Below are 55,779 nucleotides of genomic sequence, written 5' to 3' on the forward strand. Positions count from 1 at the left end.
ATGCTGGCCCTGTGACAAAGCAGCAGTTCTCCTCGGTGTGGACCCGTGAGCCGCGCCAGCCGAAGGCGGCCGGACTGCGCCGCGACCAGATCGTCGCCGCGGCGATCGAGGTATTGGACGCGGACGGACTGGGCGCGCTGAGCATGCGAAAGCTCGGCGCGAAGCTCGATGCGGGCGCGACCAGCCTCTACTGGCATGTCGCGAACAAGGATGAACTGCTCGAACTCGTGCTCGACGAGATCTGGGGTCTGATCCGAATTCCGGATCCGGACCAGGCCTCATGGCGTGAGGTCGTCACGACCTACGCCTACAACTTCCGGCTCACCATGCTCGACCACACCTGGGTGACCCCCTTGATCGGCTCCCTGCCGAGCGTCGGCCCGAAGGCCTTCGAGCTCAGTGATCGACTGCGCCGCACCTTCATCGACGCCGGATTCACCGGCGTCGATATCTACCTCGCGAGTGGCACTGTGACGAGTTATGTACTCGGACAGGTCATCCCGGAGATCACCGCGGCGAAGGCATTCGGCGACAAGGGGTTCGACAAGGAGATGGTGCTCGACGTCATGGATGAGCTCGCCTCCGACTATCCGGAGATGCTCGACGACTACCGCAAGATGCAACCCGCCGACTATCAGACCGCCCGTGCGATGGCCTTCGATTTCGGTCTGCTCTGCGTCATGGACGGTCTGGAATCACGGCTGCGCAAGTGACCCCTCGGGAATAGATGGCGATACCGCCCTGTTGGTTGCCATATCCACCAAATAGGTGTCAGACTTTCCGAGAGGAGGCGTGGTGCAGTTCGGAATCTTCACGGTGGGCGATGTGACGGTCGACCCGACGACCGGTCGGGCCCCGACCGAGCACGAGCGCATCAAGGCGATGGTCGCGATCGCGCACAAGGCCGAAGAGGTCGGCCTGGACGTATTCGCCACCGGCGAGCATCACAACCCGCCGTTCGTGCCGTCGTCGCCGACCACGATGCTCGGCTATATCGCGGCGCAGACCGAGCGGTTGCAGCTGTCGACGGCGACGACGCTCATCACCACCAATGATCCGGTGAAGATCGCCGAGGACTTCGCCATGCTGCAGCATCTGGCCGACGGTCGCGTCGATCTCATGCTCGGCCGCGGCAATACCGGTCCGGTCTACCCGTGGTTCGGCAAGGACATTCGCGAAGGCATCCCGCTGGCGATCGAGAACTACCATCTGCTGCACCGGCTTTGGCACGAGGATGTGGTCGACTGGGAGGGCCGATTCCGTACTCCGTTGCAGGCGTTCACCGCAACGCCGCGACCGCTGGACGGCGTACCGCCGTTCGTGTGGCACGGGTCGATCCGCAGTCCCGAAATCGCCGAGCAGGCCGCCTATTACGGCGACGGCTTCTTCGCGAACAATATCTTCTGGCCCAAGGAGCACTTCCAGCGCCTGATCGAGCTGTATCGGCGCCGCTTCGAGCATTACGGTCACGGCTCCGCCGACCAGGCCATTGTCGGCCTCGGCGGACAAGTGTTCATGCGCAGGAACTCTCAGGACGCGGTGCGTGAATTCCGGCCCTACTTCGACAACGCGCCGGTCTACGGCCACGGCCCGTCGCTCGAGGAATTCACCGAGCAGACGCCGCTGACCGTCGGCAGTCCACAGCAGGTGATCGAAAAGACCATGACGTTCCGGGAAAGCTTCGGCGACTATCAGCGACAGCTGTTCCTGATGGACCACGCGGGTCTACCGTTGAAAACCGTACTGGAGCAACTCGATCTGCTCGGCGCGGAGGTAGTTCCGGTGCTGCGCAAGGAGTTCGACGCACTGCGTCCGGCCCATGTCCCGGATGCGCCGACTCATACGTCATTGGTCGCTGCTCATGCCCAGGGCAGCACTGTGGTCGCGCGGTGACGGTGATCTCGGGATTCGCCGACCCGACCTGATCCCTCTCGGTGCAACGGCGCACCGGTCCTGAAATGCCGGAACTGAATACTCGTTCGATGTACAAGTAATTGAAATATCAACCATATGAGGAGACCGACAATGTCGACCAGCACCGCCAAGGATCTGACCGCGGGCACCTGGGTCATCGACCCCGCCCACTCCACCCTCGGCTTCACCGTGCGTCACCTGATGGTCAGCAAGGTCCGCGGTCGCTTCGCCGACTTCTCCGGCAAGCTGGTCATCAATGCGGACGGCACCGCCTCGGCCGAGGCCGAGATCCTGGTCGAGTCGGTGACCACCGACAACGAGCAGCGCGACGCGCACTTGCGCACCGCCGACTTCTTCCACGCCGCCGACTTCCCGGTGGCCACCTTCAAGTCGACCGGATTCCGCGTCGATGGCGAGGATTTCGTCGTCGACGGTGAGTTCACCATCCGCGGCACCACCCGCCCGGTCTCCCTCGATGTCGAATTCCTCGGCGTCAACCCCGGCATGGGCCATGGCCCGGTCGCCGGTTTCGAGGCCAAGACCGTCATCAACCGACGCGACTTCGGCATCACCATCGATATGCCGCTGCCCGACGGCGGCGCGGTGATCGGCGACAAGATCACCCTCACGCTGGAGATCGAGCTCGGCCTGCAGGCCTGATCACGTAGTGCCTTCGCAGCCGCCCGGGGTCACCGACCGGGCGGCTGCGCTTACTCTGAATTCCATGTCCAGATTCGACGCATCCGCTGTCGAGCGGTTGTGCGGGCTGCTGGCGGGGCGGCGGGTCGCGGTGCTGACGGGGGCCGGGGTGTCGACCGACAGCGGGATTCCGGATTATCGAGGGCCGGAGTCGCCGGTGCGGACTCCGATGACGTATCAGCAGTTCGTGGGGGATGCGGCGTTTCGGCAGCGGTATTGGGCGCGCAACCATATCGGGTGGCGGGCCATGGACGGGTCGCGGCCGAATGCGGCGCATCGGGCGTTGGCGCGGTTGGAGCGCGCGGGCGTCGTCACCGGGTTGATTACGCAGAATGTCGATCTGCTGCATACGAAGGCCGGTCATCGGCGGGTCATCGACCTGCACGGGACCTATGCGCGGGTGCGGTGCCTCGGCTGTGCGGCGCTGATTTCGCGGATGACGTTGGCCGACCGGTTGGAAGCGGCGAATCCGGGTTTCGCGGCATCGGCGACGGCCACCGGGGTGGAGGTGGCCCCCGATGCCGATGCGGTGGTCGCCGATACCGCGAATTTCCGGATGGTGGACTGCGCGCGCTGCGGCGGCATGCTCAAGCCGGACATCGTGTACTTCGGGGAGAACGTCCCCAGAGAGCGCGTCGCCACCGCGTTCGAAATGGTCGAGGCGGCGGACGCGCTACTGGTGGCGGGATCGTCGTTGACGGTGATGTCCGGGCTGCGCTTCGTGCGATATGCGGCGAAACAGGGCAAGCCGGTCGCCATCGTGAACCGCGGCCGGACCCGAGGTGATGAACTCGCCACGCTCACCGTCGATGCCGGATGCGCGGATGTGCTGACCGCGCTGGCGGATTCACTGGGTGCCGAGCGCGTTCGGCGTCTGACCGGCTCAGCCGAAGTGGCAGACGTAGTGCAGCGTCGTGAGCGCTTCGATCTCGAATGAGCTGTTGCCCGGCACCGAGAACGATTCGCCGCCGCGGTAGGTCACGGCTTCGGTCTCGCCGACGAGGGTGACCTTGCACTCGCCCTGGATCAACTCCATGATCTCCGGCTCGACCGTATTGAACGTCAGGGTGGACGGCAGGATGACGCCCACCGACTTCGCGGTGCCATCGGCCAGCTCGATGCTGTGGCTGATGCACTTGCCGTCGAAGTACACATTGGCCTTCTTGGCCACACTGACATTCTCGAACCGCGTCATGATCTCTTTCCCGAGGTGCTGGAGGTGGAGCCGTCAGCGTACGCGACGTGCGTTAGCGTCCCTGTCATGCGGCTTCACGTGGGATGTGCGATGTGGACGCACGCGGCATGGCAGGAATATCAGCCGGTTCCGGCCGAGCGGTTGCGGCACTACGCCTCGTGGTGCACCGCGGTGGAAGGCAATACGACGTTCTATGCGACGCCGACGCGCAACACGGTGGAGTCGTGGGCGAAGCAGACCGATCCCGACTTCCGCTTCGTCGTCAAACTGCCCAAGCCGATCACGCACGAGCGCAGGCTGCACGGCGCCGAAACCGAACTGCGCACCTTCCTGGACGCGATGGAACCGCTCGGCCCGCGCATTCATGCGCTGTGGGTGCAGTTGCCGGGATCGTTCGGTCCGACCGATCTCGGGACGATGGCCGGATTCCTGCGCGCGCTGCCCGGCTCATACCGGTCCGCCGTCGAGGTCCGGCATCCCGCATTCTTCGAGAATGAGAGCGCCGCACGGCAATTGGAGCAGGTGCTCGCGCGCGTAGGCGCCGAATGGGTGCCCTTCGACACCACTTTGCTTTTCGACGGACCCGCCGAGAGCGCCGCGGAGGCCGAGGCGCGGGCGAAGAAACCGCGGGTGCCGCGCCGCACGCGGGCGCTCACCGAGTTCCCGATCGTTCGCTATCACGGCCGCGATTCGGCCGAGCGCACAGTTGACGGCTGGCAGCCGTGGCTCGACATCGTCATCGCATGGCTGCGCGACGGCCGCTCACCAACGGTTTTCATCCATACCCCCGACAACGCCTCCTCCCTGCACCTTGCCCGCCGCTTCCACGACGAGGTCCGCGCCCGCCTGCCCGAACTCGAGCCGCTGCCGGAACCTATTCCCACCGAGCCGATGACTTTGTTCTGAATATCTCGAATAAGTAACGATTCCGAATGTTTGCTCGGATAGACTGGACGGTGTTGCCGCACTAGTGCCGAGCACGATGGAGGAACCGATGAGCCACGCCACCGCGCAGTCCACGTCCTTCACCCTGCGCGGCGCGGCGGGCGCGCTGGCCGCCTGGGAATCCGTACCGCCGCATGACGTCGAAATGCGCGGCACTGTGCTGCTGGTCCCCGGCTTCACCGGCTCAAAAGAGGACTTCGAGGCCATGGTGCCCATTCTGTCGGCAGCCGGATTCCGTTGTGTCGCTTACGATCAGCGCGGGCAGTGGCAGTCGGACGGTCCCGATGAGGCATCGGGATACACGATGGCCGATTTCGCCGACGATCTGATCCTCGTCGCCGACCAGATCTCGGACGACACACCGATTCACCTGGTGGGTCACTCATTCGGCGGCTACGTCGCGCGTGCCGCGCTTGCCGCCCATCCGGACCGCTTCCGCAGTCTCGGCCTGCTCGCCTCCGGCCCGTCCTCGACCGCCGATATCAACTTCGCGCCACCGCAATTGGTCGCCCAACTCATCGAAAGCGGTGGCCAGCGGGCACTGTGGGAGCAGATGAGTCAGGCCATGGCGGCCCTGGTTCCACCCGCGAAGCTCGAATTCCTGCGCAACCGCATCTTCACGACGAAGAAGGCGAATCTGATCGGCATCATGCGGGCCATGGAGGGTCCGACCGATTGCACCGCGGCCCTGCGCGCCTCCGGTCTCCCGATCCTCATCGCCTACGGCAACTCCGGCGATCTCTGGCCGCCGAGCGTCCACGAACGCTATGCCGAGGAATTAGGCGCGCGCACCGCGGTTTACGACGGTGTGGGCCACTTACCGAACGAGGAGCGCCCCGCCCGCGTGTGCGCCGATCTGGTCGCCTTCTGGACCGGCATCGATCCGCACTGAGCGGACCTGTCTGAGAAGGTTCCTGCTAGCGTGCAGGTATGCACGATAGCGTGACGGTTCGAATGGCGGCACCCGCAGACAAGATCTGGGCCTTGGTCAGCGATATAACGAATACCGGGAAGTACTCGCCGGAGACCTTCGCCACCGAATGGCTCGGTGGCGCAACGGCTCCCGCCGTGGGCGTCAAATTCCGCGGCCACGTCAACCGTAATGGCTGGGGGCTGAAGTATTGGACGGTCTGCCGGATCGTCGCGTGCGAGCCCGGACGTGAGTTCGCATTCACCGTGCTCGGACCACGCGGCATGGCAATCAATACCTGGCGCTACCGTTTCGAGCCGGTCGAGGGCGGTACCGATGTAACCGAATCGTTCCAACTGAACGAAAACAACCTCCCCCTACGCCTCTACTGGCTCATAGCCGGCCGCGCCCGCACCAAAACCAACCGCAACGGCATGCGCCAAACCCTCAACCGCATCAAAACCGACGCCGAACAGTAATCAAGATCAGGTGGAATCCATGGCGGCATCCGTCGAGAAGCCGCCGCCGCCAGTTCCACCTGATCTTGATTCCCTTAGTGGCCCCGGGCGACCCAGTCGGATAGGGCGGGTTTTTCGGTGCCGATGGTGGTGGTGTTGCCATGGCCGGTGTGGACTGTGGTTTCGTTCGGGAGGGTTAGCAGGCGGTGCCGGATGGAATCGATGATGGTGCCGAAGTCGGAGAACGAGCGGCCGGTGGCGCCGGGGCCGCCGTTGAACAGGGTGTCGCCCGTGAACAGGGCGGTGGCCTCGGGCAGGTGCAGGGAGACCGAGCCGGGGGAGTGGCCCGGGGTGTGCAGGACTTCGATATCGGTGCCCGCCACGGTGATTCGCTGGGCATCGGCCAGTGATTCGTAGTCGACGTCGGGGTGGGTCATGCGCCAGAGCGGATCGTCGCCCGGATGCAGCAGGATCGGGGCGTCGAGGCGTTTCGCGAGTTCCGGTGCGACGGTGACGTGGTCGTTGTGACCGTGGGTGCAGACGACCGCGCGGACATTGCGGTTGCCGACGGCTGCGATGATCGCGTCCGCATCATGGGCCGCGTCGACGATCACCACCTCGGCATCGTCGCCGATCAACCACACATTGTTGTCGACATCCCAGGTGCCGCCGTCGAGTGAGAAGGTGCCGGAGGTGACGACCCGATCGATGCGCAGGCTCACCAGACCACCACCGAACGCAGCACTTCACCGGCGTGCATTGCGGAGAAGGCCTTTTCGACCTGGTCCAGGGCGATGCGCTCGGTGACGAAGCGCTCCAACGGAAGTCGGCCCTGCAGATACAGATCGACAAGGATCGGGAAATCGCGTTCGGGCAGGCTGTCGCCGTACCAGGAGGATTTCAGTGCGCCGCCATGGGAGAACAGGTCGATCAGCGGCATATCGATGGTCATATCCGGCGTCGGGACGCCGACCAGCACGACGGTGCCCGCCAAGTCGCGTCCGTAGAAGGCCTGCTTCCAGGTCTCCGGGCGCCCGACCGCGTCGATGACCACATCCGCGCCGAAACCGTCGGTGTACTCCTGGATCTGCTCGACGACATCGGTTTTTGTCGCATCGATCGTGTGCGTTGCACCGAATTCCGTTGCCCAGCTGAGCTTCTGGGGGTCGCGGTCGATCGCGATAATGGTCCGCGCACCGGCCAGTCGCGCACCCGCGATGGCGGCATCGCCGACACCGCCGCAGCCGATGACCGCGACCGTATCGCCACGCGACACATTGCCGGTATTCATCGCCGCGCCGAGACCCGCCATGACGCCGCAGCCCAGTAGTCCGGCGACGGCCGGGTCGGCATTCGGGTCGACCTTTGTGCACTGACCTTCGTGCACCAGCGTCTTATCCGCGAATGCACCGATGCCGAGGGCGGGGCTGAGTTCGGTACCGTCGGTGAGCGTCATCTTCGTGCTGGCATTGTGGCTGGCGAAGCAGTACCACGGGCGGCCGCGCTTACACGCGCGACATTCACCGCAGACCGCGCGCCAGTTCAGGATGACGAAATCGCCCGCGACGACATGGGTGACCGCAGCCCCGACGGTCTCCACGATGCCCGCGGCCTCGTGCCCGAGCAGGAACGGGAATTCGTCGTTGATACCGCCCTCGCGGTAGTGCAGATCTGTATGGCACACCCCGCAGGACTGGATGCGCACCACCACATCGTGCGGCCCGGGATCCGGGATCACGATATCGACGAGTTCGACCGGTGCGCCCTTGCTACGGGCAACCACGCCACGCACGGTTTCGGACACGATTCCTCCTAGATGTCGCCGAGTGCCACATAAGTATTGCCGTCGTCGGTGCTGAGGTGTCAGAGATCATCGGGCAGTACGCGAAAGGTCTTGTGCTGAGTGAGCGGCGTCAGAGCTCGGAAGTCTCGCCGGTCAAGTGTCAAGACCGCGTTGGTTTCGTAGTCGGCGGCCAAGGCGACGATGACGGCGTCGGCGAGGTCGAGACGCAAGGACGGGTACAGCTTGCGCACAGCGTTCGCTTGGTCGAGTACGTCGGGCGTCACCGTCGCGATCTCGAAGTGTTTGGTGCGTGCTTGCGCGGTGAGGTCCTCGATCATGTCGATGGAGACCTGGCGTCCGAGGGCTCGGCGGGCGACGTGGTCGAGTTCAGCGAGCGCAAGGGGCGAGAGCACTACCAAACCCGCCGTTTCGAGAACGTGAAATGCGCCGTCACTGTCTGTTGACGAGGTATCGAACGCGGCGATCAGGCCGGAGGTGTCGGCGACGACAATCCCTGGACCCTCGACACCGAGCGTCACGGACGTCCGATGTCCCGGCCGAAGTCATCGGCGAGGTAATCGTCGACGCGTTCGGCCAAGTTGGGATCGCCGCTTGCGAATCGTCTCAGCCGCAGCGGCTCCGATCGACGCTGCACGCGGAGGGCAGCCAGATGAATCGCATTGCGGATGATCTCGGCCTCGCTGACGTTGCTTTGTGCGGCGGCCTCCTTGATGGCAGCCAGATCGCTGGCTTCCGCGTAGACCATCGTGCGTTTGAGAGCCATATGAGTATTGTGTCATATATGCCAGCGCGGTGCTGGCGATCGGTGGTCACGCCGAATCCGAGCACGAAGGGCTCAGACGTCAGGCGCCCAGTCCGTTGGCGAGAACCGGCCAGGATTCCTTCAGTGCGCGTTCCCAGTAACCCCACGAGTGGGTACCGGTCGGTTCGAGGTCGTAGGTGGCCGGAATGCCGAGCTGATTCAGCCGGGCTCGCATGTTGCGGGTGCACCAGGCGGTCGATCCTTCTATCGCGCCGCCCATCGTCACCTGCAGGGGCAGGCCACCCTCTGCCCAGCTCTGGGTATGCGGATCGGTGGGATTGTCGTACGGCCCGGGTAGTCCGCTCCCCGCCGACAGGTACAAGTTCAACCCGCGCAAGCCTTCGGCGTTGACATACGGATCATGCGCCGCCCACATCGGATCCTGCGGCGGCCCATACATATTCACCGGATCGCCGCCACCCTTGCGCACCGACAACCCGACGAACGCCTGCCCGACCGGATCACTGATCTGCGCGCAACCACTGAACGCGCCGACGGACCGGTACAACCCTGGACTCGAAATCGCCAGCGAAAGCACCGACGTACCGGAGGTGGAGATCCCGGCAATCGCATTGCGCTCATCGGTCCCCAACGCGGCATCGATCAGCGGCGGCAATTCCCGAGTCAAATACGTCTGCCATTTGTTGACCCCCAACGCCGGATCCGCCGCCCGCCAATCGGCGTAATAGCTGTACGCCCCACCGAGTGGCTGCACCACATTGACGTTCTTATCCCAGAAAAACCTCATGACATCGGTCTTCGACCCCCAGGTCGCCCCATCGACCCCACCATCCACCCCGGCCAACAGGTACAACGTCGGCCGCGGCGCTCCGATATCCGCAGGCCGCTGCACCTCCACCGACAACTCCCGCGCCATCGCACCCGAGTACACCGTCAACGTGAGATGCCGATCATCCCGTACTCGAACCCCGGTAATTCTCGATCCATCCGTGGTCACCACCGAGCCCGGTTCGACCGGCGCCGCGTACGAACGAGGTACGGCTACAGCGGATCCGAGCACGACGGCGGCGACAACCGAGGCCAATCGAAGACCACCGACGCTCATCAGCTATCAACCTCTCCCGGCTCGGCTTCCCGAAGTTTCACGCCTGTCTGCGACAGTAGCGGGGTTGCCGGTAGGGCGAGTGACGTGTCAGCCGGTGAATTCGCGCTCGGCCGTCCGCATGACCGACTGTAACTACAACCCGGAGAAATCGCGCTGGACAACGTGGTTGCGGTCGGCGCAGCTGCCGAGGGCGTGATCTGGGTGCATGCCGAGGTATTGGCGGCGGGTGCGGGTGCTCCAGTAGCGGGCCGACTCGGTGCGGGTCTTGTAGAAGTTGACCGTGTAGCCGCCCTCGTAGACGCGCAGCAGGCTGTAGCCGCCCGGATATTCTTTGGTGGCAGCGACTTCCAGGAACTCCACATCGACACCGGAGTCCGGGCGGTTGCGCCGGTTGCGGTGGGTGTGGCCGCAGTGGTGCAGGAATACGCCGGGAGCGTCGCGATAGAGCGCGCCGAGCGCGGCGGCATTCGTGCGATCGAGAACGAACCCCGGGCCACCCGGGTTGCTTACCGCCGCATGGGAAGTCACCGGATGGTGCCCGAAAACAAGGGTGGGCCGATCCGGATCAGCCGCCAGGAGTTCGCGCAGATGCGCTATTTGCGGTGCGACGATTGTGCCACCGGATCCACGCAGCCGGGTGGTGTCGAGACCGATCATGCGCAGCTCGCCGACGCGATATTCGACCAGGCGCTGACGTGCGTGAAATACCGCGCCCCAGTGGTCGATACGGTTTTCGTCGGGCTTGTCGTGGTTACCGCGGCAGACGAAATAGTCGCGGCCGAGCACGCCCCACTCGTCCAGCCGCGCCCGCACGCCGAGGCTCTGTTCGAGGGTACCGGTATCGGTGAGATCGCCCGCGACGATCAGTTGATCGGCCGCGCGGTCCGGTCGGCGCAGATCGTCGAGCAACGCGGTCAGCATGAACTCCGGATAGTGCTCGGTCTCGTGGCGCAGGCCGGTGGGAAGCCCGGCCACGATCAAGCCGCTGCTGTGCTCGCCGAAGTGCACGTCATTGGCGAGTGCGATGGTGTGCAGCAGTCGTCCCGGCGGCGGATCGGCGGTGGTGAATGTGCCGGTGGATTCCGGTGTTCCGGAGCGGCGGGTCACTAGTGTGCGGGCAGGGACGGCGCGGTGGCCGTCCGAGTAGGCCTCGAATCGGTAGGTGCGGCCGGGTTCGAGGCCGTCGAGTTCCGCATAGTGGTAGGCGGTCGGCCGGGAGTCGAGGTAGCGCGGTCGCGCCGCCGAGCGGCCGTCGACCGGTGCGATACGGACCTCGGTATCGGCCGGGGCCGGGCGGGTGCGGCCATAGCGGTCGCGGGTGCACGTGGTCCAGGTCAGGATGACCGAACGGTCGGTCACCGTGACGACCTCGAGGTCCGTGGCCAGCATCGAATCCCGTTGCACGCGAACGGAATGGGTGGGTCTCGGGCGGGCGTAGAGTGGGGTGCGCACGGTCACAGCGGCCGCGCCCGCGGCCACATTCGCCAGCCATAGGGTTCGAAGTCGCGGCTCGAGCATGGGAATCTCCGTTCGCTTCTGGCTCGAACGGTACGGTTGCCGGTTGAACGCTCGGGTCCCCGCACATGACGTGTCGGCTGTCCGGTGTGGAACATTGGTATCGCCGGGTCTGGGAATTTGACTGCGGGACGGATACGGGTCGAGAGTTCGCGAATGGACGGAACGCCCGAGGTGCCCCGCGCGACGTTGCGCAAGGTCACGATTCGACTCGTGCCCTATCTCGGGCTGCTGTATTTCATCAACTACCTGGACCGGGTCAATATCGGATTCGCCGGGCCCAGCGGTATGAAAACGGAGCTGGGTCTGACCGAGACGGCCTTCGGTTTCGCCTCCGGCATCTTCTTCATCGGCTACCTCGTACTCGAGGTGCCGAGCAATCTGGCGCTGCACCGGTTCGGTGCGCGCCGCTGGATAGCCAGAATCATGGTGAGTTGGGGCGTGGTCGCCACCGCCATGGCATTCGTGCCCAATGAAACCTGGCTCTATATCTTGCGATTCACCCTCGGCGTGGTGGAGGCCGGATTCTTTCCCGGCATCCTGCTGTATCTCACCTACTGGTTTCCGCAGACCCAGCGCGCGAAGATCGTCGCGCTGTTCATGACGGCGGTGCCGATTTCGACGGCTTTGGGCTCGACGGTATCGAGCCTGATCATCCAGTACGGCGACGGTGTCTTCGGCCTCAGCGGTTGGCGATTCATGTTCCTGGTCGAGGGCGTGCCCGCGATCGCCCTCGCGGTGGTCACCTGGTTCTTCCTCACCGACCGGCCCACGCAAGCCAGGTGGCTCACCGAGACCGAAAGAGACTGGCTCACCTCGGAACTCGAGAAAGAGCAGGCCGCGCGGGTCGAACATTGGACGGTGCGCAAGGCGCTCACCCATCCACGCGTGCTCGGCCTCGCCTTCATCTACGGTGGCATCGTCTACGGCCTGTACGCGCTCGGATTCTTCCTGCCCACGATCATCAACGGCTTCCAGCAGCAGTACGGCACCCACTATTCGGTGGTGCAGCGAGGACTCATCAATGCGGTGCCCTATGTGATCGGCGCCGTCGTGATGGTGCTGTGGAGCAGGCACGGTGACCGAACCGGTGAGCGGGCGTGGCATGTCGCGCTGCCCGCGCTGGTTGGCGGACTCGCGATTCCGGTGGCGCTGTATCTGGGCAACCCCTTCGCCGCCATGGTCGCGGTTACCGTCTGTGCCGTCGGAGTACTCGCCGCGCTGCCCACCTTCTGGGCGCTGCCGAGCACCTTCCTGTCCGGTGCGGCCGCGGCGGGCGGAATCGCCCTGATCAACTCCATCGGCAATGTCAGCGGGTTCGTCGCGCCGTATGTCACCGGCGCACTGAAGGACCTCACCGGCACCCAGCGAGCCGGACTGTGGGTCGTCGGCCTGGCGATGATCGGCTCGGCCGCGGGCGTTCTCGCACTGCGATCCCGAATCCGCACCAATTAGCGAGCGGCTGTGCCGCGTATCACCGGCCACTACCGCGGCACCGAGCGTGCCACCGGCAAGCATGTGGCCGCCGAATTCGCCCACATCTGGCATAATGCCGAAAAGCTGTTCGCCCTGCACCAATACACCGACACCCAACACTGGCGCGAGGCGCTGTCCGACGCGGCCCGAACGCGCCCCGACAGCGGCCGTCCAGGGGGATGATGGCTGCATGTCAACGGATCTCGCCGCATTCGTTCGCGGCCTGCCCAAGGCCGAATTGCATCTGCATCTCGAGGGGACGCTGGAGCCGGAGTTGAAGTTCCGGCTGGCGCAACGCAATGGGATCGAACTGAGCGAGCGGACCGTCGAGGAGGTGAAGCAGACCTATAAGTTCCACGACCTGACCTCGTTCCTGCAGGTGTACTACCCGGCCATGCGGGTGCTGCAGCAGTCGCAGGACTTCGACGATCTGGCCTTCGCCTATCTGACAAGGGCGCACGCCGACGGCATCCGACATGTCGAGATGTTCTTCGACCCGCAGGCGCATACCGGGCGCGGTGTCGAATTCGGAGCCGTGATCAGCGGGTATCGCTCGGCGATCGTGCGGGCCCGCCGGGAGTTCGGCATCTCCGCCGAGCTGATCCTGTGCTTCCTGCGTGACTATTCGGCCGAGTTCGCGATGGCGACGCTGCTCGAGGCGCTGCCGTACAAGGATTGGATCATCGGCGTCGGACTGGATTCGGACGAACGAGGCAATCCGCCAAGTAAATTCGCGGCCGTCTTCGAGCGGGCCCGCTGCGAGGGCTTCCTGCTCACCATGCACTGCGATATCGATCAGGACGGCTCGATCGAACACATCAGGCAGGCGCTGGAGGATATCGGCGTCGACCGCATCGACCACGGCACCAATATCGTCGAGGACGAGCGCCTGGTCGCACTCGCCGAGACCAAGGGCATCGGCTTCACCTGCTGTCCGGTCTCGAATTCCTTTGTGACCGAACAGATGAAGTCGACCGAGATCGTGACGCTGCTCGATCGCGGCCTCGCGGTCACCGTCAACAGTGACGATCCGGCCTACTTCGGCGCCTATGCGGCCGACAACTATCTGTCTCTCGCCGCCAACGCGAACCTCGATCTCGACCGTATCGTCGAACTCGCCAAGAACTCGTTCCGCGCCTCCTGGCTGACGCCGGGCCGCCTGGACGGCTTCCTGCGCGAGATCGATGACTATGTCGCGGCGCACCGGCCCAGCGGATCCGAAATCGCCTGACCTATCGACCAGTTGGCGGCGACACGCCCGAATGTGTCGACACCCCTTGAATGAACCGACTGGTTGGCTGTTTGCTGGTGGCAAGCAGTCGCACCGCAGCGAATCCGGGCCGGTGAACCGGATGTTCATTGCGCGGCGGGTGGCGTTCACGAGTGCTGAATCGTCGTTAAATCGAAACTTCGCATGCGTGTGTCGCGCGCGGCACGCCGCAGGACGACCCACCGGCGGCAAATTGACAGTTTCGCTGGCAACGGTGAATCGACTATGAATGTCTGGTGCCGTTCCCACGCGTGATCACTTGTCTGCCGTCGAATCTCTCCCGCTGGGAGTCGAATTGACCATCGAGCATCATCCCATCGAGGACGAGGTCGGACAGCTCGCGAGAAGGGTCGAGCGGGCCAGGGGCCGACTGGCCTACCAGTTCGACCCCGCGCTGACCGAGGCGCTCTCCGAGGACGAACTGATCGCCGAGCGTGAGCTCGCGGAGAAGATTCGCGGCGAGGATCGCGCACAGCGATGGAAACAGGTTCAGGCCGCGGCCTCCGCGGCCGACCGCGCCCGGCAGACCACTGAAGCAATCGAGAAGGCCGACATCAGAGATCTATTGGTAGCCCGCAAGGCAATTGCGGCACAGCGGCGGGAATCCAGCCCGCACGCCAAATTGGCGTCGCTGTACCGGCACCGGGGATGGTCACTGCGCGCGCTGGCCGGTGTGGTGGCGGCGGGCATGCTGTGGTCCGCGGTCAATGTGCAGCACAACATCGCGCCTGGCGGGCCTTCCGATCCGCTGTACTGGTTCAGCTACCTCATCGAGGCGATGATCAGCGTCTGCTTGATCATCATCATGGTCGGCACCAACAAGGTCGCCGAATGGGGCGTGATCGACAACCGCCGACAGGTCGCCGCGGCCGAAATCGCCCTGCTGTCACTGACTGTCACCCTCAACACCTACCCCTATCTGCGCGACGGGGAGTGGTACGAGACCGGTGTGCACGCGGTCGCGCCGGTGATGATCGGTGTCGCCCTGCTCATTCACGACGCGGCCAGCGCACGTTACGGCCTGGCCATCTACCGCGCCACCGAGCAGGTCCGCGAGCTGCCCGATCCGGCCGAACAACTCAAGCAGACGATGCCATCGATCGCGTCCTACCGCGCGAACACCCAGGCGGCCCTGGTGGCGCCGGGGGCGGAGCGGGAGTCCGCGGAACATGCGGCACTGGCGGGTGCCGAAGGTGCGGAACAGGACGCCGAGCTGGCAGTCGACGAGATCGTGGAGGCCGAAGCGGTCGAGGTCGAGGAGTCGCCAGGCGGGGAAAGCCCTGCCGCGCAGGAGGGTTCGGAGGCACCCGAGGAGCGTCGCGCGCCGACCAACGGCCAGGCGCCGGACAATGCGGAGCCCCAGGCGGCTGAGCAGCGGCCCGCTCCCGCGAAGGCCGCGAACCGCCCCGCGGTCGTCAAGGAGCCGACCGCACCGGTGGCCGCGAAGCCGGTGGTCGCGAAGAACAACCCCTTCGCACCGGCCACACCCGAGCCGGTCGCTACGGCTGAGACCCAGCCCGTCGCGAAGGTAGAGACCCCGCCGCCCCCGGCCAAGGCGCCCGCGCGGAAGGCCGCCCCGGTGAGCCAGGAGAAGCCCGCCGCGGAGAACAAGCCGTCGGTCGTGTCGGCGCTGCGCAGGGGCAACGGTTCGGCCGCGGCGACGGCGCGCAAGCCCAGTTCACTCGAGGGCAGGAAAGACAGCAGGACGACCGAGAACGCGCGCGGCAAGGGCAGCGCACCCGCCGAGCCGGATTCGCACCTCCAGGTGGTTCGCACGCCCGATATCCACGACACCGGGCAGTTCCGCATCGCCGAGATGCTCGAACAAGAACTTGCCGAACTACAGGCGGAGCGCAGGCGGGCCAGGGCCAGCAGGCAACGGTGATCCCGCGGCTTGCTTGCCCCGGCACTTCGGGGCATGATGCAGGCGCGGGTCATTAGGTACGTTAAAAACTGGTTATCGCCGTAGTGCAGCAGGTGCGGGACGAAGGGATGGATCGGTCGACGTGATGAGGTCTTATCACCCAACAGGATCCTGTACTTCGAATCCTGCGACGGTGTTGCCTCGGTCATAGCGGATCGGTGCGAGACACCCGGAAGCTGGAGTTTCCGCGTACGGGACCAGCGATATACCTGCTCGCCGGGAGCGCTCTGCTGTCGGTGATCCTGCTCTTCACCACCATTGACCCCTTCCTGGACAAGGGCGGGTTCCTGGTCGGTGGCCTCGACGTGCACATCTATCGGGACGGTGCGTGGCGCATCGTGCACGATATGCCGCTGTACACCGAGCCGACCATGCGCGGGCTGCTCTACACCTACACGCCGTTCTCCACCATCGCGTTCGTGCCTATCTACATGGTGCCGTGGGGGTACGTGACGAACACCTGGTTGGCGGTCAACCTCTCCGTACTCATCGCCTGTGTGCTGCTCAGCTGGCGGCTGCTGGGCTATCGGATCACGACTCGGCTGGTGGTGGTCAGCGTGCTGATCGCGGCCAGCTGCGTTTTCATCGAGCCGGTGCGTCAAACGCTCTACTTCGGGCAGATCAACCTGGTGCTGATGCTGCTGGTGCTGTTGGACGCGCTGCGTGGGGACCGAAGCAAACTGCGTGGCGTCGGCGCCGGACTCGCGGCGGGCATCAAACTCACCCCGATCTACTTCGTCGCCTACTTCGTGGCCCTGCGGCAGTGGCGCGCGGCGGTTACCGCATTCGCCACCTTCGTGGCATCGGTCGCCTTCGCCTGGGTCGTCCTGCCCGCCGATTCCCGGCAGTACTGGACCTCGACGTTCTTTCAATCCAACCGGATCGCGCCCGACAACCATCCGTCCAACCAGTCCATCCGCGGTGTCATCGCGCATCTGCTCGACGGGCCCGCACCGGTGTGGTTGTGGTTGCTCATCGCGGGCTCGGTCACGATCGCCAGCACGATGGTCACTACGGCGCTGTATCAGCGAGGTGAGCGGCTGCTGTCGATCACTCTGGCCGGTCTCACCGCCTGCGCGGTATCGCCGTTCTCCTGGGGACACCACTGGGTGTGGTTCGTGCCGCTGTTCGTCTTCCTCGTGCACAAGGGGCTGGACAACTGGCGCTGGTGGGTGGCGGCGGCGCTGCTGTTCACGGTGACCGCCTCGTGGACCTATCACTGGAGCAAGACCTGGGTATCGATCGGAGTGTTCCTGCTGCCGCCGTGGTGGCCGATCACCAAGGTCTTGATCAACGGCTACGTCATCGAATTCCTGATCGTTCTGATCGCGGCCTGGATACACCTGCGCCGGGGCGGCCGGTCCGCCCTGAGCGAGCGTTCGGCCGAGCGTTCGGTCCGATTCCCGCTCCCGCGGCGCCGCGATCCGGAGTCTCCTTCGTGCCCAACCCCTTCCCCATGACCGATCCCGGAACCCGGTAGGGCAGGCCAGGTTCCGGCCGAGGGGTTGCTGTGGCCCAGATCATGCGGGCGCTCGACGCGGCGGCATGGGCGGCAGCGGTGCCGTACCGGCAATAGGCCTAGAGCCTTTGCGATCTCTTTACCTGCGGATTCCCTTCGGTTTCCACCCGAAATCGATCTCTTGCCGGGTAGGTCGGCCGGGGTTACGGTTGCTTCCTGCGTCGCGAAGCAATCGGTCACCGCCAGGTTGCTGGACCTCCCGCTCGCCGGGAGGTATTACTTCGATGTCGCACGAATATTTCGCTCGACAGGGCCGGAGGTTTTCCCGCTATGACGAAGAAGAAGGCTCAGCCCAACCCGATGTTCGCGGTGACCATGGTCAATGCCATCCATCAGGATGTCGATGGCTACGGGGACAGATGGGTAGCCACCGTCGATCACGGGAATATGCGCGCCGACTGGATCGCGGCCGCCGTTGCCAAGGACGCGCGTACGGTCCGGATCTGGTGCGACGACTGCGGAAACAGCGTCCATCTGTGTGCGGAGATCCGGGACTACCTGCCCTCGGATGTGCGCAAGGCACTGGCCGACGCCTGGGAGCACTACCACCCGACGCACCACGCCTCGTAGTCGGCGGTTCGCGAGTCAGGCGAGATCGAGGACCTGAACCAACGGGCGGCGCAGCGAACGCGCCGTCGGAGGTCCCGCGTACGCGAGCCGGAACAGCAGCACCTCGGCATGGTCCACATCGGTCTCGAACACCCGTTGATAGCGCTCGCGCAGCTCGCGGAGTTGGGCCTGCTCGCGTTTACAGAGGCCGTGGCCGCCGCCGCGTTCGAGGCGGGCGAAGAGGTAGGGCAGTGCGGTCATCGGTTGCAGTGCAATGCCTTTCGCCGTCGCGGTGAGCCACATCCGCTGCATGGCGCGCCCGCCGCGCAGATAGCTTTCGCGTGACACACCCGGCATCGTCAGCAGCCCGACGGCGGCGGCGCCTGCCACCGCGCGCCGCGAAAGGTCTTCCAGCGCACGGCCGCCGCCGATCTCGGCCAGACATTCCGCGACCCGCCACTGGCTGAGCAGTCGCAGCGCTCCGCGTTCGGCCGCGGTGAGTTCGGCGGTGGCGATATCGAGACCGTAGGGTTCGGCTCGCACTTCCTCGGGTGTCCACCGGTAGCCGCTCATCGCTTCGCGGTGCATCGCCCGGTTCAGCAGACCGATGCGATCGCCCGCGCCGATCAGCGCGCCGAGCTCCGCCAACTCCGTTCTCTCGCAGGACAGCTGTAATCGTCCGCCGAATTCGCCACAGGCGGTGACCAGCGATTGCGCCGTCTCCGCATCGAGCGGTCGCCGCAACTCGCGCCGCCGGTTGGTGACCCGGGTCGGGATATGCGCGACGAGCGGTGACGCCGCCGACTCCGGTGCGCCGGACAGTTCGACCGTGGCGACGAGGTCGGCTCTGGGCCACGTCCGGATCTGCGTGCGCAATCCGAGCTGCCCGGCCGCGAGCTCGATATTCTCCAGCAGCGCACCGAACGCGACCCACGTTGCGCCGTGCGCGAAGTCGAGGCTGGGCAGGTCACGTCTCGGGTCGTGACGGCACTCCAGGACCGCCTTAGCGCGTCGCCAGGTCAGCGCCCACGGCTGCGCATTGTGTGCGGAGGGTGCCAGTGTGCCCATGGCCGCTATCCACCGCACGGCATCGTCGGATACCGTTGCGCGCTCAGATGGTTGCGGTGGCAGCGGCGGATCCCTTCGGGCCTCTTCGGCGATCGCGAATAATGCTGCGGGCGCGGCAGGTTCGCGATAGATGCAGTGCTTCGCGTCGATCAACTCGCCGGGATCGACGTAGTAGCGCCCGGATCCGACCGGTTCGCCGAGCAGCAGCCGACGCGCCGCATCCGCGACGATCGCGCCGCCGAGCGCCACACCGGAGGCGAGCTGAGGCCAGCTGCCGATCGTCCGTCCGACCTCGGGCAGCGAGGCCGCCGCGCGAGTGCTGAGCCGGGCCGCGTCGAGGATTTCGAGGACGTACGGGATCTTCTCCGGTGTCGTGGCATCGCGCAGATCCGCGGCCCGTACCGAACCGAGCAGACCGTGCAAGATCGGCCGATCCGGTTCGATATCGAAGCGCTCGATATCGAGTAGGCCGCGATCGCTGGTCTGCATGAGCACCGGAATGCCGTGGACGCGTGCCCGCTCTCGGAGCAGCACCTTGGTGTGCAGATCGTCGCACCCCTCGACCAGCAGATCGAGACCACCGCCGCCGAGCAGGAAGTCGTCGATGGCCTCTGGTCGAATCCCCTTCGGGCACCGCTCGATTCGAAGATACGGATCGATCTCGAACATCTGTCGCGCCGCGATGACCGACTTCTCGATGCCGAGGTCGGCCACGCGGGCACGGATGCGATTCAGATTCGACAGGCCGAGCCGGTCGAGATCCGCGATCTTGAACGAACCGCCGATTCCTTCGAGTGCGAGGGTGAGCGCGGCCGCACTGCCGACCGAGAGCCCGACCACGCCGATCCGCATCCGCGCCAGCCGCTGCTGTTCCTCCCGGGTGATCCGGTAGCGGTTGCGGTCGGTGCGGACCTCCCGAAATTCCGTCTCGGGCAACACATGTACGAGATCAGCCGACCACGGGTACCAGACCCACCTGCCGTATTCGGCGGGATCCGTGCCGTGCAGCTGCCCTACGCGCTCGTCCAACTCGCCACGGGAACATGCGGGTTCGCGTGCGAGCACGAGTTGTCGCAATTGCTCGGAAAGCGTGTCGCATACCCGCACGTCCGTTGTCGCCAGTAGTTCGGATAATGCCGACCGGTCCCTATCGATGGCCAGATCGAAATGAATTGGCCGCCATTCGGGAATGTCATCGTGCTTGTCGGCGCGCTCCCGTAGATCCCGGCCCAAATCGATGCGCAAAACCCCTCCCGGCGTGTGCGTGCGGATCGCTCTACCAAGGTCTACACCCGACCAGCCGGTAACTAGTTATGATTGAGCAAGCCGGTGGAGATCGCTGAAATCGACCGGCGCGTCAGTGGATTCGCGGCAGGGCGGCGCGTGCTATTCGGCTGGCATGTGGGTCGCCGCAACTGTGTCCGCGGGGTAGATCATCCGGTCCGGCGGGTTGCTCGTGCGACGTGCCAGCGGGTAGTAGACGGCCGCTGTGAAGACGATGCCGACGATCCAGGAGATATCCGCGCCGCCGAGCAGATCGGTGATCGGGCCGGTGTAGAGCTTCTGTGCGAGGAACGGGATCTGGGCGAGAATGCCGAGGGTATAGCAGGCCAGCGCGGCGAAGTTCCAGCGTCCGTAGCGGCCGTCGGGATCGTAGAGCGCCGGGATATCGATGCGTTCGCGCGAGATCAGGTAGTAGTCGATCAGGTTGATCGCACTCCACGGGGTGAAGACCATGAGCAGGACGAGCACGAAATTCTTGAAGTTATCGAGGAAGTCGGCACTGGCCCCGATGGCGATCAGCATCGACACCACGGTGAAGCCCACGATATAGGCGGCGCGCGTGGCCTGCGTGGTGTGCGACCGACCGTTGAATGCGGTCACCGAGGTCAGGATGGACATGAACCCGCCGTAGGCATTGAGACAGTTCACCGTCAGCTTGCCGACCACGATGACCAGGTAGATCAGCAGCGCGATCGCGGACGGTCCGGCGAGGTCGCCGATGAAGCCGACTTGATTGCCCAGGAACGCTTTTCCGGCGACCGCGGCCACCAGCGCGCCGAGCGTCATCGCCCACTGCGAGCCGAGCACGCTGCCCGCGAAGGTGGACCAGAACGTGGTCCGCGCACTCGTCGTGCGGGGCAGATAGCGCGAATAGTCCGCGACGTACGGTCCGAAGGTCAGCTGCCAACCCGCACCGAGGGAGATCGCGAGGACGAAGGTCACGATGTCGAAGGATTCGGTACCGACGTAGGCGCTGACATCGTATTCGGCGAACAGACGGATGGTCAGGTAGGTGAAACCGATGATGCCGACCACGGTCGCGATTCGGCCGATCACGTGGATCAGCCGATAGCCGGTCACCGCGACCACTGCCGTGAGCGCACCGAAGACGAGTATGCCGACGGTCGAATTGTCCACGTGCAGGATCTTGTTCACCGCCTGACCGGCCAATACCGTACCGGTCGCGGCGAAACCGAGATACATCACGATCACCAGCAACAGCGGCACTACCGCACCGAGGACGCCGAATTGCGCTCTGCTGGAGATCATTTGCGGCAATCCGAGCCGTGGCCCCTGCGCCGAATGCAGCGCCATCACGATGCCGCCGAGAATATTGCCGAGCAGCAATCCGATAATCGCCCACAGCGCGTCGGCGCCGAATACCACCGCCAATGCACCGTCGACGATCGCGGTGATCTGCATATTCGCCCCGAACCAGAGGGTGAATTGATGGCGCGGCGTGCCGTGGCGTTCGGCATCGGGAATTACTTCGATGGTGCGGCGCTCGATCTGCAGTCCGGCGTCGATTTCGTCGTGGTGCGGCATGGATCCGCCTTCCATCAGGAGAAGGGGAGCAGCTGGGACAGCCTGCCCAGATGCATAGTCCTGTATATACAAGTGACTGTCAACCGGAACGGCTAGGGTTGCGGCCAGGCGACGTGAGAGGTGGTGGCGATGGCCCGCCCGGTGGGCGATGCAGACCTAGCGGTCTTGTTCGCGGCGTCCGGACCCGATGCGGCACCGGCATATGAGCGGATCAAGACCCTGATCCGCACGCAGATCGGTGCCGGACGCTGGGTCGCGGGGGATCAGCTGCCCTCGGAGCATCAGCTGGTCGACGCGCTCGGAATCTCCCGCATGACGGTCAACCGGGCACTGCGTGAGCTGGCCGCGGCCGGGGTGGTCGTTCGGATGATGGGGGTCGGCACGTTCGTCGCACCCGCGAAGGTGGCCTCGCCGCTGTTCGAGGTGCGCAATATCGCCGATGAGATCCAGCAGCGCGGTCACCGGCACCGCACCGAGGTCATCTTCCTGCGCAGCGAACCTCTCGACACCGCCAACCCACTGCTCGACGATTGGCCGAGCGATTCGGTATTCCATTCGCTGCTGGTGCATTTCGACGACGAGGTGCCGATCCAGGTGGAGGACCGCTACGTCAACCCCGCGGCCGCACCCGGCTATCTCGACCAGAATTTCGCCGGGATCACCCCGAACCGGTACCTCAGCGAGGTAGCCCCGCTGGTGCGCGGTGAGCACGTCGTCGAGGCGGTACAGGGCAGCAAGGAGGACTGCAGGCTACTGCGCATCCGCCGCACCGAACCGTGCCTCCAGATCCGCCGTCGCACTTGGTCCACGAGTGCCTTGGTGAGCGTGGCGCGCCTGGTCCACCCCGGCTCCCGCAGCCGCCTCGAAGGTGCGTTCGGCGCCTGATCCGGCTGGGCGGGAACGTCTCGCGCGCATCGATCCGCGCAAGGTGCGCGGCGCCGCGGTCAGGTGCCGAACTGCATGGCGTGGGTGACGATCGCGTCGAGACGCGCGTGATGTGCACCCTTCCAATAGGTTCGGCCGCAGTCGACGCACTGTGCGAACGCGTCGTAGGTGCGCTCGGTCTCGTCCGGGAGCTGGCCACGCAGGGTCTGCTTGTCGGTTACCCGCAGCGGGCCGTTGCAGGCGGTGCAGCGGGTCCATGGCGCAAGGTGCGGCGCGAAACGCGACAGCACGTCGTCGAGTTGCTCGACGGGACGGTGACTGTAAATGTATGCGCCAGCGAAGATTTCGCGTCGATGCAGCAGTCCGCGATCGCGGGAGAGCAGGATGCGATGTTCGGTTGCCGAGCGCGTGGCGAGTGCGGCGTCGCCGATATCCGGATTTTCGTAGGCGGTGTCGACGCCGAGCAGGCGCAGCCGCCGCGCCAGGGTGCCGAGGTGAATATCCAGCAGGAAACGCAGCGGTTCGTCGAATCGCTGCGGGCGCACCACGGCGCGCACCGACACCGACTCGCCGTCGATGGGCAGATACGACGGGTCCACGGACCGACCGTCGACCAGCAGTTCGCCCGCCTCGGTGAGCGGCACGCCCAGCGATTCCACGATATGTCCGAGCGTCGACACGGTGTCGATCCGCACGGGGGAGCGACCGTCCCGCTGTGCGGCCGCGACGAACAGCCGCAATTCGGGCGCGAAATCAATCGTGATCTGCGCGGTGCTCACGCGGCCAGCATGCCAGGGCATGCGGTCCGGCGACCACCCGGTTTTACAAAGTCCAGGGCTCGGCGCGGCGGCGGACCGGTGGCTCGGCGTTGGCCATCGCCTCGAGGTCCTCGAGGAATTTGTCGATACTGTCGGCCGCCACGTGTGTGGAGCCGATCTCGTAGCGGACCTTTTCCTCGGTGCTGTCCATCACCGTGGTGATGAGCTCGTCCTTCAGATCGCGGATGAGCTGGGTGCGCATCTGGGCGATCTGGTCGCGGCCCTGGCTGCGGACCCGAGCGACCTCGGCGTCGGCGAATTCGCGCATCTTGGCAATGATGCGTTCGGCGTCGGCGCGTGCGTCCTCGCGGATGTGCTCGAGTTCGGCCTGGGCGTCGGTCACCGCGTTGTCGTAGGCGCGTTTGGCCTCGACGAGGCGGTCGGCCGCCTGCTGGTTCTCCTCCAGCTGTTTCTGAATATTGTTCTGCGCCTTGGCCATCAGCCGCTTGACCGGCGGCGCCACCCATTTGACGATGACGAAGATGATGACCGCGAAACCGAAGAGCTGGCTGAAGAAGATCGGCCAGTCGAAGGTGATGTGGAAAATGCCGGAGTCCTCGGACCCGGCTGCGCGGATAGCCCCTTCGGCAAGGATGCCGCTGTTGAGGTTCATTGGCTACGCTCGTTCTGATTTGTGGCCGGCGCTGGTGCCGGCGTGCCGATCCTTGATGCCGAGCACTCGATCGGCCAATGTCTCGGCGAGCGGTTCGACAGCCTCACGCAGCTCCGCGGCCACTTGGTCCGCCTGGGCCCGCAGTTCCGTCGCGGATTCCGCGACGATCCTGTCGGCCTCGTCCTGCGCTTCACTTCGCAACTGCTCGAGGATAATTCGGCCCTCGTGCCTCGCCTGGTTCCTGATCTCGACCGCTTCACTGCGCGCCTGCGCGACGGCGGCCTGGTATTTCGCTTCGGCGTCGGCGAACAAGGACTTGGCTTCCTTGTTGTCGACCGCGGTTTCGGCGACTCTCGCCTCGCGTTCCGCCAATACCTTGCGTATCGGCGGAACGACGAAGAACCACATGACCCCGAGCACGATCAGGAAGATCAAAAGCTCGGCGAAGAATGTGCCGTTGGGGATCAGGAAGTTCCCCTCGGCAACAACATCCGTTCGCGGAGTCATACTGAATTACTTACCTGGAGTAGCGAATACGAAAAGCGCCATGAACGCTAGATTGATGAAGTACGCCGCCTCGACCAGACCGACGGTCAGGAAGAAGTTACCGCGGAGGCGACCCTCGGCTTCCGGCTGACGGGCAACGCCGTTGATCAACGCGGCGCCGGCGAGTCCGTCACCGATACCCGCGCCGATGGCGCCACCGCCCATAATGATGCCGCCGCCGATGAGCGCGCCCTGGACGATAGCTGCCGTTGTTGCGTCTGCCATTTTTCACTTCCTGTTCTTTACTGAGCTCGATCGGCGGCGCCGATCCGTAGTTGTTTGAAGCGACCCGAAAGCGTCGCAGGGGCTAATGCTCGTCCTCCAGCGACATCGACTGGCTGAAGTAGAGGACGGTCAACAGCGAGAAGATGAATGCCTGGATGGCTCCGACGAAGAGATCGAAGAGTTTCCAGATGGCATTCGGCCCCCAGCTGATCCAGAACGGGAACAATGCGATCACCGAGACCATCACGCCGCCCGCGAACATGTTGCCGAACAATCGCAGCGACAGCGAGAGCGGTTTGGCGACTTCCTCGATGACATTGATGAAAACCATCGGGCCCCATCCGGTGTGGCCCTTCAGCAACTGCTTGGCATGGCCACCGGGGCCGCGCCGATAAACACCCGCACCCTGATACATGATGAAGACGAACAGGGCCAGCGCGTAGACGAAATTGACGTCCGACGCGGGCGGTGCGATCAATTCGCCGTGTCCGTACTGCACCGGCAGCACGGACAACCAGTTCGACAACAGGATGTAGATGAACAGCGTGACGGCCAGTGGCAGCGCGAACGGCGCGACCTTCATGCCGATGGCGCTTTCCACCTGGTTGCGCATCTGGACCGTGACGGTCTCGAAGAACAGCTGCACGCCGTTGGGTACACCCGAAGTCAGCTTCGCCCGCAGGTAGAACGCGAGACCGAGGACGATCGCCGCCGCGAGGGCGGTCGAAATGATCGTGTCGACATTGAAGTCCATACCCCACAGATGCGCGACCGCATGTTCGCCGACCTTGATTTTCGGCTCTTCGGCGGGCGCTTCCTCCGCGAGTACCGGAAGCGCCGACTGGGCGATGAAGGCGAGTTGATTCGTCATGATTGCTGGCGAAGCTCCTTCACTTCAGGCAAGACGGTGACCAACACCAGAATCACTTGAAAGGCGGCCAGGCCGAAGAAGATTCCGATGCCGTGCGGCCTTGCCAGGAAACCCACTGCGAGTGAACCGCCGGTTATTACGATCAGCCGAGTCGCCGAGGAGAGGTACAACCCCTGTTTCCTCGGTTTCTCGGCGTCGGCGACACGGTTGACCGTCAATCGGGTCAGTTGGGCATTCACCCAACCGAGTCCGAGTCCGATGCAGATGAACAGGCCGACCAGCAGCCCGTTGAGCGGACCGGCCGCAGCAAGAGTCAACACGCCGACGCCTATTGCGAAGACGGTCGCACGGCGCATTCGGAGTGCATTGACATCCACCTCGACACCGTCCTCGGTCATCATCCCACCTCGTAGTGGGGTCTTGATTGATCGATAGCATACACATTAGGAACCCTTTTGCGAGGCAATGTTTTTGATCTTTCTCGGGCGGGTTTTCGTACGATGTCCATCGGGAGACAGTGTCATGCTGAAGACAACTTGATCAACCGAAGATCTTGGTTTGCGCCGGGTAATTCGGACAAAACGGTCACCGTATCGCTGGCCGCTATTGCTCGGCTTATTCGAGTTCGGCGCCTAATTTCGGTCATGTATTTGTAAAGAGATTCTAAAGCAATCGCCAGTAGGTCGAGCTGGAGTCGGGTCGCGGCAGCCGATCGCGCGATCGCCGCGGTATCCGGATACCGCATCCGGGCGGAAACTCTGGATAGCTGGCGCGCTGCCGTTCTGTCCGAACTGTACGGGGTGCCATGGTTCAGGTGAAGTCGAGGTCGGCGGCGCCGACCCAGGTGGTGAGTGCCTCGGTCAAGCCTGCGGTGGTGGGTTCCTCGGTTGCCCATGCAACGTAACCGTCGGGGCGCAGCAGGACGGCGGCGGGGGCCGGGATCTCACCGAGACCGGGGATGGACCAGTGCTCGGCGCGGCTGGCGGCGCTGATGATCTCGACCCGGTCGCGCCATTCCGGGACTGCGGGCACGTCGTTTCCGTTGAGTACCAGCAGGACCGGGCGGCCCGCGCGCAGCAGTGCGTGGACGCGGGTCTCGCTGTCGGCGGTGCCGATATCGGCATCCGGGACGCGACGGCCGATGAGCGGGTGCTCGCCCTTGATGTCGTAGCGGATATCGAGTGCGGTGATCATCAGGCCGAGGCGGTGGCGCACCTGGTCCATATCGATCAGGTCGCTCATGATGTCGCGCAGTGCGTCGGTGTGCGGGCCGGGGCGTCCGAGCGCGGTCTGGGCGCGGGTGTTGTGCAGGACGCGGGCGGCGATGGGGTGGCGCTCGGACTCGTAGGTGTCGAGGAGTTCGTCGGATGCGTTGCCGCGCAAGGTGGCGGCGAGCTTCCAACCGAGATTCATCGCGTCCTGCAAACCCAGGTTCTGGCCCTGACCGCCCGCCGGGTAGTGGATGTGTGCGGCATCCCCGGCCAGGAAGACGCGGCCCACGCGGTAGCGGTCGGCCTGGCGGGCGGCATCGCCGTAGTGCGAGATCCAGCGCGGGCTGTGCATGCCGAAGTCGGTGCCCGCGATCTCGGTGAAGTTGGCGCGGAAGTCCTCGAAGCTCAGTTCGGCGCCGCGCTCCAGGACGACGTCGTGGCGCTGCACGACCAGTCGGTACCAGCCGGGCTCGAATTGGACCGCGGAGAAGTCGCCCGCACCGGCGCGATGTCCGAAGAAGGGCTGTGCGGGCGGATCGGCCAGTTCGACATCGGCGAGCATGCCCGTCACGGTCGCGTCGGTGCCGACGTAGTCGATGCCCGCAAGTTTGCGCACCGCGCTGCGGCCGCCATCGCAGCCGACGAGGTAGGCCGCGCGAATCCGGCGTGGATTCGGGCCGCCGATTTCCACCTCGACACCCGCCGCGTCCTGATGGAAACCGGCAACGGGCGAATCCCACTGCACGACCGCGCCGAGTTCGGTTGCGTGCCGGTCGAGTTCGCGCTCGATCACCGACTGCAGGATCGCCAGCATGAAGGGGTAGCGGGTGTGGAAGTCGCTGAAATCCAGGGGCAGGCCGCCGAAGTGTCCGGCCTGCATGACGCGGCCGAGTGGGAGCAGTTCGTCGAGCAGACCGCGCTGATCAAGCATTTCCATGGTGCGGGCGTGAATGCCACCTGCCCGCGATTCGCCGGTACGCGCCGCGAGTCCATCGACGAGCGCGACGTCCACACCGGCCAAGCGCAGTTCGTAGGCCAGCATCAGCCCGGTCGGTCCGGCGCCCGCGATCACCACATCGGTCGTTTCCATGTCGGTCTCCTTAACGTTGTTAAGCGATTTAACGTTGTTTAGGGGACCAGAACATTGTTAAGGTGTCAAGGGGTCGGACATCAGGAGGTGACTGTGAAGATCGATGCGACGGCGATCGCCGAGGCAGCGTTGGGTTTGCTCGACGAGGTCGGTCTCGACGGGCTGACCATGCGGAAGGTGGCCGGGGCCCTGGATGTGCAGGCGCCCGCCCTGTACTGGCATGTCAAGAACAAGCGCGAACTACTCGATGCGATGGCACGGCGGGTATTCGTCTCCGCTGTCGACGGGATCGAGGCGCCGCGGCAGGGCGAGGACTGGCAGGACTGGGTGGTGGCGGTGGCCGGGCGGTTGCGCCGGTCGATGCTGCGCTATCGGGATGGGGCGAAGGTGCTGGCCGGAACCTATGTCAACGATGAAGCCATGTGGCGCACCACGGAACTGACCCTGCGCACGCTCGAGGACGCGGGTTTCTCGGTGGACCATGCCGAGCGGGTGTTTCCGATCCTGCTGCACTACACGATCGGGTTCGTTATAGAGGAACAGGCGCAATCCGGCGCGGAGTACTCCGACGGCAATCCCTACGATCCCGCGCGGATGACGCACACCGTCGATGCCGAGCGTTATCCGCGGACCGCCCGGATGGTGACCGGGCTGTTCGACGCCGACACCGATGTCGAATTCGAACGCGGCCTGCGGGTCATCCTGGCCGGAATCCTCGCCACTCGATCTTCGTAAGCGCTCAGCGGCCGAAGCCCACCAGACCGTCGGCGAGCGTGCTGACATTGAGCGCGTCGAGCACCTGCTGCCGGACATTCGGGCATTCGGTAGTGGTGATGCGATCGACGATGGCGCGGTCCTTCACGACGGTGTCGTTGAGGCCGCCGTTGCGGGCCGCCCAATCGTGCACCGTGCCGTTGAAGCCGAGCTTGCCGAGCTGCGCGCCCTCGGTGCGCCAACGGTCGACCTCGGGCTCGAGCATGTCGCACAGCTGTTTTGCCGCCGTCGGGGTGATCTCGTCCGGATTGGGCACCTGTGCGGAGCTTCCCGGGGACGAGAAGGTGATGGTGATGTCGGGATGGGAGGTCGGTGTGGCGGGCGCCGGGTCGAGGGGGCCGTTGCCGCCGCAGCCTGCTAGCAGGGCAACCGCCACAGTCGCCGCGGCCAGCGTGGCGATGGATCCGATCGAGGGCATCGGTACTCCTTATTATTCTTTTGTTTCCGGTGACAGCTCGTAGACGACGTAGGCGGTGCGCACCACCGGTAGCGCAACATTGCGTACTCGGATGCCGCCGGGAGTGGTGCCGCGTTCGGTGCCCGCGTGCGCGTGCCCGTGGATCGCGAGGTCGGCGCGCTGGTCATCGATGGTTTCGCCGAGTAGATAGGAACCGAGGAACGGGTAGATCTCGCGTGGCTCGCCGTGCAGGGTGTCGCTGATCGGGGAGTAGTGGGTCAGCGCGATCGTGATATCGGTGTGCAGGCCCGCCAGCGCGTCGCGCAGCATCTCCGCGAGGTCGACGGTGTGCGAGGCGAATTCGCGCATTACGCGTTCACCGAAGACGCTCGCGCATTTGCCCGCGAAACCACCGCCGAAGCCCTTCGTCCCCGCGATGCCGAGGGTATGGCCATCGACCGCGAATTCCGTTGCGGTGCCCTCCAATACGGTGATGCCGTGATCGGTGAGCTCGGCCGTGATCTCGTGCTGCGCGTCGCTGTGGTGATCGTGATTGCCGAGCACCGCGACGACCGGAACGCCGAGATCGGCGAATTCCGCGGCGACGACGCGGCCTTCCTCGACCGTGCCGTGCCGGGTGAGATCACCGGCCAGCAGCAGCACATCGGCGCGGTCGTGCAGTTCCGCGAGTGCCGGGCGGAGTTCGCCGCCCGACTCGGCGCCGAGATGGATGTCACCGATTGCCGCGATCCGCATGCCACATTCCTTCCGGTCTCAGTCCGCCAGCGCCTCGGCGGCTCCCGGTGCGCAGGGCGGCGTGACGTGCACGTCGTTGTGGATGTGGGCGCGTGGAAGCTGTTCGCGCACCACCTTTTCCATCTGCAACTTGCGTTCGATACTGCTCACCTCGCCGCCGAGCACGACGACATCGCCGCGGATCGTCACCTGCACCCCGAGCTCGGCGGTGCGCGGATCCTCGGCCAGCGCCCGGCGCAGGTGCGCGACCAGATATTGCGGTCGATCCATTCACACCACCCGCTTCGGTTCGATTACTCCGAGATCGTCCAGTAATCCGAGGAAGGCTCGGGCGTAGGGGGAAATGTCGGTTTCCTTGCGCACCCGCTCCCAATCCACTTGTTCGCGCAGATCGCGCGCGATCGTCAGCAGTGGGCTCAGGTCGAGTCGGTGCGCATCGAAGACCAGCAATTTGTCGATCATCAGGTCGGTCGCGCTGATCACCGGCGCCATCGTCGGGCCGACACGCATCATGTCGGCGCGATCGAGCAATTCGTCGGTGACGGAACGGTTGTTCGGCCGGTAGATCAGGTCGATGAGGACGCCGCCGTCATAGACCTTGGTCAGCCAGTCCTCGGGCGGATCGGCGACCCGCAATCCGCCGCGGGCCAGCGCACCGCGGGCCTGCGCCAGGTCGGCGGGCTTGATGAAGATGTCGACGTCGTGCTCCGAGGCGGGCCCGCCGCGCGCGTACACCGCGCAACCACCCGCGACCGCGAAGCGGATACCGGCATCTGCCAGCGTGTTCACCGCCCGGGTGAGCGCGTGCAGCAGTTGGTCGATCGTCGGGACCATATGTGCGCCATACCCGCGGTTCGGTCGGCTAATCGCCTAATGCCGACGCAACCCGCTGGCCAATGTCTCGAGCCCCCGGCTCAACCACGCCTGCGTACTGCGCCGGTGCGCACGGTCATCGAACTCGCCGTGCGCGCCGAAATCGTATCCACCGGCCCGGTCGACCGGCTCCCAGAGATTGTCGGCCCGCGCGTCGGCGTCGGCATCGGTCTGCTGCGAGTCGTAGCCGGTGCGGGCGAGATATCGATCGAGCAGGCTGGGCGCGAGCCGTTGGGCGAGCAGCGTCCCCGTCGTGCTCGCGCCGACCCAATATTCTTTGCGCTCAGGATGTTTCGCGGCAAAGGCGATCGAGCGCGCGATGACCTCCGGTTGGTAGATCGGCGGCACCGGCTGTGGCCGCTTCGGCAATCGCGACAGTACCCAGGAGAATTGGGGCGTATTGACCGCAGGTGCTTGCACCAGCGTGATGTGCACATTGCTGCCTTCGTGCATCAGTTCGACCCGAACCGACTCGGTGAATCCGTTGATCGCGTGCTTGGCGGCGCAATAGGCCGACTGCAGCGGAATCGAGCGTGCGCCGAGCGCCGAGCCGACCTGCACGACAGCGCCGCGATCACGTGCCCGCATCCGGGACAGTGCCGCCATGGTGCCGTGCACGGTGCCGAGATAGGTGACTTCGGTAACGCGCCGGAACTCCGCGGCCGCAATCTGCTCGAACGGTGCGAAGACCGAGGTGAAGGCCGAGTTCACCCAGACATCGATGGGTCCGAACACCTGTTCTGCCCGCGTCGCGGCGGCCTCGACCGCCGGGTAATCCGCGACATCGACCGGAATCGTCAGCGGCTCACCACCCGCCGCGCGCACATCATCGGCGGCGGCGGCGAGTCCGGCATCGCCGCGGGCGAGCAGTGCGACTTTACAACCGCTCGAAGCGAATTCGCGTGCGGCCGCGCGACCGATGCCCGCACTGGCCCCGGTGATCACCACTACTCGGGGTTCGAAACTCATCACAACTCCTTACTCATCGCCGAATCGGGTGAGCTGGACCGAGGATTCGAACAGCATCGCGTGCACGAAGGCCTGCGGCATATTGCCGCGCAGCTGACGCTGCCGGACATCGAATTCCTCGGCGAACAATCCGGGCGTGCCGCATGCCGCGCGATTGCGCTCGAAATAGCGTGCCGCCGAAACCTGGTGTCCGAGTTGGGCGGCCGCGATCGCCATGATGAATCCGCAGAACAGGAAGGCGCCCTCGTTCGTCTCCAGCGGCTGTTCGTCGTGGCGGTAGCGATAAACGTAGTAGTCCGTGCACAATTCGCGCTCGACCGCCCGATAGGTGGCGAGGCTGCGCGGGTCGTCGGCGGGTACCCCGCCACGGATGGCGGGCAGCAGCAGGGCCGCGTCGACACCCGTGGCATCGGGCGCCTGCTGCCATGCACCACTGGGATGCACACTGGTGCGGGCGGTTTCGGCCATGATGGTGTCGGCCAGCGCGGTACAGAACACCGGGTCGGCACCGGTCTCGGCAGCAGCGGCAACCGAACGCAGACCACTGACGCAGGCCAGCCGGGAATGTGTCCAGTACCGGTCCTCGATCTCCCAGATGCCCGCATCCGGTCGACGCCAGCGTTCGGCGATCGCCCCGACCGCCACCGAAACCGCCTTGCGGCTGTCCTCGGTGAGCCGGTCGTGCCGCGCACCCGCGGCGAACAACAGCAGTGTCTCGCCGAATACGTCGAGCTGGGACTGGTCGCGCACCCTGTTGCCGACCACCGTACGACCGCCCGGATAGTCGGGTAGGTCCAGATTGCTGGGCTCCGGGATGGGTTGGCCGGTGATCGTACACGCAGGCAATACGTCGGGTCCCTCGGCGAGCAGCCGCTCGGCCACGAAACGCAACGCATTGTCCAGCAACGGGTGTGGACCGTCTGCTGCCACAGCTTGACCGGCGAAGCATTGGTCGCGGAGCCACACGTAGCGGTAGTCGTAGTTCTCGGCGCGGTCCGCGCGTTCGGGCAGGCCCGTGGTGGCCGCGGCGACCATACCGTTGGTAGAACTGGTCATACCGCGCATGACCGCGTAGGCCTGCGCGGTATCGCGGGATGCGGCGCACGGACCCAGCTCCGGAACCCCACGCTGCCAAGCGGATTCGGTCTGCGCCCATGCGGTGTGCGGATCGGCTGGTTCGTCGGGCAGTGCGATATCGGACAATTCGAGGACGAGATCATGAGTCCGGCCCTGCCGCAGCGTTATCCGATCGGTCCAGCCGCGACCATCGCGGACCGACGCGGCCGCGCCGCCCGTCCAACGCAGTGCGAGGTCCCCGACTCGCGCGAGCCACAACCCGTCGTCGGTGCGGTGCAGGTCGCGTGTCTTCGCCTTGCCGAACTGCCCGGCAGGACGCAGCACCACATCGACCTCGGCATCACCGTGCACCGCGACGATACGGCGCAGCACCACAACCCGATGCGGATCACCGGGAAAGGCCAGCGCCTCCCGGCATTCGACCACCGACGAGCCGACCAGCCAGTGCGAATTCCAGATCAACGTGCCCGTCTGGTAGTAACCGCCCCACACGTAGCGCCCGGACGGCGTCACCGAATACGCGCCGTCCCCGCCGACCAGGCCCGCGAAAACCGCGTCGCTGTGCCAGCGTGGTGCGCACATCCAGGCGAAGTCACCGCGTGGGCCGACCAGCACACCGCGCTCGCCGTCCGCGAGGAATGCGTATTCGCGCAGTACATGGGGCCGGATGACATTTTCGGCCGTCACATCGGTCGTATACCACCGCACACCGTTCGCAACCGTTTCAAGTCTGCGACGAATCCGGCGTAGGCCGCGTCGCGATCGGGCGCGCGCAGCACCGACGACGGGTGCACGGTCGCGATCACCGCGTAATCCGGCATCGTCACGAGTTCGCCGCGCCGTTCGGAGACCTTGAACGCGGGACCGAGGACGGCCTTTGCCGCGATCGCGCCGAGACAGACCACCAGTTGTGGCTCGATGACCCGTAACTCGGCGTCGAGCCAGGCCGAACAGGCGACGATTTCGGTGCGGCCGGGTTGTTTGTGGATGCGGCGCTTTCCGCGCTCCTCGAATTTGAAGTGCTTCACCGCATTGGTCACATAGATCCGGTCGCGGTCGATCCCGACCTCGGCGATGGCACGGTCGAGCAGCCGCCCGGCGGGGCCGACGAACGGGTGTCCCCGCACGTCCTCCTGGTCGCCGGGCTGCTCACCGATCATTACGACGTCCGCGTTTTCCGGGCCCTCGCCGAAAACCGTCTGGGTGGCGTGCCGGTAGAGATCGCATCCGTGACAGCCGCACGAGGCCCGCCGCAACTCGGCGAGGCTCGCGTGCGGCGGCACGAACTCCGCGGCGCCCGGCACGGCCATATCCGGCTCAGTCCTTGCCGAGCGCCCGCGCGAGTTGGCGCTTGTTCATCTTCGAGCGGCCCTTGATATTGCGTTGCCGGGCCTCGTTGTACAGCTGGTCGCGGGTCGGGCCCTTCGGACCACTACGGCCCGAGCGCTGCCCACCGCGCTGCTGCGGCGACTTGTCCTTTATCGAGGAGCGGCTCGCGGTCTTCGACTGCCCGGCTTGGGCGCGATTCTTATTGACCGTCCGCGCGGCGATTTCCTTCGCCCGCTTCTGGCTCGCGCCCCGGTCTTCTGCCGAGTCCCTGATGTGCTCGTACTGCCGTTCCTGTTTATTGCTCCATTCCTTTGGCATGTCACACCTCCTGTCCGCCGAGTACCCCGGCTCGTTTCGTGAAACCAGGGCGTGGGCTCGATCGGGGAAAGATCAGCGTCGATATGCTGGCCAGGTGAAGGTGGTTCCTGGCACGTTGGTGACCGTCGCCGATGATCTGGACGCGGTGACGACGGTCGGGCACGAGGACGATCCGGCCGATGCCGGGTTGACGAACGACGACGTCGCGGCGTTGTGGGCGTCGGTGCAGGCGTGGTACCGGATGGGGACGACGCCCGCGATTCAGACCTGTCTGCGGCGCAACGGGAAAATCGTGCTGAACCGGGCGATCGGGCACGGCTGGGGTAATGCGCCGAAAGACGGTCCGGATGCGGAGCGGGTGCTCGCGACGCCGGAGACGCTGTTCTGCGGGTTCTCCACGGCCAAGGGTGTGGCCGCGACGCTGATGTTCATGCTGATCGAACAGGGTGCGTTCGCGCTGAATGATCCGGTGTGCAAATACATTCCGGAGTTCGCGGCGCACGGCAAGGATGCGATCACCATCGGCGATGTGCTGTCGCATTCGGCCGGAGTGCCGTTCATTACGCCGCCGTACAAGGGCGTCGAGCTGGTACTCGACGAGGAGTTGGCCGTACAGGGTTTGGCCGATCTGGTGCCGAGTTGGCCGCGGGGTCGGTTCCGGGTCTATCACGCACTGACCAGCGGTTTGATCCAACGGCTGCTGGTGCAGCGGGCCACCGGGAAGGGGATGCGCGAACATCTCGCCGAACAGGTGCTCGAACCGTTGGGCTTCCGCTGGAACAACTTCGGGGTCCGCCCCGAGGATGTCGACAAGGTCGTGCCCAGTGTGAAGACCGGCCCGCCACCGTCACGCATGTCGATGCTGCTGGCGCGCAAGGCCCTCGGCGGCCGGATGGACGGTGCGACCGCCAGATCCGCGAATCGGGATTTCCTGACCGCCGAACTGCCGTCGGGCAATATCGTCACCACGGCCTACGAGCTGTCCCGTTTCTACGAAATCCTCACTCGCGGTGGTGAACTCGATGGCGTCCGGATCATCGAGCCCGGCACGCTCCGCGAAGCGATCCGCCCTGCGCGGCGCATGCCCGGCCTAGCCGGACGAGTCAGCAGCGCGGGCTTCGAGCTCGGCGCTCGTCGCTCGAAGTTCGGGCACAACACCCAGTCGCACTTCGGCCGCAGCGGCCTGACGACCCAATACGGCTGGGCCGATCCCACCCGCGGACTCTCCGGCGCGATCCTCACCAGCGGCAAGGCCACCACCGACACCCAGCGCCCCTGGGCACTGGTAGCCCAGATCTCGAACACCATCGGTCAACTCGCGCCCGCCGATCGGCTGTTCGACACCGACTGATTCAGTTGTCGCGGATCGCCTCGGCGAGGATTTGCGCCGCGTGCCGAGGCCGGGCTTGCGGATCCAGGTGCTCGATTTGGGTTCGGCAGCTGAAACCGTCTGCCAGGACCAGGGTTCCGGGCTCGCGCTTGCGGATGGTCGGCATGAGTTTGTCTTCGGCGCAGGCGATCGAGACGTCGTAGTGGCCGCGTTCGAAGCCGAAGTTGCCTGCCAGGCCGCAGCATCCGGTATCCAGCACTTCGACGTCGAGTCCGGTTGCGGTCAAGAGTCTTTGGTCGGCCTCGTAGTGCAGGACCGCGTGCTGATGGCAGTGTGGTTGGACCATGGCGTGCGCGTCGATGCGCGGGGGTTCCCAGTCGTCGGCCTGTTCGGTGAGGATTTCGCCGAGAGTGCGGACCTGATTCGCCAGGCGGTGGGCGTCTTCGTCGCCGGGGAGCAGTTCGGTGAGATCGGAGCGGAAGACGGCGGCGCAGCTCGGTTCGAGCACGACGATCGGAGTGCTCGAGCGCAATTGGGGTTCGAGCTGACGCAAAGTGCGGCGCAATACTCGTTTCGCGGTGGGGAGTTGGCCGGTGGAAATCCAAGTCAATCCGCAACAGACTGTGCGCCTTGGTATTTCGATCTCGAATCCGACGGCCTCCAGTACGGTCACCGCGGCTTCGGCTATTTCGGGGGCGAAGTTATTGCTGAAGGTGTCGGGCCACAGCAGCACTCGGCCGCGGTGACCACGCTCGTCGGCTGTGCGGCGGGCGAACTTCTCGGTGAAGCGCTCGCGGGCGAAGCGCGGTAGTTCGCGGCGCGGGTCCACACCGCCGAGCCGTTTGAGCAGCCCACCCGTGCCCCGGCTCTGTGCGAGTGCATTGGCCGGTGCGGATACGGCGGTGGCGAGGCGGGCCCACAGCGGGATCCAGCCCATCGAATAGTGCGCCATCGGCCGGACGCGGTGTTCGTAGTGATGGGAGAGGAATTCGGCCTTGTAAGTGGCCATATCGACATCGACCGGGCAGTCGCTGCGGCAGCCTTTGCAGGCCAGGCACAGATCGAGGGCATCGCGCACCTCGGTGGAGCGCCAGCCGTCGGTGATCACCTCGCCCTGGAGCATTTCGAACAGAAGTCGGGCGCGGCCACGGGTGGAGTGTTCCTCCTCCCTGGTCGCCCGGTAGCTCGGGCACATCACACCGCCCTCGTGGCCGCGGCACTTGCCGACGCCGACACAGCGTGCGGCGGCGCGGCTGAACCGATGGTCGTCCTCCGGGAAGGCGAAGTGGGTCGACGGCTCCCACGGTCGATAGTTCGCACCTTGGCGCAGGTCCTGATCCAGCGGTCGCGGGTGCACGACCTTGCCGGGATTCATCCGATCGCGCGGATCGAAGAGATGTTTGACCGCGCCGAATGCCTCGACGATCCGCTCGCCGAACATGATCGGCAGCAGTTCGCCGCGCGACTGACCGTCGCCGTGTTCACCGGACAGCGATCCGCCGTACCGGGTAACCAACTGTGCGCACTGCTCGGCGAAGCCGCGGTACTTCGAAATGCCTTCCGCGCTACGCAGGTCGAACGGAATGCGGGTGTGGACGCAGCCGTGGCCGAAGTGGCCGTACAGCGAGGACGACTGGTAATCGAAATCGTCCAGCAGACTTTCGAAGTCGCGAAGATAGTCACCGAGCCGGTCGGGCGGCACCGCGGCATCCTCCCAACCCTCATGGGTTTCCGGACTGTCCGGTGGATAGGCGGTGGCACCGAGGCCCGCTTCCCTGGCCATCCAGATCTCCGCCTCGCGCGCGGGGTCGTCGATCGTGGTCGAGGTGGCGCCGGTTTTCATGGTCAGTTCCTCGACCATCGTCTGCGCCCTGCGGTCGGCTTCGTCCTGGTCGGCACCCTCGAATTGCGCCATCAGCCAACCGTTTCCGTCCGGCAGCTGCGCGATGGCGCCCCCGGCCAGATGTTCGAGATGCTCCAGGTCGACCAGCCGATGGTCCACGCCTTCCAGCGCTATCGGGTTGTGCCGCAACACGATCGGCACCGCATCGGCGGCGTCGTAGATATCGGGATAGCCGAGTACAGTCAGCGCCACCGCTTTCGGGCGTCGCACGAGTTCGATTTCGGCACGCAACACCGTCACCAGCGTGGACTCGCTGCCGACGAGCAGTTTCGCGAGATCGAAGCCGTGCTCGGGCAGCAGGGAATCGAGGTTGTAGCCCGACACCCGGCGCGGAATATCGGGATAGTGCTGACGGATGTCCGTCGCGTACTCATCGCGGATCTGCCGCAGGCCGTCCCGCAATTCCGCGAAACCATCCTGGGAATCCGCGCCGACCCAACCCCGCAACCCGTCGTAGGTCAGGATTTCCAGCCGCCGCACCGAATCGACCATCTTCCCGTACGCCTGTGCGGTGGAACCGCAGGAGTTGTTACCGATCATCCCGCCGATGGTGCAGCTGACATGTGTCGCGGGTTTCGGGCCGACCATCAGGTCGTACCGCGCCAACTGCGCATTCAGCGGGTCCAGCGCGATGCCCGGTTCCACGATCGCGGTGCGGGCCGCCGTATCGACCGAGATCAACCGATCGCAGTACTTGCTCCAATCCAGCACCACGGCCGCATTGCAGCATTGACCGGCCAGACTGGTGCCGCCGCCGCGCGAGAGCACCGGCATATCGTGCTCACGACACACCGCGATGGCGGCGACCGCGTCCTCGGGTGTGCGCGGCAGTACCACGCCCAGCGGCACCGCCCGGTAGTTCGAGGCATCGGTGGAGTATGTGGCCCGGGATCCGGGATCGAAACGCACCTCACCGGCCACCTTTCCGGTGAGTTCGGCCGCGAGTCGCGCCAGCGGGAGATCAATCATTCGTCCAACCCCTCCTGTCTCGGCACAGTGCGGCTACCCACTCCGGTGCGCGGCACACCCGTTGATTGCCTGCCCATTCGCTGGGTATGACCGGTCTGACCAACCCGGATACCAACAGGAGATCCTCATGAAGCAACAGGTTGGTGACTACGTCCTGCAACGACTACGGGAGTGGGGCGTGGACCAAGTCTTCGGATACCCCGGCGACGGCATCAACGGTCTGGTCGCCGCTTTCGGTCGCGCGAATAACAAACCACAGTTCGTGCAGGCCAGGCACGAGGAAATGGCGGCCTTCCAAGCCACCGGATTCGCCAAGTTCAGTGGGAAGGTCGGCGTCTGCACGGCCACCTCGGGACCGGGTGCGATCCATCTGCTGAACGGCCTCTACGACGCCAAACTCGACCATGTCCCGGTCGTGGCGATCGTCGGTCAGACCGCGCGCAGCGCCATGGGCGGCAGCTATCAGCAGGAAGTCGACCTGCAGAGTCTGTTCAAGGATGTTGCCAGCGATTATCTGGTCGAGGTCAATGTCTCGAGCCAATTGCCCAACGCGCTGGACCGGGCGTTCCGAACGGCGATGACCCGGCATGCGCCCACCGCGGTGATCATTCCCGCCGATTTGCAGGAAGAGCCCTACGAGCCACCCGAACACGAGTTCAAGCAGGTGCCGTCCAGCCCACCGCATGCGGTGACCGCGACGGTGATCGCGCCGTACACGGAGATCGAACAAGCCGCCGAGATCATCGATGCCGGATCCAAGGTCGCGGTGCTCGTCGGTCAGGGCGCACGCTCGGCCGCCCGCGAGGTGGTCGAACTCGCCGAACTCACCGGTGCGGGTGTGGCGAAGGCGCTGCTCGGCAAGGATGTGCTGCCGGATGATCTGCCGTTCGTCACCGGGCCGATCGGGTTGCTCGGCAGCAGGCCGAGTTATGAAATGATGCGCGACTGCGACACTTTGGTCATCATCGGGTCGAATTTCCCTTATACCCAGTTCATGCCGGAGTTCGGTCAGGCGCGTGCCGTGCAGATCGATATCGACGGCACCATGATCGGCATGCGCTATCCGACCGAGGTGAATCTCGTCGGTGACGCGAAAGCCACACTAGCCGAACTTATTCCGCTATTGCGCCGCAAGGAGGATCGATCCTGGCGGGAGAAGATCGAGCAGAATGTGGTCCGCTGGTGGGAGACGGTCGAGCGGCAGGCGATGTTGCAGGCCAAGCCGGTCAACCCGATGCGCGTGGTTTGGGAGCTGTCGAAACAGCTTCCCGATAATGCGATCGTCACGGCGGACTCCGGCTCGTCCACCAACTGGTATGCCCGCTGCCTGCGATTCCGCATCGGTACGCGCGGCTCGCTCTCGGGCACCCTGGCGACCATGGGACCCGGCGTGCCCTATGCCATCGGCGCCAAGTTCGCGCATCCGGAACGACCGGCGATCGCATTGGTCGGTGACGGTGCGATGCAGATGAACGGAATGGCCGAACTGCTCACCATCGCACGCTATTACCGGCAGTGGAGTGATCCCCGGCTGATCGTGTGCGTCTTTCACAATAATGATCTGAACCAGGTCACCTGGGAGCTGCGTTCCATGGGCGGCGCACCGAAATTCGAAGAGTCGCAGATACTTCCGGAGACCTCCTACGCCGATCTCGCGCGCTGTATGGGTCTGCCTTCGGTCGCGATCGACGATCCGGACCAGCTCGCCGACGCATGGAGCCTGGCGCTGAGCGCGGATCGTCCGGTGCTGATCGATGTGCGCTGCGATCCCGAAGTACCGCCGATTCCGCCGCATGCGACCTATGAGCAGATGAAAGACACGGCGGAGGCGGTTATGCGCGGCGATCCGGATGGCTGGCATCTGATGTGGCAGGGCGTCAAGACCAAGGCGCAGGAATTCGTACCGCATCGGAGTTCGTCATGACCTTGCCATCGACCGAGGACGTCGTCGATCTGCTGACGGCACAGCACAAGCAGATCAAAGAGCTTTTCGCCCAACTGAAATCCGGGCAGGGCAATAAGTCGGAGCTGTTCAAGGAACTGGTCCGGTTGCTCGCGGTGCACGAGAGCGCCGAAGAGGAGGCCGTGCATCCCGTCGCCGCCCGTGCCCGTTTCGGGGCGGACAAGATGGTCGGAGACCGCAGGGACGAGGAGAACCACGCCAAGCGTGCGCTCGCCGACCTCTACGACCTCGGTGTCGACCACCCGGACTTCGATGGCAAGCTGGCCGAATTCGCCGATGCGGTGATCGACCATGCCAGCCGCGAGGAGAACGAGGAATTCGCCCTTTTGCGCCAGCAGTTTTCGGTGCATCAGTTGGAGCGGATGGCGGGTTCGGTGCGCGCCGCCGAGGCGGTCGCGCCGACCCGGCCGCATCCGAGAACCGGGGAATCCGCGCTGGCGAATCTGCTGGCCGGTCCGCCGCTGGCGGTATTCGACCGGGCGCGTGACGCGGTGCGGGACTGGCGTCGAGAAGACGACGGATGAGCGGGCGAATCGGCGCGGCGGCGGAAGTCCTCGGCTGGTGGGTGGTGCTGGTGTTGCTGTGGCTGGCGACACTGACGACGTTCAGTCTCCAGGAGTTGGTCGCGGCAGCCGTGCTCGCATTGCCCGCCGCATGGGCTGGTCGGGTGGGACGTATTGCGGTGCAGGGCAATTGGCGACTGCCGGACGGGGTTCCGCAGTTGTTCGCTGCTTTGCCCGGCGCGATCGCGCGCGACAGCTGGGCCGCCCTGTCCATCGCCGCGCGCGGGAGACCGGTCGGGCGGTTCGAGGAGGACGAACTCGACGCGGAGGCCGATGCGCAGCGGCGCGCGGGGCGGGCGGCATTGATCACCGGCGTGCTCTCGGCGACGCCCGGTTCGCTGGTCATCGATGCCGATGACGACGACCTGCTACTGCATGTACTGGCGATGCCCGGGACCCGGCTGCGACGGATGTTCGGGGGCTGATCGACATGTCCACCGCGCCTTGGCTGCTCGCATCGGGTGTGCTGCTGGTCGGTGGGATCGGACCGGCGTTGCTGCTGTCCGCTCGCGGCACCGCGGCGCATCGGCTCGTCGGGCTGCAACTGGTCAGTTCGCTGTTGATCGTCGTCTTGATATTGCTGAGTCTGGGACTCGGCAGGCCGGACTATTTGATAGTGCCGCTGGTGCTCGTCCTGCTGTCCTTCGCGGGCACGCTGGTTTTCACGCGCCTGCTGGGGGTGCGCGATGACTAGCTTCTTCGTCGACACACTGCTCGCGATCGGCACCCTGGTTGCGGTGGCCGCCTCAGTGGCGGCGCTGCGGCCGCGTTCGGTCTATGCCCGACTGCACTATTCGTCGATTGTCAGCTCGGTCGCCGGACCCTTCATCGTGCTCGCGGTGCTTATCGCGGAGGGACCTGGACTGACCACGGCCATCGTCGCGGTGACCCTCTTACTGCTGGCGCTCACCGCCCCGGTACTGAGTGCCGCCATCGGCAGGCTCAATGCCCGCACCGACGGCAGGATCGAGGCTCGGCGATGAGCGCCCTGATCGTGATCACCCTCGGATTTGTCGCGGTGTCGGGCACTGTCGTCGTATTCACCACTCAGCCGCAGCGGCAGGCGGTATCCCTCGCGGTATTCGGTGCGCTGCTGGCACCCGCATTCCTGGTGCTCGGGGCACCGGATGTGGCGCTGTCACAGGTCGCGGTGGGTACCGCGGTGGTGCCGCTGATGGTGTTGCTCGCTGTGCGCGCCGTGGAGCGGAGGCGAAAGTCGTGAAGCACAGTGCTCGACTGGTGATCTTCCTCGTCGGCGGGGTCGGACTTGTCGTATTGCTCGGACTCGCGCTGTTGCGGATGCCCGGGTTCGGCGGTACCGACCATCCGTATCGGGACGCGGCCGTCCGAGCGTCGCTGGAGCAGCACAGCCCGAATGCCGTTTCCTCGGTCAATTTCGATCAGCGTGGGCTCGATACGTTCGGTGAGGAGGCCATTCTGGTGGCCGCGGTGCTCGGTGCTGCGACGCTATTGCGTCCGGAAGGGCATCGGCCGCGACGGCAGTCGGAGGATGTCGGCCGCATCGTGCAGGCGACCCGATTTCTGGGCTATGCCCTGTTACCGGTGACCCTGATGATCGGCGCGGATGTGGTCGTGCACGGACATCTCACGCCCGGCGGCGGCTTCCAGGGTGGTGTGGTGCTGGCCACCGGCCTGCATCTGCTGTACGTGGCGGGCAATTATCGCGCGCTGCGGCGGGTGCGGCCGCTGGCCTGGTACGAGTTCGGCGAGGCCATGGGCATGGGCACGGTGGTGGTGCTCGGTCTGGCCGGAATCTTCAGTGGCGCAGGATATCTGGCGAATATCCTGCCGCTCGGACAATTCGGCCGCCTGCTGTCGGCCGGTACGCTGCCGCTGTTCAGCGTGGCGGTCGGTCTCGCGGTCGGCAGTGGTGTCGTCGTACTGCTCGCGCAGTTCCTCGACGAGTATCTGACTACGGAGAGGCGGGCGTCGGGATGACCGTATTTCCCTATGTGATCGCCGGTTGGCTCATGCTGATCGGCATTTACGGCGTGGTACGCAGTACGCATCTGGTGCACACCGTGGTGTGCGTATCCATCGGACAATCGGGAACCTATGTCCTGCTATTGGCCGTCGGCTACCAAAAAGGTGCGTCCGCACCGATTTTCGGATCCGCGAACCCGCCCGGCTCGCCCGTGGTCGATCCGGTGGTGCAGGCCATGGCACTGACCGACGTCGTCGTCTCGGCGACGGTGACCGCCTTGCTGCTGGCGCTGGTCGTGCAGATCGCCAAGCGGCACGGCACGGTCGAACCCGACGAACTACACGCGCTGCGTGGCTGATGGTCCCCTTCGATCAGGCACTCCCGGCACTCCTGATCGCGTTGCCGGTCGCCGGTTCCTGCGTGCTGCTCGCCTTCGGGCGCATATTGCCCAGGTTGCTGATCGATGTGATCGGCACCGGAACCGCGCTTGCCGAGACGGTCCTGGCCGGATGGCTACTGCATGAGACCGGCGCGGGCACAGTGGTGTCCTGGTCCGGTGGTTGGGCGCCGCGACCGGGCCTGACCGTGGGGATCGTCCTGGTCGCCGATCGGATCGGTGCGGCAATGGCTTTGCTGATCGTGCTGCTCACCACGACCGCTCTTCTGTTCGGCTGGCGCTACTTCGACAATCTGCACGCGCACTATCCGGCGCTGGTTCTACTCTTCGCCACCGGTATGACCGGATTCGCACTGACCGGTGACCTTTTCGACATGTTCGTCTTCTTCGAGCTGATGGGCGTGGCGGCTTATGCGCTGACCGGACTGAAAATAGAGGAACCCGAATCCGTGCAGGCCGGACTGAATTTCGGGGTGATCAACTCGCTCGGCGCATATCTCTGCCTGTTCGGAATCGGACTGCTGTACGCGCGAACCGGACAACTCGGGCTGGCGCAGTTGGGAATTGCGGTCGAGCACCGGGCGGGTGACGCCCTTGTGCTTGCCGCATTCGTGCTGATCGCTACCGGGTGGCTGGTCAAGGCGGCGGCAGTGCCGTTTCATTTCTGGCTGGCCGATGCGCATGCCGTCGCACCGTCGCCGGTCTGTGTGCTGTTCTCGGGTGTGATGGCACCGTTGGGCGTCTACGGGCTGGCACGGGTGTATTGGACGGTGTTCGATGGCGTGCTTCCGGCTCCAGGGGTGCGTCGAATGCTGCTGGTATCGGGCATCTTCACCGCTGTGCTCGGTGCGGTGATGTGTGTGCTGCAACGGCATATCAAACGGCTGCTCGCGTATTCGACGATCGCGCATATCGGGCTGTTCATTCTCGGAATCGCCGCGCTGTCACCGCTCGGCGTGGCCGCCTCGGCGGTGTATCTCGGTGGTCATGCTGCGGTGAAAGGTGCGCTGTTTTTGCTGACCGGTGTGCTGTTGTCGCGGTATCGCAGTGTGGACGAGTTCAGCTTGCATGGGCGCGCGCGTGGTCAGCGGACCATTGGTGTGCTGTTTGTGCTTTCGGCGTTGGTATTGGCCGGGTTGCCGCCATTCGGTGCGGGTCTCGGCAAGGCATTGCTCGAGGAATCCGACGCGTCGATTTTCCTGGTGGCGCTGGTGATCGTCGTGTCGGCGTTGACCGGCGGTGCGGCGTTGCGTGCGGGTCTGCGGGTGTGTTTCGGTGTGGGCGCGGTGCCCGAGCACAAGCTCGATCCCGAGGAGACCACCGGGGAATACGAGGTGCCCGACGTCGCCGCGCCGCGCAACCGGACACCGATCACCATGATCGGGGCGGTGCTGGCGCTATTGCTCGTTGCGCTATTGCTCGGTCTGCCAACCGGATTCACCAGCGCCATCGGTCCCGCTGCCGCGACATTCGTCGATTCCGAGGCTTACCGGGCGGCGGCGCTGATCGGCAATACAACCGGGCACTCAGGTACGGCCCCGCATATCGGGTGGACGGGCGCAGGGCTGGTGCTCGGTCTGCTGTCGACCGTTCTGGCCGTGATTACGGCCCTCGGCGCGCTGTATTACGGCACGTTGCGCGCACGGGGAAAGCCGCCGATACGTCCGATCGAGTTGGCGGTGACCGCTTTACACCGACTGCACAGTGGGCACGTGGGCGATTACGCCGCTTGGCTGGTCTTCGGCACGGCAGCCGTTGCCGGACTGGTTGCCAGTGGGTGGTTGTAGTGGGCGCGGTAGCCCGGCTCGGCACGAAGCGGGAACCTCAGGCGAGGTGGCATCGGCGCGGTCAGCGTTTCGCCGGTGTTGGGCAGTAGGCGCGGGAGTACGGTCGAGCCCGATCGAGGACCGCGCTATCCAGCCTCAGGCTGGGTCGTACCGGCGAGGTCGGTCTTCGTGAGCGCCGGGCAGTATGCGTGGGAGTACGGTCGAGCCTGCGGTGGCCGCGGCGGCGGAGGTTGTGGCGATGGTCCAGCCGACGGGACCCAGTGGCGTGCAACCGAAATAAGCGGACAGCCCCGGGACCATGACGACCGCGCCGAGGACCACGCCGCTGGCCGCGGTGGTTACCCAGACCAAGGGGCTGCGGTGGCCGGAGACGAGTGTCTGCCCCAGTTGGGTGCCGATGAGCGCGACCAGTCCGATGGTGGCCGCGCGGCGTCGGGTTCCGGTGTAGCGGCCGAGCGTCCACGCCGTGCAGGCGCCCGCCGCCGTGGCTATGCCGCGTACCGCGATCGTGCGGGTGAGGTCGGGACCCAGATGGGCGGGCGGAATTTCCGCCAATTGCCGTGCGCGCTGCTGGGCACCGTGCTCCGCATCGCGCGGGTCCGGGCTGTCGCGATCCGGTGAAAGGGCCAGGGCCAGTGCGGGGAACATATCGGTGAGCATGTTCACCAGCAGGAATTGCCTGGTGCCCAGAGGCGCCTGTCCGCCGATCATGGTGCCGTAGATGGTGAATGCGATCTCCCCGGCATTGCCGCCGACCAGCACGCCCACCGCGTCGGTAATGCGCTGCCACATGCCGCGTCCCTCCACCAGCGCGTGCAGCAGGGCGAGCGGATCCGGATCGGTGAGCACCAGATCGGCCGCATTGCGGGCGGCCGCGGATCCCCTTGCGGCCAAACCGATTCCGATGTCCGCGCTGCGGATGGCGGCGGCGTCATTGCTGCCGTCGCCGGTCATGCCGACCACATGTCCATTGCGACGCAGGGCGGTCACGATGCGTACCTTCTGCTCCGGATCGACCCTGGCGAAGACGGTGCTGCGTTCGATGAGCTCGGCCTGCTCGGTATCGTCGAGCCGATCCAGATCGGCACCGGTGGTGACGGTGTCCACGGTGATGCCGAGTTGGCGGGCCACCGCCGCCGCCGTGACCGGATGATCGCCGGTGATCATGCGCACGCCGATATCGTTGTCCTGCAAGGCCGTTACCAGCGGTAGCGTCTGTGGGCGCGGGGTGTCGGCGATGCCGATGAAGCCGAGCAGCGTGAGTTTGTCCACGGCGCGTTCGACGTCATCGGGCTCGTCGGAGAGGTCGCGGCGGGCGACCACGAGTACGCGCAGGCCTTGTTCGGCTAGATCGTCGATGACCGCGTGCGCACGCTTGTGCACGTCTTCCTCTGCGGTAAGTGCTTTCGTACAGCGCGGGAGTACGACTTCGGGCGCGCCCTTCACGATCAGGCGCAGCTTGCGCGTCGTTTGGCCGAGCACCGCGGCGTAGCCGCGATTGGATTCGAATGGGATCTCCTCGATCTGATCCCACTGGTGCGCATCGTCGCCGAGGCTTTCGGCGGCATCCAGGACGGCGCGGTCGGTGGCGTGCAGCACCGGTCCGTCGTCCGGATCCGGGCAGGCGCGGGCGGCGGCGCGCAGCAGTCGCCGCGCATCGTCGGAGTCGTCGTCTGGTGACCACTGGTTGTCCAGGTCGGCCAGCATGGTGAGCCGCAGTCGTCCTTCGGTGAGGGTGCCGGTCTTGTCGAAGCAGAGGGTGTCGACGCGGCCGAGTGCCTCGACGGTGCGGCTGGCGCGTACCAGCACGCCGTAGCGCGACAGTCGACGCGCGGCCGCCAGCTGTGCCACGGTGGCGACCAGGGGCAATCCCTCCGGCACCGCCGCCACCGCGACGGCGACGCCGTCGGAGATCGCATCGCGCAGCATCCGGCCGCGCAGGCCGCCCAGCGCGGTGACCAGGGCCCCGCCCGAAAGGGTGAGCGGCAGGGCGTGATTGGTGAGCTGCCGCAGTTGGGCTTGCACGCCGCCCTTGTCCGGCGGCACCGCGCCCGCGGCCGCGCGACCGGCCTGGGTGTCGGGGCCTACTGCGACCACGACGGCCAGCCCCGTTCCGTTCACGACGGTGCTGCCCGCGAAGATCATGCAGGTGCGTTCGCCAAGTGCCACACCAGGTGTTGCGGCGAGATTCTTTTCGACCGTAACCGATTCGCCGGTCAGTCCGGACTCATCCATTTCGAGTTCGTCCACGCGCAGTAATCGGGCATCGGCGGGCACCACATCGCCCGCGCGGACGACCAGTATGTCGCCGATGGCGAGAGCGTCCGCGGGCACGGATTCTTCGGTCGGGTCGGACTCGTCGATCGCGTCGCGATCGATCAGGCGACCGGTGAGTTGCTCGCCTTCGAGCAGGTCTTGTAATTCGCTCTCGGCGCGCTGGCGCTGACCGGCCGATATCACCGCGTTCACGGTCAGCACGGAGGCGAGAAGTATGGCATCGGACGGCTCGCCGAGTATGGCGGTGGCGACGGCACCGACGCTGAGGATCGGTGTCAGCGGATCATCCAGTTCGTGGCGCAGATGGCGCGCGTAGGTCGTCATCGGTGCGAAAGTTCTTGTGAGCAAGCTCCGTTCGGCTCGAGCCGGAATCGCGCGCTCGTCGAGCGCGGGGGGTTGTGGTAGGCGTGCGAGTACTTCGTTGGATTCGAGTGCGTGCCAGGGCAATAGCGGTGCGACCGTGGTGGGCGGTGCGGACGCAGCCGCTCGAATGCCCTTGCGCGCCCCGGTCATAAGGGCGGTCAGCTGTGCGGCGACCATCGGTGTCGTCCGGGCGTTCCTGGTCGGGGTGACAGCGAGCAGCAACCCACCGAGCGCGCACGCCGACAAGGCCAGGGTGCGGCCACGATCGCTGACCTCCCGCGCGGGCGCGACCGTCGCGAGCACGCGCTGCACCTGCCCTAGATCCCGGCAGATGGCATCCGCGGACCACGGCGGTTCGCAGTGCTCGGCAGTGAACAACCCGAGCGCCACATCGGCTCGGGCCAACGCCTTGTGGGCGCGCGGGCTCAGCACCGCGACAACCCGCCCGTCCTGCTGCAGTCGCTCGACCAGCTTGCTCATCGATGACGTCGCCGAGACGAATTCATCAGCAAGCGAACGCAATTCGTGCGCATCCTCATGCGCCGCAAGCACCACCCGCAACCCAGCCCGCCGCGCCGCAGTCAATACATCGTGCGCACTCGAATCGAGCTCCCGCCCGAGCAACACCCGCCCGATGGTGCGGTCCCCATCGCGCAGTTCGCGCCAGACCGGCCGGATAGTGGCACCCCGGTCCCGAGCTCCAGAGTTCGGATGCACCAGTTGCAGTGACTCGTAATCCGATGTGATCTCTTCATCCCCGTCGGGTACGGCCGCCTCGTTGTCCTCGGTGGCGGCTGGCTTGCCACCCTGCGGCGCGGCCTTCTTGTCATCCTTCGTCGCGGCCTCCCCGTCAGCCTCGGTGGTGGCTTGTTTCTTGCTCTCCGTGGCGGTCTGCTCGTTGTCCTCGGCCGCGGTGTGCTTGTCGTCCGTGGTGGTGGCCTGCTTGTCGCCCTTCGTCGCGGCCTCCTGGTCGGCCTTGGTCGCGGCCGTCTGTGCGCCGTAGGTGGCAGCCTTCTTGTGGCCGTCGGTCGCGGCCGGGCCGGTGCCGTTGGTGACGGCTTGCTTGTCGCCTTCGGTTACTGTCGCGCCGTTGCTGCCGGTGACAGTCTTCCTGTCACCGACTGTCGCGACCTCCCCGTTACGGGTCGCGGTCTCCCTGTCACCCTCCGATGACCACAGCAATCGCTGGGCTGCGCTCCAGATCTTCCCCGTCGACCATTCGTCATCGGCCGACTCGACGTCGAGCACCAGCCGTCGCGCGGTGAGCAGTGCTTCGCCGTCGATCACCAGCGTGGTCAGACGGTCCAAGCGTCGCCACGCGCCGCGGTGCAATGTCAGTACACCCGCCCGCGCGAGGACCATGTTGACGCTCGCGGCGTAGGCCTCGCGGGAGGCCCGGGCGGCTTTCGGTGCGCCGAGGCCGAGGGCGTCGGCGGCGTCGCCTATGCGGCCGAGGCCGACGAATGCGGCGGTGCCGATCAGCGATCCGGCTGCTGTTTCGTCGCCGACGCGCTCGATCGGGCCGGGTGGCAGGTCGGTGGGGCGCGTGTAGGGCGGTAGGGGTTCGGTTACGTCGGGGTGTTCGCGGCACACCAGGTCGGACTCCCAGTTGCGCCACTCCAGACGCTGGGCGACGGCTTCGCCGAGCAGGAAGGTGCGCTGGGCCGTATCGGCCAGCAGATTCGTGATGCCGTCGGCGGCGTTCTCGCCGAATGCGGTTCCGATCGCGGTGACGACGGTGAGGGCCATATCGGTGCGGGAGCGCCCGAATCGGGATTCGAGCATTGTGCGCAGTCGTGGTTGGGTGTCGAAGAAAGTGGCCGCCGCCCGCACCGCGCGCGCCGGGCCACCGAACGGTAGCCGCGCGCCGATCGTGCAGACCGCAATGGCGAATACCTCGCTCGCCACCTGAATTCCCGCCGCCAGCAACGGTTCCCGGTCCTCCGGGTATTCGACGGTGCGACTCCAGTCCACTTCGGCGACATTGTTGTCGGCCTCGATCCCCTCGATGACCTCGAGCAGTTCCGGCAATCCGGTCGCGCCTTCGCGCAACGTGGCAACCACCCGACCGGTCACCGCATTGACATGTGACCACCGCACACCACGCAACTTGCCGAGCCGCTCGTCCAATGTCCGCGCCAGGGCAGCGCCGCGCTCGGAGCTCAGTCCGCGCACCTCGATCGTCGCCTTGTCCTCGCGCAGGGCCACCCGACGGTTGGCTCGCCGCTCATGCGGATCGACCAGATCGAGCAGGTCATCGCCCAGCGGGCTCTCCGGCGTCGGAGCCAATTCGTCGACTCCGGCGGCGGCGGTATCCACTACTGAAGCGGCGGCATCGGCCACGGCTTGCGCCGCCTGAAACGGCGCTTCGACGAGTTGTACGCCCAAACCGACGGCCGTCGATACCCCGGTGCGCACTACCCCGGTAATCGCCGCCGTCGGTGCCTCGATCCACCACGGTGCCAAGCCATCACGCCTACCCATACTCGGCAACTACCCGGCATCATCGGGTGCAAACGGGCACCGAAAGTGGTGTCGGCTGGGATTTCAGGCCTTCCGCCACAGCGCTCACCGGCAGCGGATTGGCTATCTCGCCAACGGGTATTCGACATGCATGCCGACCTTCCGAAAGTGAAGGTCCAAACGACATGCGGGACTGCCCGGCACCGTCGACGAGGACGAGGCCCACAATGGCGCGGACCGAGCACGGCCAGCCACGCGACGATCGCCAACACCGGAAAGTGTCAGGTGATGCAGGTAGCAGCGGTGCTTGCGCGTGGGTCCGAGGGCGGCGGCGCGGCACTCGACCAGGTCGCGGTGCTGACCGGCACCGCGATCGCCATCGCGGCCGTGCTGATCGTGGTCGGTTATCTGCACCGCGCCCGCCACATCACGTGGCTGCGAACCGCCGCCGATCGACTCGGCGGGGTGATCAACCGGCCGGGCTGGGTCGCGCTGCCGCTCGCCCTGTTCATCGCCACCATTCTCACCGCGCTGTTCGGCTTCATCTGGGATGTGAGCCTGCATATCGGGAAGGGCCGCGACGAGGGCCCGCTGGCGAACCCGGCGCACTACTTCATCATGATCGGCCTGTTCTTCCTGTTCATGGCCGGAATGCTGGCCATCATCCTGCCGCTGGACGAAAAACCCGGTCCGGCCGCGATTCGGATCACGCGCGACTGGTACGCCCCGGTCGGGGGCGTGCTGATGGCGGGTGCCGGGCTGTACGCCCTTATCGGCTTCCCACTCGACGACATCTGGCACCGACTGTTCGGCCAGGACGTCACCCTGTGGGGTCCGACGCATCTGATGCTGATCGGCGGCGCCGGTCTTTCGCTGGTCGCGGTGCTGCTGCTGGAATTCGAAGGCCGCCTGGACCGCCCCGATCCGGATCGCACCGACGGTCCGCTGCTGTGGCTGGTCCGCACCTTCGCCTTCGGTGGTCTGCTGATCGGCCTGTCGGTGTATCAGGTCGAATTCGATTTCGGGGTCGAACAGTTTCGCCTCGTCTTCCAGCCGATGCTGATCGCGGCCGCGAGTACGATCGCGCTGATTTCGGCGCGCTACACGCTCGGCCGCGGTGGTGCGTTGGCCGCGGTAGTGTTCGCGATCTTCGTGCGCACCGTCTTGGCGGTCCTGGTCGGTCCGCTGCTCGCCGCGCCACACAATGTATTTCCGCTGTATCTCGGTATCGCGCTGATCGTGGAACTGATGGCGCTGCTGCCCATGTCCAGGCCCGTATGGTGGGGTGCGCTGACCGGACTGGTCGCGGCCACTCTCGGGCTCTGGCTCGAATCACTGTGGGTGGCAGGGATGTTCGTGGATTCCTGGCCGACCGGTATGTGGGTGGAGCTGTTGGTCATGGCGGTGCCGGTGGGTGTCGCGGGCGGTGCGGTCGGCGTGCTGCTCGGCATGGTACTGCGGGGCGAAGAGCTCCCGCGTGTGGCGATACGCCGCGGCATCGTGATCGCGGCGGTGCTGATCACCGCCGCCGCCACCGCGAATGGCTTACGCGTCGATGTTCCCGAAAATGCCTCCGCGACAGTCCAGTTGCGTGATGCGGTAGCACCGGTGGGCGGCGGCCGGATGGTCGACGCCGATATCACACTGGCACCGAAGGATTTGGTTGGCGCTGATCCCGAGTGGGTGCAGATCCTGGCCTGGCAAGGCGGCACCGGTTCCTCGAACCCCGGTCGCGGACTGGTGATCGATCAGCTGCGCCGGGTCGGCGAGGGCCACTATGTGAGCACGAAACCTGTTCCGGCATATGGCAATTGGAAGACTATCCTGCGACTGCATGACGGCCGGATGCTCACCGCGCTACTCGTCTACATGCCTGGTGACCCCGGCATCGACGCCGCCGAAGTTCCGGCACTGGACCAGTTCACGCGCCCCTTCGTCCCCGAAATCACTGTGCTCCAACGTGAACGCTCATTCGACCGACCCTCCTGGCTGATCGATGCGGCGTCGGTGGTGGTACTCATCTGCTCCCTGGTTCTCATCTGGTCGCTGTCCTGGGGTGCGGCTCGAATCAACCTCGCCTATCGAAGCGACCTGCGCGCGGAATCCGCGCCCCTTAAAACCCAGGCCAACCCGAGCTAGCCTCGAGTCATGTGCCGAAATATCACTGCCCTGCGTGGGCTGGAGCCCGCCGCCACCCCGGAAGAAGTGCATGCCGCGGCATTGCAGTACGTCCGCAAGGTCGGCGGGCTGTCCAGCATTTCCGCGGCTACGCGCCCTGCGGTCGACGCCGCCGTCGCCGATATCGCGGCCGCGACCATGCGGCTGCTCGAACAATTGCCCGAGCGGAAGGTTCCGCCCAAGAACGTGCCGCCGCTGCGGCGGCCCGAGGTGCAGGCGCGCATCCACGCGCATTCGCACGATTGACGCTGCTCTGAGCAGATCTGCTGTGGGCAGCGTGGCGAGATTTTTGCGGTAGGCGCGCGGCACGGTGGAGTCATGGCTCACGATGACAAGACACCGTTGTTCAGTTGGCGCGCCAGGGAGCAGCTGCTCAGCAGGCGGATTCTGGTGCTGGACGGACCGCTCGACGACGATAACGGGACGCTGCTGATGACGCAGCTGCTCACCTTGGCCGCCGAGGACGCCGATGCGGGGATCTCATTGTGGATCCATTCCCCGGGTGGTTCGGTTCCGGCGATGCTCGCCATTCGCGATGTGATGCGGCTGGTGCCCTGCGAGGTCTCCACCCTGGCGCTCGGATTGGCTTGCAGCGCAGGACAATTCCTTTTGTCCGCTGGTACGCCGGGTCGGCGGTTCGCCCTGCCGCACGCCAGGGTGCTGATGCATCAGGGCTCGGCCGGAATCGGCGGCAGTGCCGTCGACGTCGAGGTGCAGGCCGATGACCTGCGCTACACCGTGGAGACGGTGCTCGGCATTATCGCGGGGGATACCGGCCAGCCGTACGACCGCATCTACGAGGATTCGCTGCACGACCGCTGGTTCAGCGCGACGCAGGCCAAGGAGTACGGCTTCATCGACCACATTGTCGGCTCGTTCGGGGAAATCGTGCCCCAGCGCCAGCGGATCGGAATTTCGGCATGACCTACACCATTCCCAATGTGATCGCCCAGCATCCGCGTGGCGGTGAGCGGATCACCGATATCTACTCGCATCTGCTCGCCGAGCGGATCGTCTACCTCGGCACCCCGATCGATTCGGGCGTCGCCAACGCGCTCATCGCCCAGCTGTTGCACCTGGAGTCGGAGAGTCCGGAGCAGGAGATCAATCTGTACATCAACTGCGAGGGCGGCGATCTGTCGGCGATGCTCGCGGTGTACGACACCATGCAATTCATCAAGGCTCCGGTGGCGACCACCTGCGTCGGCCAGGCCATCGCGGTCGGCGCGGTACTGCTGGCCGGTGGCGAACCCGGTCGCCGCTCCTTGCTGCCGCACGCCCGGGTCGTCCTGCATCAGCCCGCCGCCCGCGGTCAGGGGGCGATTCCCGATCTGATCCTGCAGGCCGACGAGCTGGTGCGGATGCGCGCCGAAATCGAGTCGATCCTGTCGCGCCACACCGGGCAACCAGCTGAGCGGCTGCGTCACGACACCGACCGAGACCGCGTCTTCACCGCACAGGCGGCCGTCGACTACGGTCTGGTCGACAACGTGCTGGGTGCCCGCGCCGATTGATCAGGCGGCGAGTGCCATGAGGGTGGGTCCAGCACCCGCCCGCGGCGCGGCCTGCCGGGCGAAGGTGAGCTGACGATGAGTGCGCAATTCGTCGGCCACCTGCTCGGTGAGACCGAACAGGGTGGTGCCGAGCGCACCGGCCAGCGCCGCGATCATCTCGCTCGACGGTTCCTTGCGGCCCCGCTCGACCTCGGACAGGTACTGCGGCGAAATGCCCGCGCGACCGGCGGTTTCGACGAGGGTCTCGCGTTGCCCCTGCCGCAGCGTGCGCAGCCGTTCGCCGAGTACCTCGCGCCACAGCGGTTCCTCGGTGTGCCGAGGTCGGTCGTCGCGTCCACCTTGGATCGAGTGCAGCTCGGTCATAGGGAGAGCGTACGACCGCGCCTGCCGATCCGGCCTGGCATTACGCTGTGGGCGGACAAACATACGAAGGCCCCATGTCCAACGGACACAGGGCCTTTCGCGTCGAGTCGGGATCAGGGCAGCGGAATCCACTGGCCGAAGAACCAGAAGCCGTGGCCCTGCGGCTGCTGATCATGCCGCTGCTGGTCCTGGCGCTGATCCCCGCGCTGCTGATCGTGGCCCTGCTGTTGCTGCTCGATACCTGGACGCTGATCCTGCCCCGGATCGGCGCTCGCAACACCCGCACCAACGCCGAGCAGACCGACCAGCACACCGCCCGCGATCGCACCCTTCGCCAGCTTCGACTTGATCTTCATCCACGTTCCTCCTGTTGTCGGGTCTCCATCCGAGACCGCCGACCCGTCCGATCCGGACCGACAAGACAATCTTGGAATCGCAAGATTTGTGCACCCTAGCCCGTGGCTGTGAGTTAGCTGGGACCCATTCGCGAAGGTCGGATCCGGCGGTCGCCACCTCGCCGGACAACTCCTCGTCGCCGTACGAATTGCGAGATCGGTTGCCACACTTCGGATCTGGGTGCCGATGGTCGGGGTGATACCCGCTCGATGACCAGTGTGGCCCCGTCGGCGTTTAATCTGAGCAGATGACCATCCGCAAGGTGACCGTTCTCGGAACCGGGGTATTGGGATCGCAGATCGCATTCCAGACCGCGTTCCACGGATTCGATGTCACCGCCTACGACATCAGCGACGAGGCCATCGCCGGTGCTCGCGACCGTTTCGCCAAGCTCGCGGCGACCTATCGCGTCGAAGTGCGCGGCGGTGACAGCAAGGCCGAGAAGACCGAGGCGGGCATCGTGCTGACCACCGATCTCGCCGCGGCCGTGCAGGATGCCGACCTCGTGATCGAGGCGGTGCCGGAGGTGCTCACCGTCAAGGAGCAGACCTACCGGCAGCTGGGCGAACTCGCGCCGCCGAAGACGATCTTCGCGACCAATTCGTCCACCCTGCTGCCCAGCGATATCAAGGACTACACGGGCCGCCCCGGCAAATTCCTCGCGCTGCACTTC

The 55,779-nt window shown here is 65.5% G+C and carries 58 protein-coding genes (1 of these 58 only partly in view); 30 read left to right on the top strand and 28 right to left on the bottom strand.

The window, feature by feature from the left end; translation table 11 throughout:
- The 4 genes from NP3_RS19565 to NP3_RS19580 all read left to right on the top strand — a co-directional run.
- Nucleotides 1-713 (top strand): TetR/AcrR family transcriptional regulator C-terminal domain-containing protein (locus NP3_RS19565; RefSeq protein WP_307678291.1); only part of this gene is annotated, 713 nt, incomplete at its 5' end.
- Between the two features lie 82 nt (nucleotides 714-795).
- Nucleotides 796-1,893, top strand: a complete 1,098-nt coding sequence (locus NP3_RS19570; protein ID WP_063043089.1) for an LLM class flavin-dependent oxidoreductase — start codon at nucleotides 796-798, stop codon at nucleotides 1,891-1,893.
- A 132-nt stretch (nucleotides 1,894-2,025) separates the two neighbouring features.
- Nucleotides 2,026-2,574: a YceI family protein gene (locus NP3_RS19575; protein ID WP_063043038.1), complete on the top strand. Its 549-nt coding sequence runs from the start codon at nucleotides 2,026-2,028 to the stop codon at nucleotides 2,572-2,574.
- Between the two features lie 64 nt (nucleotides 2,575-2,638).
- Nucleotides 2,639-3,550 (top strand): NAD-dependent protein deacetylase, encoded by a 912-nt coding sequence (locus tag NP3_RS19580; RefSeq protein ID WP_084508712.1) that lies wholly within the window; start codon nucleotides 2,639-2,641, stop codon nucleotides 3,548-3,550.
- On the opposite strand, the gene ppnP is transcribed toward NP3_RS19580, so the two are convergent.
- A complete protein-coding gene (ppnP, locus tag NP3_RS19585; RefSeq protein WP_063043039.1) occupies nucleotides 3,497-3,808 on the bottom strand; it encodes a pyrimidine/purine nucleoside phosphorylase in 312 nt (103 codons plus the stop codon). The two genes, NP3_RS19580 and ppnP, sit on opposite strands and share 54 nt — an antisense overlap.
- Before the next feature lie 66 nt (nucleotides 3,809-3,874).
- Here ppnP and NP3_RS19590 point away from each other — a divergent pair, with 66 nt between their 5' ends.
- From NP3_RS19590 to NP3_RS19600, 3 genes are all read left to right on the top strand, one after another.
- Complete coding sequence (locus NP3_RS19590; RefSeq protein ID WP_084508705.1) at nucleotides 3,875-4,714, top strand: DUF72 domain-containing protein; 840 nt, start codon at nucleotides 3,875-3,877, stop codon at nucleotides 4,712-4,714.
- Nucleotides 4,715-4,802: 88 nt separating this feature from the next.
- Nucleotides 4,803-5,645 carry an alpha/beta fold hydrolase gene (locus NP3_RS19595; RefSeq protein ID WP_169814520.1) on the top strand — a complete coding sequence of 281 codons (843 nt, stop codon included), beginning with the start codon at nucleotides 4,803-4,805 and terminating at the stop codon, nucleotides 5,643-5,645.
- 38 nt (nucleotides 5,646-5,683) lie between these two features.
- Nucleotides 5,684-6,142, top strand: a complete 459-nt coding sequence (locus tag NP3_RS19600) for an SRPBCC family protein (RefSeq protein WP_063043042.1) — start codon at nucleotides 5,684-5,686, stop codon at nucleotides 6,140-6,142.
- 74 nt (nucleotides 6,143-6,216) lie between these two features.
- Here NP3_RS19600 and NP3_RS19605 read toward each other — a convergent pair whose 3' ends face one another.
- The 6 genes from NP3_RS19605 to NP3_RS19630 form a co-directional block, all read right to left on the bottom strand.
- Nucleotides 6,217-6,843, bottom strand: coding sequence for an MBL fold metallo-hydrolase (locus tag NP3_RS19605; RefSeq protein ID WP_084508706.1), 627 nt, complete (start codon nucleotides 6,841-6,843; stop codon nucleotides 6,217-6,219).
- Nucleotides 6,840-7,925 carry an S-(hydroxymethyl)mycothiol dehydrogenase gene (locus NP3_RS19610; RefSeq protein ID WP_063043044.1) on the bottom strand — a complete coding sequence of 362 codons (1,086 nt, stop codon included), beginning with the start codon at nucleotides 7,923-7,925 and terminating at the stop codon, nucleotides 6,840-6,842. The genes NP3_RS19605 and NP3_RS19610 overlap by 4 nt, the downstream gene beginning before the upstream one ends.
- Before the next feature lie 59 nt (nucleotides 7,926-7,984).
- Entirely contained in the window at nucleotides 7,985-8,443 is a 459-nt protein-coding gene (locus NP3_RS19615; RefSeq protein ID WP_245721026.1) for a PIN domain-containing protein, read from the bottom strand.
- Nucleotides 8,440-8,688 (bottom strand): ribbon-helix-helix domain-containing protein, encoded by a 249-nt coding sequence (locus tag NP3_RS19620; RefSeq protein WP_063043045.1) that lies wholly within the window; start codon nucleotides 8,686-8,688, stop codon nucleotides 8,440-8,442. Before NP3_RS19620 ends, NP3_RS19615 begins: the two co-directional genes overlap by 4 nt.
- A 79-nt stretch (nucleotides 8,689-8,767) precedes the next feature.
- Nucleotides 8,768-9,793 (bottom strand): alpha/beta hydrolase, encoded by a 1,026-nt coding sequence (locus NP3_RS19625; protein ID WP_063043046.1) that lies wholly within the window; start codon nucleotides 9,791-9,793, stop codon nucleotides 8,768-8,770.
- Nucleotides 9,794-9,925: 132 nt separating this feature from the next.
- A complete protein-coding gene (locus NP3_RS19630) occupies nucleotides 9,926-11,311 on the bottom strand; it encodes a metallophosphoesterase (RefSeq protein ID WP_063043047.1) in 1,386 nt (461 codons plus the stop codon).
- Nucleotides 11,312-11,464: 153 nt separating this feature from the next.
- On the opposite strand from NP3_RS19630, the gene NP3_RS19635 reads away from it, so the two are divergent.
- From NP3_RS19635 to NP3_RS19660, 6 genes are all read left to right on the top strand, one after another.
- The gene (locus NP3_RS19635; RefSeq protein ID WP_063043048.1) at nucleotides 11,465-12,763 is read left to right on the top strand and encodes an MFS transporter; all 1,299 of its coding nucleotides are present in this window, start codon (nucleotides 11,465-11,467) and stop codon (nucleotides 12,761-12,763) included.
- 9 nt (nucleotides 12,764-12,772) lie between these two features.
- On the top strand, nucleotides 12,773-12,967 hold the full coding sequence (locus tag NP3_RS19640; protein WP_063043049.1) for a nuclear transport factor 2-like protein: 195 nt from the start codon (nucleotides 12,773-12,775) through the stop codon (nucleotides 12,965-12,967).
- A gap of 7 nt (nucleotides 12,968-12,974) precedes the next feature.
- Complete coding sequence (gene add / locus NP3_RS19645) at nucleotides 12,975-14,015, top strand: adenosine deaminase (protein ID WP_063043050.1); 1,041 nt, start codon at nucleotides 12,975-12,977, stop codon at nucleotides 14,013-14,015.
- A 334-nt stretch (nucleotides 14,016-14,349) separates the two neighbouring features.
- Nucleotides 14,350-15,939: a hypothetical protein gene (locus tag NP3_RS19650; protein ID WP_063043091.1), complete on the top strand. Its 1,590-nt coding sequence runs from the start codon at nucleotides 14,350-14,352 to the stop codon at nucleotides 15,937-15,939.
- Nucleotides 15,940-16,136: 197 nt separating this feature from the next.
- Entirely contained in the window at nucleotides 16,137-17,438 is a 1,302-nt protein-coding gene (locus tag NP3_RS19655; RefSeq protein ID WP_245721027.1) for a glycosyltransferase 87 family protein, read from the top strand.
- A gap of 329 nt (nucleotides 17,439-17,767) precedes the next feature.
- Nucleotides 17,768-18,067: a hypothetical protein gene (locus tag NP3_RS19660; RefSeq protein WP_063043051.1), complete on the top strand. Its 300-nt coding sequence runs from the start codon at nucleotides 17,768-17,770 to the stop codon at nucleotides 18,065-18,067.
- 15 nt (nucleotides 18,068-18,082) lie between these two features.
- Here NP3_RS19660 and NP3_RS19665 read toward each other — a convergent pair whose 3' ends face one another.
- Together NP3_RS19665 and NP3_RS19670 are read right to left on the bottom strand one after the other, a co-directional pair.
- On the bottom strand, nucleotides 18,083-20,359 hold the full coding sequence (locus NP3_RS19665; protein WP_063043052.1) for an Rv1355c family protein: 2,277 nt from the start codon (nucleotides 20,357-20,359) through the stop codon (nucleotides 18,083-18,085).
- Between the two features lie 141 nt (nucleotides 20,360-20,500).
- Nucleotides 20,501-21,958 (bottom strand): purine-cytosine permease family protein, encoded by a 1,458-nt coding sequence (locus tag NP3_RS19670; RefSeq protein WP_373864770.1) that lies wholly within the window; start codon nucleotides 21,956-21,958, stop codon nucleotides 20,501-20,503.
- A 114-nt stretch (nucleotides 21,959-22,072) separates the two neighbouring features.
- On the opposite strand from NP3_RS19670, the gene hutC reads away from it, so the two are divergent.
- A complete protein-coding gene (gene hutC / locus NP3_RS19675) occupies nucleotides 22,073-22,828 on the top strand; it encodes a histidine utilization transcriptional repressor HutC (protein WP_063043094.1) in 756 nt (251 codons plus the stop codon).
- A gap of 59 nt (nucleotides 22,829-22,887) precedes the next feature.
- Here the strand turns inward: hutC and NP3_RS19680 are convergent, their stop codons facing one another.
- The 7 genes from NP3_RS19680 to NP3_RS19710 all read right to left on the bottom strand — a co-directional run bounded on the left by NP3_RS19680 (nucleotide 22,888) and on the right by NP3_RS19710 (nucleotide 28,202).
- Nucleotides 22,888-23,607, bottom strand: a complete 720-nt coding sequence (locus NP3_RS19680) for a Mut7-C RNAse domain-containing protein (protein ID WP_063043053.1) — start codon at nucleotides 23,605-23,607, stop codon at nucleotides 22,888-22,890.
- 43 nt (nucleotides 23,608-23,650) lie between these two features.
- Nucleotides 23,651-24,259: a F0F1 ATP synthase subunit B family protein gene (locus NP3_RS19685; protein ID WP_063043054.1), complete on the bottom strand. Its 609-nt coding sequence runs from the start codon at nucleotides 24,257-24,259 to the stop codon at nucleotides 23,651-23,653.
- Nucleotides 24,260-24,262: 3 nt separating this feature from the next.
- Nucleotides 24,263-24,766 carry a F0F1 ATP synthase subunit B gene (locus NP3_RS19690; RefSeq protein ID WP_063043055.1) on the bottom strand — a complete coding sequence of 168 codons (504 nt, stop codon included), beginning with the start codon at nucleotides 24,764-24,766 and terminating at the stop codon, nucleotides 24,263-24,265.
- Nucleotides 24,767-24,772: 6 nt separating this feature from the next.
- Complete coding sequence (locus NP3_RS19695) at nucleotides 24,773-25,030, bottom strand: F0F1 ATP synthase subunit C (protein ID WP_040687366.1); 258 nt, start codon at nucleotides 25,028-25,030, stop codon at nucleotides 24,773-24,775.
- Nucleotides 25,031-25,112: 82 nt separating this feature from the next.
- Nucleotides 25,113-25,784, bottom strand: a complete 672-nt coding sequence (gene atpB / locus NP3_RS19700) for a F0F1 ATP synthase subunit A (RefSeq protein WP_245721031.1) — start codon at nucleotides 25,782-25,784, stop codon at nucleotides 25,113-25,115.
- Nucleotides 25,785-25,897: 113 nt separating this feature from the next.
- Entirely contained in the window at nucleotides 25,898-26,299 is a 402-nt protein-coding gene (locus NP3_RS19705; RefSeq protein WP_063043096.1) for an ATP synthase subunit I, read from the bottom strand.
- A 412-nt stretch (nucleotides 26,300-26,711) separates the two neighbouring features.
- Nucleotides 26,712-28,202, bottom strand: coding sequence for an FAD-dependent monooxygenase (locus NP3_RS19710; protein WP_063043056.1), 1,491 nt, complete (start codon nucleotides 28,200-28,202; stop codon nucleotides 26,712-26,714).
- 93 nt (nucleotides 28,203-28,295) lie between these two features.
- Between NP3_RS19710 and NP3_RS19715 the strand changes: the two genes are divergently transcribed.
- Entirely contained in the window at nucleotides 28,296-28,937 is a 642-nt protein-coding gene (locus NP3_RS19715) for a TetR/AcrR family transcriptional regulator C-terminal domain-containing protein (RefSeq protein WP_063043097.1), read from the top strand.
- Between the two features lie 4 nt (nucleotides 28,938-28,941).
- On the opposite strand, the gene NP3_RS19720 is transcribed toward NP3_RS19715, so the two are convergent.
- From NP3_RS19720 to NP3_RS19755, 8 genes are read right to left on the bottom strand one after another with little or no spacing between them, the layout of a single operon-like run.
- A complete protein-coding gene (locus NP3_RS19720) occupies nucleotides 28,942-29,394 on the bottom strand; it encodes a hypothetical protein (RefSeq protein WP_063043057.1) in 453 nt (150 codons plus the stop codon).
- Nucleotides 29,395-29,406: 12 nt separating this feature from the next.
- A complete protein-coding gene (locus NP3_RS19725; protein WP_063043058.1) occupies nucleotides 29,407-30,129 on the bottom strand; it encodes a metallophosphoesterase family protein in 723 nt (240 codons plus the stop codon).
- Nucleotides 30,130-30,147: 18 nt separating this feature from the next.
- On the bottom strand, nucleotides 30,148-30,399 hold the full coding sequence (locus NP3_RS50480) for a BON domain-containing protein (RefSeq protein WP_063043059.1): 252 nt from the start codon (nucleotides 30,397-30,399) through the stop codon (nucleotides 30,148-30,150).
- Nucleotides 30,400-30,963 (bottom strand): nucleotidyltransferase family protein, encoded by a 564-nt coding sequence (locus NP3_RS19735; RefSeq protein WP_063043060.1) that lies wholly within the window; start codon nucleotides 30,961-30,963, stop codon nucleotides 30,400-30,402.
- Between the two features lie 36 nt (nucleotides 30,964-30,999).
- Nucleotides 31,000-31,971 (bottom strand): SDR family oxidoreductase, encoded by a 972-nt coding sequence (locus NP3_RS19740; RefSeq protein ID WP_174566243.1) that lies wholly within the window; start codon nucleotides 31,969-31,971, stop codon nucleotides 31,000-31,002.
- A gap of 9 nt (nucleotides 31,972-31,980) precedes the next feature.
- Nucleotides 31,981-33,735, bottom strand: coding sequence for a glycoside hydrolase family 15 protein (locus tag NP3_RS19745; protein ID WP_063043098.1), 1,755 nt, complete (start codon nucleotides 33,733-33,735; stop codon nucleotides 31,981-31,983).
- The gene (locus NP3_RS19750) at nucleotides 33,732-34,358 is read right to left on the bottom strand and encodes a UdgX family uracil-DNA binding protein (RefSeq protein WP_063043062.1); all 627 of its coding nucleotides are present in this window, start codon (nucleotides 34,356-34,358) and stop codon (nucleotides 33,732-33,734) included. Before NP3_RS19750 ends, NP3_RS19745 begins: the two co-directional genes overlap by 4 nt.
- A gap of 7 nt (nucleotides 34,359-34,365) precedes the next feature.
- On the bottom strand, nucleotides 34,366-34,695 hold the full coding sequence (locus NP3_RS19755) for a hypothetical protein (RefSeq protein WP_040687352.1): 330 nt from the start codon (nucleotides 34,693-34,695) through the stop codon (nucleotides 34,366-34,368).
- Nucleotides 34,696-34,789: 94 nt separating this feature from the next.
- Here NP3_RS19755 and NP3_RS19760 point away from each other — a divergent pair, with 94 nt between their 5' ends.
- A complete protein-coding gene (locus NP3_RS19760) occupies nucleotides 34,790-36,046 on the top strand; it encodes a serine hydrolase domain-containing protein (RefSeq protein ID WP_245721028.1) in 1,257 nt (418 codons plus the stop codon).
- 1 nt (nucleotide 36,047) lies between these two features.
- On the opposite strand, the gene NP3_RS19765 is transcribed toward NP3_RS19760, so the two are convergent.
- The gene (locus tag NP3_RS19765) at nucleotides 36,048-38,897 is read right to left on the bottom strand and encodes an FAD-binding and (Fe-S)-binding domain-containing protein (protein ID WP_063043063.1); all 2,850 of its coding nucleotides are present in this window, start codon (nucleotides 38,895-38,897) and stop codon (nucleotides 36,048-36,050) included.
- 127 nt (nucleotides 38,898-39,024) lie between these two features.
- Here NP3_RS19765 and NP3_RS19770 point away from each other — a divergent pair, with 127 nt between their 5' ends.
- Genes NP3_RS19770 through NP3_RS19810 form a run of 9 tightly spaced genes read left to right on the top strand, consistent with a single transcriptional unit; the run spans nucleotide 39,025 to nucleotide 45,552 of the window.
- Nucleotides 39,025-40,821 carry a thiamine pyrophosphate-requiring protein gene (locus NP3_RS19770; RefSeq protein WP_063043064.1) on the top strand — a complete coding sequence of 599 codons (1,797 nt, stop codon included), beginning with the start codon at nucleotides 39,025-39,027 and terminating at the stop codon, nucleotides 40,819-40,821.
- Entirely contained in the window at nucleotides 40,818-41,384 is a 567-nt protein-coding gene (locus NP3_RS19775) for a hemerythrin domain-containing protein (RefSeq protein ID WP_063043065.1), read from the top strand. The genes NP3_RS19770 and NP3_RS19775 overlap by 4 nt, the downstream gene beginning before the upstream one ends.
- Entirely contained in the window at nucleotides 41,381-41,848 is a 468-nt protein-coding gene (locus NP3_RS19780) for a Na+/H+ antiporter subunit E (protein WP_063043066.1), read from the top strand. Before NP3_RS19775 ends, NP3_RS19780 begins: the two co-directional genes overlap by 4 nt.
- Nucleotides 41,849-41,853: 5 nt before the next feature.
- Nucleotides 41,854-42,117: a monovalent cation/H+ antiporter complex subunit F gene (locus NP3_RS19785; RefSeq protein ID WP_063043067.1), complete on the top strand. Its 264-nt coding sequence runs from the start codon at nucleotides 41,854-41,856 to the stop codon at nucleotides 42,115-42,117.
- Nucleotides 42,110-42,406, top strand: a complete 297-nt coding sequence (locus NP3_RS19790) for a monovalent cation/H(+) antiporter subunit G (protein ID WP_063043068.1) — start codon at nucleotides 42,110-42,112, stop codon at nucleotides 42,404-42,406. The genes NP3_RS19785 and NP3_RS19790 overlap by 8 nt, the downstream gene beginning before the upstream one ends.
- The gene (locus NP3_RS19795) at nucleotides 42,403-42,645 is read left to right on the top strand and encodes a Na(+)/H(+) antiporter subunit B (RefSeq protein ID WP_063043069.1); all 243 of its coding nucleotides are present in this window, start codon (nucleotides 42,403-42,405) and stop codon (nucleotides 42,643-42,645) included. The genes NP3_RS19790 and NP3_RS19795 overlap by 4 nt, the downstream gene beginning before the upstream one ends.
- Nucleotides 42,642-43,382, top strand: coding sequence for an MnhB domain-containing protein (locus NP3_RS19800; RefSeq protein ID WP_245721029.1), 741 nt, complete (start codon nucleotides 42,642-42,644; stop codon nucleotides 43,380-43,382). Before NP3_RS19795 ends, NP3_RS19800 begins: the two co-directional genes overlap by 4 nt.
- Nucleotides 43,379-43,726: a sodium:proton antiporter gene (locus tag NP3_RS19805; RefSeq protein WP_063043070.1), complete on the top strand. Its 348-nt coding sequence runs from the start codon at nucleotides 43,379-43,381 to the stop codon at nucleotides 43,724-43,726. Before NP3_RS19800 ends, NP3_RS19805 begins: the two co-directional genes overlap by 4 nt.
- Nucleotides 43,726-45,552, top strand: coding sequence for a complex I subunit 5 family protein (locus NP3_RS19810; RefSeq protein WP_063043071.1), 1,827 nt, complete (start codon nucleotides 43,726-43,728; stop codon nucleotides 45,550-45,552). The genes NP3_RS19805 and NP3_RS19810 overlap by 1 nt, the downstream gene beginning before the upstream one ends.
- A gap of 135 nt (nucleotides 45,553-45,687) precedes the next feature.
- Here the strand turns inward: NP3_RS19810 and NP3_RS19815 are convergent, their stop codons facing one another.
- Nucleotides 45,688-50,676 (bottom strand): cation-translocating P-type ATPase, encoded by a 4,989-nt coding sequence (locus NP3_RS19815; protein ID WP_084508710.1) that lies wholly within the window; start codon nucleotides 50,674-50,676, stop codon nucleotides 45,688-45,690.
- A gap of 267 nt (nucleotides 50,677-50,943) precedes the next feature.
- Between NP3_RS19815 and NP3_RS19820 the strand changes: the two genes are divergently transcribed.
- The 4 genes from NP3_RS19820 (at nucleotide 50,944) to NP3_RS19835 (ending at nucleotide 54,347) form a co-directional block, all read left to right on the top strand.
- Complete coding sequence (locus NP3_RS19820; RefSeq protein ID WP_063043073.1) at nucleotides 50,944-52,794, top strand: hypothetical protein; 1,851 nt, start codon at nucleotides 50,944-50,946, stop codon at nucleotides 52,792-52,794.
- A gap of 9 nt (nucleotides 52,795-52,803) precedes the next feature.
- Nucleotides 52,804-53,079, top strand: a complete 276-nt coding sequence (locus NP3_RS19825; protein ID WP_063043074.1) for a DUF2277 domain-containing protein — start codon at nucleotides 52,804-52,806, stop codon at nucleotides 53,077-53,079.
- 72 nt (nucleotides 53,080-53,151) lie between these two features.
- Nucleotides 53,152-53,757: a ClpP family protease gene (locus NP3_RS19830; protein ID WP_063043075.1), complete on the top strand. Its 606-nt coding sequence runs from the start codon at nucleotides 53,152-53,154 to the stop codon at nucleotides 53,755-53,757.
- Nucleotides 53,754-54,347 (top strand): ClpP family protease, encoded by a 594-nt coding sequence (locus NP3_RS19835; RefSeq protein WP_063043076.1) that lies wholly within the window; start codon nucleotides 53,754-53,756, stop codon nucleotides 54,345-54,347. Before NP3_RS19830 ends, NP3_RS19835 begins: the two co-directional genes overlap by 4 nt.
- Here the strand turns inward: NP3_RS19835 and NP3_RS19840 are convergent, their stop codons facing one another.
- Both NP3_RS19840 and NP3_RS19845 read right to left on the bottom strand, forming a co-directional pair.
- Nucleotides 54,348-54,710 carry a helix-turn-helix domain-containing protein gene (locus NP3_RS19840; RefSeq protein WP_063043077.1) on the bottom strand — a complete coding sequence of 121 codons (363 nt, stop codon included), beginning with the start codon at nucleotides 54,708-54,710 and terminating at the stop codon, nucleotides 54,348-54,350.
- A gap of 113 nt (nucleotides 54,711-54,823) precedes the next feature.
- A complete protein-coding gene (locus NP3_RS19845) occupies nucleotides 54,824-55,066 on the bottom strand; it encodes a hypothetical protein (RefSeq protein ID WP_063043078.1) in 243 nt (80 codons plus the stop codon).
- A 287-nt stretch (nucleotides 55,067-55,353) separates the two neighbouring features.
- Here NP3_RS19845 and NP3_RS19850 point away from each other — a divergent pair, with 287 nt between their 5' ends.
- Nucleotides 55,354-55,779 carry the 5' portion of a 3-hydroxyacyl-CoA dehydrogenase gene (locus NP3_RS19850; RefSeq protein WP_063043079.1) on the top strand. Its footprint extends 423 nt past the window's final position, so only the first 426 of its 849 coding nucleotides appear in the window; the start codon lies at nucleotides 55,354-55,356; its stop codon lies beyond the right edge, outside the window.

The organism is Nocardia pseudovaccinii NBRC 100343 (assembly GCF_001613225.1).
GTDB classification, from domain to species: domain Bacteria; phylum Actinomycetota; class Actinomycetes; order Mycobacteriales; family Mycobacteriaceae; genus Nocardia; species Nocardia pseudovaccinii.

What these genes read in the sequence shown, in the direction of transcription:
- NP3_RS19785 (WP_063043067.1), top strand. Translation starts at nt 41,854, where the DNA reads ATGTCCACCGCGCCTTGGCTGCTCGCATCGGGTGTGCTGCTGGTCGGT.
- NP3_RS19625 (WP_063043046.1), bottom strand. Translation starts at nt 9,793, where the DNA reads ATGAGCGTCGGTGGTCTTCGATTGGCCTCGGTTGTCGCCGCCGTCGTG.
- add (WP_063043050.1), top strand. Translation starts at nt 12,975, where the DNA reads ATGTCAACGGATCTCGCCGCATTCGTTCGCGGCCTGCCCAAGGCCGAA.
- NP3_RS19600 (WP_063043042.1), top strand. Translation starts at nt 5,684, where the DNA reads ATGCACGATAGCGTGACGGTTCGAATGGCGGCACCCGCAGACAAGATC.
- NP3_RS19685 (WP_063043054.1), bottom strand. Translation starts at nt 24,259, where the DNA reads ATGAACCTCAACAGCGGCATCCTTGCCGAAGGGGCTATCCGCGCAGCC.
- NP3_RS19765 (WP_063043063.1), bottom strand. Translation starts at nt 38,897, where the DNA reads ATGATTGATCTCCCGCTGGCGCGACTCGCGGCCGAACTCACCGGAAAG.
- NP3_RS19845 (WP_063043078.1), bottom strand. Translation starts at nt 55,066, where the DNA reads ATGAAGATCAAGTCGAAGCTGGCGAAGGGTGCGATCGCGGGCGGTGTG.
- NP3_RS19840 (WP_063043077.1), bottom strand. Translation starts at nt 54,710, where the DNA reads ATGACCGAGCTGCACTCGATCCAAGGTGGACGCGACGACCGACCTCGG.
- NP3_RS19735 (WP_063043060.1), bottom strand. Translation starts at nt 30,963, where the DNA reads ATGGTCCCGACGATCGACCAACTGCTGCACGCGCTCACCCGGGCGGTG.
- NP3_RS19575 (WP_063043038.1), top strand. Translation starts at nt 2,026, where the DNA reads ATGTCGACCAGCACCGCCAAGGATCTGACCGCGGGCACCTGGGTCATC.
- NP3_RS19725 (WP_063043058.1), bottom strand. Translation starts at nt 30,129, where the DNA reads ATGCGGATCGCGGCAATCGGTGACATCCATCTCGGCGCCGAGTCGGGC.
- NP3_RS19635 (WP_063043048.1), top strand. Translation starts at nt 11,465, where the DNA reads ATGGACGGAACGCCCGAGGTGCCCCGCGCGACGTTGCGCAAGGTCACG.
- NP3_RS19795 (WP_063043069.1), top strand. Translation starts at nt 42,403, where the DNA reads ATGAGCGCCCTGATCGTGATCACCCTCGGATTTGTCGCGGTGTCGGGC.
- NP3_RS19755 (WP_040687352.1), bottom strand. Translation starts at nt 34,695, where the DNA reads ATGCCAAAGGAATGGAGCAATAAACAGGAACGGCAGTACGAGCACATC.
- NP3_RS19790 (WP_063043068.1), top strand. Translation starts at nt 42,110, where the DNA reads ATGACTAGCTTCTTCGTCGACACACTGCTCGCGATCGGCACCCTGGTT.
- NP3_RS19670 (WP_373864770.1), bottom strand. Translation starts at nt 21,958, where the DNA reads ATGGAAGGCGGATCCATGCCGCACCACGACGAAATCGACGCCGGACTG.
- NP3_RS19815 (WP_084508710.1), bottom strand. Translation starts at nt 50,676, where the DNA reads ATGGGTAGGCGTGATGGCTTGGCACCGTGGTGGATCGAGGCACCGACG.
- NP3_RS19590 (WP_084508705.1), top strand. Translation starts at nt 3,875, where the DNA reads ATGCGGCTTCACGTGGGATGTGCGATGTGGACGCACGCGGCATGGCAG.
- NP3_RS19825 (WP_063043074.1), top strand. Translation starts at nt 52,804, where the DNA reads ATGTGCCGAAATATCACTGCCCTGCGTGGGCTGGAGCCCGCCGCCACC.
- NP3_RS19580 (WP_084508712.1), top strand. Translation starts at nt 2,639, where the DNA reads ATGTCCAGATTCGACGCATCCGCTGTCGAGCGGTTGTGCGGGCTGCTG.
- ppnP (WP_063043039.1), bottom strand. Translation starts at nt 3,808, where the DNA reads ATGACGCGGTTCGAGAATGTCAGTGTGGCCAAGAAGGCCAATGTGTAC.
- NP3_RS19740 (WP_174566243.1), bottom strand. Translation starts at nt 31,971, where the DNA reads ATGAGTTTCGAACCCCGAGTAGTGGTGATCACCGGGGCCAGTGCGGGC.
- NP3_RS19710 (WP_063043056.1), bottom strand. Translation starts at nt 28,202, where the DNA reads ATGGAAACGACCGATGTGGTGATCGCGGGCGCCGGACCGACCGGGCTG.
- NP3_RS19660 (WP_063043051.1), top strand. Translation starts at nt 17,768, where the DNA reads ATGACGAAGAAGAAGGCTCAGCCCAACCCGATGTTCGCGGTGACCATG.
- NP3_RS19770 (WP_063043064.1), top strand. Translation starts at nt 39,025, where the DNA reads ATGAAGCAACAGGTTGGTGACTACGTCCTGCAACGACTACGGGAGTGG.
- NP3_RS19810 (WP_063043071.1), top strand. Translation starts at nt 43,726, where the DNA reads ATGGTCCCCTTCGATCAGGCACTCCCGGCACTCCTGATCGCGTTGCCG.
- NP3_RS19720 (WP_063043057.1), bottom strand. Translation starts at nt 29,394, where the DNA reads ATGCCCTCGATCGGATCCATCGCCACGCTGGCCGCGGCGACTGTGGCG.
- NP3_RS19695 (WP_040687366.1), bottom strand. Translation starts at nt 25,030, where the DNA reads ATGGCAGACGCAACAACGGCAGCTATCGTCCAGGGCGCGCTCATCGGC.
- NP3_RS19620 (WP_063043045.1), bottom strand. Translation starts at nt 8,688, where the DNA reads ATGGCTCTCAAACGCACGATGGTCTACGCGGAAGCCAGCGATCTGGCT.
- NP3_RS19805 (WP_063043070.1), top strand. Translation starts at nt 43,379, where the DNA reads ATGACCGTATTTCCCTATGTGATCGCCGGTTGGCTCATGCTGATCGGC.
- NP3_RS50480 (WP_063043059.1), bottom strand. Translation starts at nt 30,399, where the DNA reads ATGGATCGACCGCAATATCTGGTCGCGCACCTGCGCCGGGCGCTGGCC.
- NP3_RS19820 (WP_063043073.1), top strand. Translation starts at nt 50,944, where the DNA reads ATGCAGGTAGCAGCGGTGCTTGCGCGTGGGTCCGAGGGCGGCGGCGCG.
- hutC (WP_063043094.1), top strand. Translation starts at nt 22,073, where the DNA reads ATGGCCCGCCCGGTGGGCGATGCAGACCTAGCGGTCTTGTTCGCGGCG.
- NP3_RS19750 (WP_063043062.1), bottom strand. Translation starts at nt 34,358, where the DNA reads ATGGCCGTGCCGGGCGCCGCGGAGTTCGTGCCGCCGCACGCGAGCCTC.
- NP3_RS19705 (WP_063043096.1), bottom strand. Translation starts at nt 26,299, where the DNA reads ATGACCGAGGACGGTGTCGAGGTGGATGTCAATGCACTCCGAATGCGC.
- NP3_RS19830 (WP_063043075.1), top strand. Translation starts at nt 53,152, where the DNA reads ATGGCTCACGATGACAAGACACCGTTGTTCAGTTGGCGCGCCAGGGAG.
- NP3_RS19630 (WP_063043047.1), bottom strand. Translation starts at nt 11,311, where the DNA reads ATGCTCGAGCCGCGACTTCGAACCCTATGGCTGGCGAATGTGGCCGCG.
- NP3_RS19690 (WP_063043055.1), bottom strand. Translation starts at nt 24,766, where the DNA reads ATGACTCCGCGAACGGATGTTGTTGCCGAGGGGAACTTCCTGATCCCC.
- atpB (WP_245721031.1), bottom strand. Translation starts at nt 25,784, where the DNA reads ATGGACTTCAATGTCGACACGATCATTTCGACCGCCCTCGCGGCGGCG.
- NP3_RS19775 (WP_063043065.1), top strand. Translation starts at nt 40,818, where the DNA reads ATGACCTTGCCATCGACCGAGGACGTCGTCGATCTGCTGACGGCACAG.
- NP3_RS19835 (WP_063043076.1), top strand. Translation starts at nt 53,754, where the DNA reads ATGACCTACACCATTCCCAATGTGATCGCCCAGCATCCGCGTGGCGGT.
- NP3_RS19780 (WP_063043066.1), top strand. Translation starts at nt 41,381, where the DNA reads ATGAGCGGGCGAATCGGCGCGGCGGCGGAAGTCCTCGGCTGGTGGGTG.
- NP3_RS19595 (WP_169814520.1), top strand. Translation starts at nt 4,803, where the DNA reads ATGAGCCACGCCACCGCGCAGTCCACGTCCTTCACCCTGCGCGGCGCG.